Annotated in this window: 45 protein-coding genes (2 of these 45 cut by a window edge); 17 read left to right on the top strand and 28 right to left on the bottom strand. The window is 70.1% G+C overall.

The window, feature by feature from the left end; genetic code table 11:
• From R5W23_RS08665 to R5W23_RS08645, 5 genes are all read right to left on the bottom strand, one after another.
• Positions 1-1,115: the 5' portion of a prenyltransferase/squalene oxidase repeat-containing protein gene (locus R5W23_RS08665; protein ID WP_320685991.1), read on the bottom strand. It extends 46 nt beyond the left edge of the window; the window shows 1,115 of its 1,161 coding nt (coding positions 1-1,115); the start codon lies at positions 1,113-1,115; its stop codon lies beyond the left edge, outside the window.
• A gap of 260 nt (positions 1,116-1,375) precedes the next feature.
• Positions 1,376-1,858 (bottom strand): GNAT family N-acetyltransferase, encoded by a 483-nt coding sequence (locus R5W23_RS08660; protein ID WP_320685990.1) that lies wholly within the window; start codon positions 1,856-1,858, stop codon positions 1,376-1,378.
• Positions 1,859-2,131: 273 nt separating this feature from the next.
• Positions 2,132-3,253 carry a D-TA family PLP-dependent enzyme gene (locus R5W23_RS08655; RefSeq protein WP_320685989.1) on the bottom strand — a complete coding sequence of 374 codons (1,122 nt, stop codon included), beginning with the start codon at positions 3,251-3,253 and terminating at the stop codon, positions 2,132-2,134.
• 71 nt (positions 3,254-3,324) lie between these two features.
• A complete protein-coding gene (locus R5W23_RS08650) occupies positions 3,325-4,695 on the bottom strand; it encodes a formylmethanofuran dehydrogenase subunit B (protein ID WP_320685988.1) in 1,371 nt (456 codons plus the stop codon).
• Positions 4,696-4,744: 49 nt separating this feature from the next.
• A complete protein-coding gene (locus R5W23_RS08645) occupies positions 4,745-6,160 on the bottom strand; it encodes a phytoene desaturase family protein (RefSeq protein ID WP_320685987.1) in 1,416 nt (471 codons plus the stop codon).
• A 165-nt stretch (positions 6,161-6,325) separates the two neighbouring features.
• Between R5W23_RS08645 and R5W23_RS08640 the strand changes: the two genes are divergently transcribed.
• Positions 6,326-6,649, top strand: a complete 324-nt coding sequence (locus R5W23_RS08640; protein ID WP_261187834.1) for a hypothetical protein — start codon at positions 6,326-6,328, stop codon at positions 6,647-6,649.
• A 156-nt stretch (positions 6,650-6,805) separates the two neighbouring features.
• Positions 6,806-7,042, top strand: a complete 237-nt coding sequence (locus tag R5W23_RS08635; protein WP_261187833.1) for a hypothetical protein — start codon at positions 6,806-6,808, stop codon at positions 7,040-7,042.
• 54 nt (positions 7,043-7,096) lie between these two features.
• On the opposite strand, the gene R5W23_RS08630 is transcribed toward R5W23_RS08635, so the two are convergent.
• The 6 genes from R5W23_RS08630 to R5W23_RS08605 all read right to left on the bottom strand — a co-directional run bounded on the left by R5W23_RS08630 (position 7,097) and on the right by R5W23_RS08605 (position 12,179).
• Positions 7,097-8,005 (bottom strand): endonuclease/exonuclease/phosphatase family protein, encoded by a 909-nt coding sequence (locus R5W23_RS08630; protein ID WP_320685986.1) that lies wholly within the window; start codon positions 8,003-8,005, stop codon positions 7,097-7,099.
• A gap of 39 nt (positions 8,006-8,044) precedes the next feature.
• Positions 8,045-9,766, bottom strand: a complete 1,722-nt coding sequence (locus tag R5W23_RS08625) for a serine/threonine-protein kinase (protein WP_320685985.1) — start codon at positions 9,764-9,766, stop codon at positions 8,045-8,047.
• A gap of 256 nt (positions 9,767-10,022) precedes the next feature.
• The gene (locus tag R5W23_RS08620) at positions 10,023-10,499 is read right to left on the bottom strand and encodes a hypothetical protein (RefSeq protein WP_320685984.1); all 477 of its coding nucleotides are present in this window, start codon (positions 10,497-10,499) and stop codon (positions 10,023-10,025) included.
• An 18-nt stretch (positions 10,500-10,517) separates the two neighbouring features.
• Entirely contained in the window at positions 10,518-10,976 is a 459-nt protein-coding gene (locus R5W23_RS08615; protein ID WP_320685983.1) for a hypothetical protein, read from the bottom strand.
• A complete protein-coding gene (locus R5W23_RS08610; protein ID WP_320685982.1) occupies positions 10,976-11,548 on the bottom strand; it encodes a hypothetical protein in 573 nt (190 codons plus the stop codon). The genes R5W23_RS08615 and R5W23_RS08610 overlap by 1 nt, the downstream gene beginning before the upstream one ends.
• A complete protein-coding gene (locus R5W23_RS08605) occupies positions 11,538-12,179 on the bottom strand; it encodes a sigma-70 family RNA polymerase sigma factor (protein WP_320685981.1) in 642 nt (213 codons plus the stop codon). The genes R5W23_RS08610 and R5W23_RS08605 overlap by 11 nt, the downstream gene beginning before the upstream one ends.
• 113 nt (positions 12,180-12,292) lie before the next feature.
• Here R5W23_RS08605 and R5W23_RS08600 point away from each other — a divergent pair, with 113 nt between their 5' ends.
• Complete coding sequence (locus R5W23_RS08600; RefSeq protein ID WP_320685980.1) at positions 12,293-13,006, top strand: DUF4058 family protein; 714 nt, start codon at positions 12,293-12,295, stop codon at positions 13,004-13,006.
• Between the two features lie 149 nt (positions 13,007-13,155).
• Here the strand turns inward: R5W23_RS08600 and R5W23_RS08595 are convergent, their stop codons facing one another.
• The 3 genes from R5W23_RS08595 to R5W23_RS08585 all read right to left on the bottom strand — a co-directional run bounded on the left by R5W23_RS08595 (position 13,156) and on the right by R5W23_RS08585 (position 16,946).
• A complete protein-coding gene (locus tag R5W23_RS08595) occupies positions 13,156-15,183 on the bottom strand; it encodes an RNA polymerase sigma factor (protein WP_320685979.1) in 2,028 nt (675 codons plus the stop codon).
• Positions 15,184-15,327: 144 nt separating this feature from the next.
• On the bottom strand, positions 15,328-15,828 hold the full coding sequence (locus R5W23_RS08590) for a hypothetical protein (RefSeq protein ID WP_320685978.1): 501 nt from the start codon (positions 15,826-15,828) through the stop codon (positions 15,328-15,330).
• A gap of 296 nt (positions 15,829-16,124) precedes the next feature.
• Positions 16,125-16,946 (bottom strand): SirB1 family protein, encoded by an 822-nt coding sequence (locus R5W23_RS08585; protein WP_320685977.1) that lies wholly within the window; start codon positions 16,944-16,946, stop codon positions 16,125-16,127.
• 176 nt (positions 16,947-17,122) lie between these two features.
• On the opposite strand from R5W23_RS08585, the gene R5W23_RS08580 reads away from it, so the two are divergent.
• Both R5W23_RS08580 and fhcD read left to right on the top strand, forming a co-directional pair.
• Positions 17,123-17,842 carry a heavy-metal-associated domain-containing protein gene (locus tag R5W23_RS08580; RefSeq protein ID WP_320685976.1) on the top strand — a complete coding sequence of 240 codons (720 nt, stop codon included), beginning with the start codon at positions 17,123-17,125 and terminating at the stop codon, positions 17,840-17,842.
• A 328-nt stretch (positions 17,843-18,170) separates the two neighbouring features.
• Positions 18,171-19,118 (top strand): formylmethanofuran--tetrahydromethanopterin N-formyltransferase, encoded by a 948-nt coding sequence (fhcD, locus tag R5W23_RS08575; RefSeq protein WP_320685975.1) that lies wholly within the window; start codon positions 18,171-18,173, stop codon positions 19,116-19,118.
• Between the two features lie 64 nt (positions 19,119-19,182).
• On the opposite strand, the gene R5W23_RS08570 is transcribed toward fhcD, so the two are convergent.
• The 9 genes from R5W23_RS08570 to R5W23_RS08530 form a co-directional block, all read right to left on the bottom strand.
• Positions 19,183-19,566, bottom strand: a complete 384-nt coding sequence (locus tag R5W23_RS08570) for a response regulator (RefSeq protein ID WP_320685974.1) — start codon at positions 19,564-19,566, stop codon at positions 19,183-19,185.
• A 388-nt stretch (positions 19,567-19,954) separates the two neighbouring features.
• Positions 19,955-21,781 (bottom strand): malto-oligosyltrehalose trehalohydrolase, encoded by a 1,827-nt coding sequence (gene treZ, locus R5W23_RS08565; protein ID WP_320685973.1) that lies wholly within the window; start codon positions 21,779-21,781, stop codon positions 19,955-19,957.
• A gap of 76 nt (positions 21,782-21,857) precedes the next feature.
• Positions 21,858-22,493 (bottom strand): ligase-associated DNA damage response endonuclease PdeM, encoded by a 636-nt coding sequence (pdeM, locus tag R5W23_RS08560; protein WP_320685972.1) that lies wholly within the window; start codon positions 22,491-22,493, stop codon positions 21,858-21,860.
• Entirely contained in the window at positions 22,490-25,039 is a 2,550-nt protein-coding gene (locus R5W23_RS08555) for a ligase-associated DNA damage response DEXH box helicase (RefSeq protein WP_320685971.1), read from the bottom strand. Before R5W23_RS08555 ends, pdeM begins: the two co-directional genes overlap by 4 nt.
• Positions 25,036-26,784 (bottom strand): ATP-dependent DNA ligase, encoded by a 1,749-nt coding sequence (locus R5W23_RS08550; RefSeq protein WP_320685970.1) that lies wholly within the window; start codon positions 26,782-26,784, stop codon positions 25,036-25,038. The genes R5W23_RS08555 and R5W23_RS08550 overlap by 4 nt, the downstream gene beginning before the upstream one ends.
• Positions 26,781-27,821: a ligase-associated DNA damage response exonuclease gene (locus R5W23_RS08545; RefSeq protein WP_320685969.1), complete on the bottom strand. Its 1,041-nt coding sequence runs from the start codon at positions 27,819-27,821 to the stop codon at positions 26,781-26,783. Before R5W23_RS08545 ends, R5W23_RS08550 begins: the two co-directional genes overlap by 4 nt.
• A 53-nt stretch (positions 27,822-27,874) precedes the next feature.
• A complete protein-coding gene (locus R5W23_RS08540; RefSeq protein WP_320685968.1) occupies positions 27,875-28,321 on the bottom strand; it encodes a hypothetical protein in 447 nt (148 codons plus the stop codon).
• A 407-nt stretch (positions 28,322-28,728) separates the two neighbouring features.
• Positions 28,729-30,078: a glycerophosphodiester phosphodiesterase gene (locus R5W23_RS08535; RefSeq protein WP_320685967.1), complete on the bottom strand. Its 1,350-nt coding sequence runs from the start codon at positions 30,076-30,078 to the stop codon at positions 28,729-28,731.
• Positions 30,079-30,299: 221 nt separating this feature from the next.
• On the bottom strand, positions 30,300-34,166 hold the full coding sequence (locus R5W23_RS08530) for a hypothetical protein (protein ID WP_320685966.1): 3,867 nt from the start codon (positions 34,164-34,166) through the stop codon (positions 30,300-30,302).
• Positions 34,167-34,680: 514 nt separating this feature from the next.
• Here R5W23_RS08530 and R5W23_RS08525 point away from each other — a divergent pair.
• Complete coding sequence (locus R5W23_RS08525) at positions 34,681-35,631, top strand: DUF1559 domain-containing protein (RefSeq protein WP_261187806.1); 951 nt, start codon at positions 34,681-34,683, stop codon at positions 35,629-35,631.
• 35 nt (positions 35,632-35,666) lie between these two features.
• The gene (locus R5W23_RS08520; RefSeq protein WP_320685965.1) at positions 35,667-36,071 is read left to right on the top strand and encodes a hypothetical protein; all 405 of its coding nucleotides are present in this window, start codon (positions 35,667-35,669) and stop codon (positions 36,069-36,071) included.
• A gap of 327 nt (positions 36,072-36,398) precedes the next feature.
• Here the strand turns inward: R5W23_RS08520 and R5W23_RS08515 are convergent, their stop codons facing one another.
• The 4 genes from R5W23_RS08515 to R5W23_RS08500 form a co-directional block, all read right to left on the bottom strand.
• Positions 36,399-37,388, bottom strand: coding sequence for a phosphoglycerate dehydrogenase (locus R5W23_RS08515; protein ID WP_320685964.1), 990 nt, complete (start codon positions 37,386-37,388; stop codon positions 36,399-36,401).
• A 184-nt stretch (positions 37,389-37,572) separates the two neighbouring features.
• On the bottom strand, positions 37,573-38,967 hold the full coding sequence (locus R5W23_RS08510) for a proton-conducting transporter transmembrane domain-containing protein (RefSeq protein WP_320685963.1): 1,395 nt from the start codon (positions 38,965-38,967) through the stop codon (positions 37,573-37,575).
• Entirely contained in the window at positions 38,964-40,400 is a 1,437-nt protein-coding gene (locus R5W23_RS08505) for a proton-conducting transporter transmembrane domain-containing protein (RefSeq protein WP_320685962.1), read from the bottom strand. Before R5W23_RS08505 ends, R5W23_RS08510 begins: the two co-directional genes overlap by 4 nt.
• Positions 40,393-43,476: a DUF2309 domain-containing protein gene (locus R5W23_RS08500; protein WP_320685961.1), complete on the bottom strand. Its 3,084-nt coding sequence runs from the start codon at positions 43,474-43,476 to the stop codon at positions 40,393-40,395. Before R5W23_RS08500 ends, R5W23_RS08505 begins: the two co-directional genes overlap by 8 nt.
• A 236-nt stretch (positions 43,477-43,712) precedes the next feature.
• Between R5W23_RS08500 and R5W23_RS08495 the strand changes: the two genes are divergently transcribed.
• From R5W23_RS08495 to R5W23_RS08460, 8 genes are all read left to right on the top strand, one after another.
• Positions 43,713-45,167: a sensor histidine kinase gene (locus R5W23_RS08495; RefSeq protein ID WP_261187798.1), complete on the top strand. Its 1,455-nt coding sequence runs from the start codon at positions 43,713-43,715 to the stop codon at positions 45,165-45,167.
• An 18-nt stretch (positions 45,168-45,185) separates the two neighbouring features.
• Positions 45,186-46,640 (top strand): sigma-54-dependent transcriptional regulator, encoded by a 1,455-nt coding sequence (locus R5W23_RS08490; RefSeq protein WP_320685960.1) that lies wholly within the window; start codon positions 45,186-45,188, stop codon positions 46,638-46,640.
• Between the two features lie 111 nt (positions 46,641-46,751).
• On the top strand, positions 46,752-48,458 hold the full coding sequence (locus tag R5W23_RS08485; RefSeq protein WP_320685959.1) for a SulP family inorganic anion transporter: 1,707 nt from the start codon (positions 46,752-46,754) through the stop codon (positions 48,456-48,458).
• Positions 48,459-49,444: 986 nt separating this feature from the next.
• Positions 49,445-49,813 (top strand): TraR/DksA family transcriptional regulator, encoded by a 369-nt coding sequence (locus tag R5W23_RS08480; RefSeq protein WP_261187790.1) that lies wholly within the window; start codon positions 49,445-49,447, stop codon positions 49,811-49,813.
• A 105-nt stretch (positions 49,814-49,918) separates the two neighbouring features.
• Positions 49,919-50,119 (top strand): hypothetical protein, encoded by a 201-nt coding sequence (locus R5W23_RS08475; RefSeq protein ID WP_320685958.1) that lies wholly within the window; start codon positions 49,919-49,921, stop codon positions 50,117-50,119.
• 1,118 nt (positions 50,120-51,237) lie between these two features.
• Positions 51,238-52,485 carry a DUF1552 domain-containing protein gene (locus R5W23_RS08470; protein WP_407936111.1) on the top strand — a complete coding sequence of 416 codons (1,248 nt, stop codon included), beginning with the start codon at positions 51,238-51,240 and terminating at the stop codon, positions 52,483-52,485.
• A gap of 44 nt (positions 52,486-52,529) precedes the next feature.
• Positions 52,530-55,136 (top strand): DUF1592 domain-containing protein, encoded by a 2,607-nt coding sequence (locus tag R5W23_RS08465; protein ID WP_320685957.1) that lies wholly within the window; start codon positions 52,530-52,532, stop codon positions 55,134-55,136.
• A gap of 7 nt (positions 55,137-55,143) precedes the next feature.
• Positions 55,144-55,719: a hypothetical protein gene (locus tag R5W23_RS08460; RefSeq protein ID WP_320685956.1), complete on the top strand. Its 576-nt coding sequence runs from the start codon at positions 55,144-55,146 to the stop codon at positions 55,717-55,719.
• 220 nt (positions 55,720-55,939) lie between these two features.
• Here R5W23_RS08460 and R5W23_RS08455 read toward each other — a convergent pair whose 3' ends face one another.
• Positions 55,940-56,179, bottom strand: a complete 240-nt coding sequence (locus tag R5W23_RS08455) for a DUF2007 domain-containing protein (protein ID WP_261186271.1) — start codon at positions 56,177-56,179, stop codon at positions 55,940-55,942.
• A 277-nt stretch (positions 56,180-56,456) separates the two neighbouring features.
• Between R5W23_RS08455 and R5W23_RS08450 the strand changes: the two genes are divergently transcribed.
• Together R5W23_RS08450 and R5W23_RS08445 are read left to right on the top strand one after the other, a co-directional pair.
• Positions 56,457-56,579, top strand: coding sequence for a hypothetical protein (locus tag R5W23_RS08450; protein WP_261186272.1), 123 nt, complete (start codon positions 56,457-56,459; stop codon positions 56,577-56,579).
• Positions 56,580-56,602: 23 nt separating this feature from the next.
• Positions 56,603-57,671 carry the 5' portion of an ATP-binding protein gene (locus tag R5W23_RS08445; RefSeq protein ID WP_320685955.1) on the top strand. Its footprint extends 287 nt past the window's final position, so only the first 1,069 of its 1,356 coding nucleotides appear in the window; the start codon lies at positions 56,603-56,605; the stop codon falls past the right edge of the window.

Genomic DNA, 57,671 nt, shown 5'->3' with positions numbered 1-57,671 from the left:
GCCAGGGTCGGCTCCGTTTCGAGGAACGCCCGGTTGGTGTTGGCCCAGCTCCCGTTCGCCTTCTGCTTGCCCTTCAACTCGTCGAACAGCTCCTGGCGCCAGTCGTGTTCGGTCCCCTTGGCGTCCTTGAACTTCTCCTCGCCCAGCGCGTCCATCGCCTTCGCGAACGTGTGGTAATAGTAGAACAGCCCGCTGTCCTTTTCTTTCATGCCGGGGTTGGCCGACACCGTGTAGTTCTTGCGGACCCACGCGACCGCGGCCAGCACGCGCTTGTCGTCTTTACCGACGCCGGCGTACAGGAAGCTCTTCAGTCCGGCGTAGGTCATGCCGCCCTCGCTCCGCAGCCCGCCGGCGTCGGTGCGCTTGTCGCTCTTAGGGTCCTTGAACGCGCTCGGGTTGTACACGAACCCGCCGCGGGTGTCGTCGTCGGCTTTCTTCGCGAACTCCTGCTTGTTGAACTCGCTCTCCAGGTTCTGGCACCGGCTGATGTAGGTGACCGCGTTCTTGACGGCCGGGTCGTCCTTCGGCACGCCGGCGGCCAGGAGCGCCTCAACCATGAAGTGCGTGTTCGACAGGTCCGGGCCGCCGCGGGCGCCGGGCTTGTCGTACCCGGCGCCGCCGAAGTTCGGATCGTCCGGCGTGAGCCCGTCGGCGAACTGGAGGGTCTTCACGTACTTGCCGGCGGCCTCGAGCACCTTATCGTACTTGCCCCCGGCGTTCATCTCCTTGAAGGCGACGATGGCGAGGCACGTCATGTAGTTTGACATGCCCCGGATGTACACCCCGCCGTCCTTCTGCACGTGCTTTTCGAGAAACCCGACGGCCTTCGCGACCACCGGGTTGTCGGCCGGGACGCCGGCCCGCACGAGTGCCGCGGCGATGAGCGCGGTCAGGCCCGGTTCGGCCTGCGGGACCGGCCCCATCGGCCCGAAGAAGTACCCGTCGTCCTTCTGGGCCGTCTTCAGAAAGCCGAGCGCCTTGTCAACGACGGCCTTGAGGTCGTCGGCGCCGGGGGCGGCGCCGGCGGTCGAGAGGGCCAGCCCCCCCGAGACCGTGGCTACGGCGGGCGCGACGGCGGCGACCTTGAGCCATTCGCGGCGGTTCAACTGCGACATGCGGACCCTCCGTTGAAGCAATGCGGGAACTCGGCTGAGGTGCAACCCGGGCGCGCGGTCGGGCGCACGCGAACCCCGGCTCACCGCCAGGGTACGCGCAAACGGGGGGCGGGGGAATGGTCAAACGGTGGCCGGCGCTGAGCGAGAAATGGCCACGGGTGCAAATGGCCCGTGGTGCGATGTCAAAGCGCACAAACGGACTCAACTCTCCGGCCCCGCCACGCCCCAGGGAGCGATGCTGCGCAGACCGCGTAGCCGGGTCAGGTGTGCCTTGGCGCCCCCAGCAGTTTGCGGAACACAACCTTGTCGTCGCCCGCCTTATAGAACTCGCGGATGCGGGCCTCCTCATCGTACCCCAGCGCCCGGTAGAACGCCCGCGTCTGCTCGAAGCTCCCCAGCCCGGATGTCTCGATCAGCAGCAACCGCGCCCCACGGGCGGCCAGCGCGTGCTCGACGTGCCGCACCAGGGCTGTGCCCCGCCCTTGCCGCTGGCGGTCGGGGTGAATGGCGAGCATGTACAGGTTCCACGTCCCTTCGGTCAGCCGCTCGGGGGCGTAGTACGCCACCCCGACCGGCCCGCCGTCGTCGTCGGTCAGCCACACGTGGTCGGGGCCGCTCTCGCCCGCGAGGCTCGCGGCCAGGACGGCCCCGACGTCGTCGGTCGCGTCGGGCGGGAACAGTCCGGACGATACGGCCAGGGCCAGGATCGCGGCAATGTCGTCGGTCGTGATCGGTCGGATCATCGCGGACTCCGATCGGGTATCGGGCATCACATCCCGACACGTGCCCATCGCTGGAGGTTCGCGCTTCTCTTCGTCCGACCGCAGATTTGCCGCGCGGGGCAGCCGGCAAAGTCAATGTGGTACTCACACGGAAGGGCGGGCACGGCGGCAGCGGCGACGAGCGCGAAACCGGACATGCGACCTTCGTGAGTTAGGCAAGGGAACGTGTCAGATCACGATCCTCTGCGACAAATTAACAATTTTAATATATTACACAATATTGATTCCAGTGCACTATATCGTCAGCGTTCGCACGCGCGAGGCCACGTCCCACTTGCCCACCACCTTCCCGCCCTCGGCCACGAGGACGTGGTGGTGCAGGGCGACCGTCGGGCAGATGTGGCCCGGGAGCGCGTACACCACGTCACCCGGCTTGTAGGCGTCGGCGCCGGCCGTTTCCACGATGAGGTGCTCCTCGTTGTGGCCCACCGTCTTGTACTCGGGGAAGTCGAGTAGCGTGACCCGCTTCTCCAGCAGCGGGTCCGCGGCCACGGCCTTGTTCCCGAGGTCGAGCGTGACGCGGTTCGGGGTGGGGCGGCTGATGACCCGCGTGACCAGCACCGCGGCGGGGGTGATGCCGGCGAGGTCCGCGTACTTGGGGCCGTACCCGGCGTCGTGCAGCACGAACGTCCCCGGCGAGCACTCGATCCCCGGCACGTCGGTCATCGCGGCGTACACCGGGAAGCTCGGCGTGCCGCCGCATACCAGCCGCGGCACCGGTAGCCCTTTCGCTTCGGCGGCGGCGCGCAGGTCGAGCACCGGCTTGATGAACGCGCGAACCGCCTGCTCGCGCTCGGCGCGGTCGGGCTGGCTGTTGTGGCCGTCGTAGAGCTGGAAGCCGTCGAGGCGCAGCCCCGGGAGCTGGCCCGCGAGTTCGTACAGCGCCAGCGCTCCGGGGCCGACCGCGATCCCGGTGCGGTGCTGGCCCACGTCGAGGTCGAGGACCACCCCGATCGTTCGCCCCGCGGCGGCCATCGTCGCGGACAGCGCGCGGGTGGCGGTGGCGTCGTCGATGAGCGCCGAGAAGGTGGTGCCCGGGTACTTCCGGATCAGCTCGCAGGCCCGCTGAATGTTCGGCCCGACCAGCGGGTACGCGATCAGCACGTCGGGCGCGCCCGCGTGCGCCAGCATCTCCGCCTCGGCGATGGTCGCGCACTTGTGCTTCGTGACGCCGGCCTCAAGGAGCAGTTTGACGATTTCGACCGTCTTGTGCGTTTTGACGTGCGGGCGCAGCCGGGCGGGGCCGCCGGCCATCTCGACCACGCGGTTGATGTTCTGCTTGATGAGCGCCGGGAAGAACACGAGCGCCGGGCTGAAGATCGTGGCTTGGTCGGAGAGCTGGTAAGCTGGGTGCATGGTTGGCGTTCCGGGGTGGGTGCTGGTGGTGAACATACCAGAACCGCACCCGCTCTGCGAGTACCGGCGCGCTACGCGCGAACCCGGCTCAGCAGTTCGTTCAGCACCTCGGCGTCGCTCGGGTAGTCGGTCGGCAGCAACACCCGCAGCGGGACCGGCACCTCGTCCATCCGGTACGCGGTGCCGGGGCGGTGGACGCCGTACACCGCCGTCGTGAACCGCACCGCGGCCGGCACCGGCGGCTCGGCTTCGGGCGGGTCGAGTACGATCACCGGGATGCGCTTGAGGTGCTCCAGGGATTCGGGCGGGAAGTCCGCAACGGTCTCGCTGCCGATCAAGAGGCACAGATCGGGTTCGCCGCGGGCGAGCGTTTCGGGGCCGGTGAACTCGCCGGGGTTGTACCGCGGGTACCCGCGGCTCAGGTTCACCCCGAACGGGTAGCCGGTCTGCCACGCGAGCACCGAGTCCGCGCCCGCGACATCGCCGAAGCGGCGCATCCGCCGCGCGTAGAACCGGCCGCGGTCGTTCAGGTCGGTGACCAGTTGCAGCAGCGCTTCGACAGTTCGGTGGGCCTGCCTCCCGCGCGTGACGCCGGCGCCGAAGAAGAACACGCCACACTTCGCGGCCGCGATCGCGCGGGCGAGTGAAGGCAACCCGCCCCCCGGCCGCCTCCCTGAAGGGAGGGGGAGTTCGTCTGAACCGCCAACCGCGTCTGACACGCGAGCCAGTTCGGGCTCGTCTTCTCTCCCCCTCCCTTCAGGGAGGGGGCCGGGGGGTAGGTTGCCTTCACGCATCCGCATCCGCAGTTCCCACAGCGCCTCCCAGTTGCGCGCCGCGGGGATCTGCACGAACAGGTCCGCGAGCTTCGCGGTTTCCGTCTCTTGCTCGTCCACAACGACCACCACGCGCCCCGAACGCCCGCCCGGGACCCACCGGCCCACCGGGTCGGCCGCGTAACGCTCCAGGTGGCGCGGGTGGGTCACCGCCGGGTCACTGCCCCAGAACACGACGAGGTCCGCCCGGTTCTTCACCTCCCCGAGCGTACACGTCGATTCGCCCACCTGCTGAAGCGCCATGATCGACGGCGCGTGACCGGTGCTGGCGGTGGTGTCGATGGTCGCGCCGAGCCGGTCCGCGAGCGCCGCCGCGGCGCGCTGCCCCTCGGTCGTGCTGCGCGACAGCCCGTAGATCAGCGGGTACCGCGCGGCCCTGAGCAGTTCGGCGGCGCGCGCGAACGCGGCGCCCGGGTCGCTCGGCCGACCGTCCAGCAGCGCCGCAGGCGGGGCCGCGCTGTTTTGCGCGCGGAACCACGGGTCCGCGAGCCGGCACGCGCCCTTCGCTTCGACCACGCGCCCGTCGGCGACGGTGACCGCGAGGTCGTCGCACACGCACCCGCACACGGTGCAGCCGATGTCGGTGAAGGTTCGGGGTTGAGAGGTCATCGGGCCGCCCGTGGTCGGTGAAGGGTGCGTAACAGTGGGGCGCGCCGGTTTAGAATCGGCGGAGGGCCGCCTGCGCCGCGAAGTACCCGCACATGCCGTGAACGCCGCCGCCCGGTGGGGTCGAGGACGAGCAGATGTACAGCCCCTTCACGGGGGTGGTGTACGGGTTGAGCCGCGCCACCGGGCGCGTGAAGAGCTGCCACCAGTCCACCACGCCGCCGGCGATGTCGCCGCCGATGTAGTTCGGGTTGTGCGCTTCCATCGCGGCCGTGTTCATCGTGTGCCGCGCGAGGATCACGTCCCGGAAGCCGGGCGCGTACTGCTCGATCTGCGCCTCGATGCGGTCGGTCATGTCCACCGTGGAGCTGTGCGGGACGTGGCAGTAGCCCCACGCGACGTGCTTGCCTTCGGGGGCGCGTGTCGGGTCGAACGGCGTCGGCTGTGCGACCAGCACGAAGGGCTTTTCCGCGTGCTCCCCCTTCCAGGGGGCGGCCTCCGCGGCGGCGACTTCTTCGAGCGTTCCGCCGACGTGGACCGTACCGGTGCGGCGGCACTCGGCGGCCCGCCACGGGATCGGCGCCGATAACGCCCAGTCTAACTTGAACACCCCGGGGCCGTACCGGAACCGTTCGAGCGCCCGCCGGTAGCTCGCCGGCAGCTTGTGCCCCGCCAGGGCGAGAATTTGCTTCGGTGTGACATCGAGTAGGATCGCTTTCGCGCCCGCGAACTCGTCTACCGACTTCACCGGCCGCCCGGTCTCGATCCGCCCGCCGAGCGAGCGCAGATAGGAGGCCAGGGCGTCGGCGATCTTCTGCGCGCCCCCCCTTGGGAAGGGCCACCCGGCCGCGTGCCCCGCGAGCCCGAGCATCAGCGCGACCGCTCCGCCGGGGGACTGTTCCAGCGGCAGCACCGCGTGCGCCGCCAGCCCCGCCACGATCGCCTTCGCGGCGTCCGTTCGGAACCACGCCTCCGCCAGCCCCTTGCCGGAGTGCAGCGCCCGCAGCCCGAACCGCATTCCCAGGATCGGGTGCCGGGGGAGGCGGAACGGGCCGAGCATGTCCCCGAACAGGTTGGCTGCGCCGGCCGCGAGCGGCTGCATCAGCTTCCGGTACGCGCGGGCGTCCTCGCCCACCCCTTCGGCCGTTGCGTCCACGGACCGCTCGAGCGCCGCCGCCCGCCCGTTGTCGAGCGGGTGCGCGAACGGCGTTTCCGGGTGAACCCACTCCAGCCCGTGTTCGTGAAGGGGCAGCGACTGAAGGAACGGGGACACGACCGCCATCGGGTGAACGGCGGAGCAGATGTCGTGAACGAACCCGGGCAGCGTGAGCGCGGCCGACCGCGTGCCGCCGCCGATCGTGTTCGCACCCTCCACGACGAGCACCGCGCGCCCCTGCCGAGCGAGCGCGATTGCCGCGGCCAACCCGTTCGGCCCTGACCCGACCACGACGCACTCGGGGGCTGACATTGGTGTTCTCACAGCAGTTGCGGGCGCCCGCTCCCTGAACCGCACCGGGCAGACAGCTCGCAACGTATGGCCCCGGGGCGGTTTCAGCAACCGAACGGGCGCGCAACTTGCGTAACAGTTTGGATGTCCGCCCTCGCCTGTGCTCGACTACGAAAGGGGCATCCGATGCGCACGTCACTCTTCTCCGCGGCGGTCGTCGCCGCACTCGCAGTTACGGCCTGGCAACCGGCGAAGGCCAGCGCCCAAGTGGTCGTGTATCCGTCGATCAACAGCAGTCCGTATGTATACCCGGCGGGGTACTATTCGTACCCGTCTTACTCCTACAACTACGCGTACAACTACCCTGGTTACCGCACGTACTCCTACGGCTGGTCGAACCCGTACTCCACATGGGGCTGGTCCGGCTACCGCGCGTACCCGTCGTATGGCGCATACGGGGCCGGTTGGCGGAGCGGGTACGGCGGGTATCGCGGGTTCCGGCGCTGGTAGTCGGTGTGTGCGAGCAGAAGCGCGGCCGTTCGGCCGCGTTTTCTTTTTGCCCCGGCATAGGTGCGATACGGTCGAATGGGCGTGTCATTTGCACCAACCGACGCGCGGAGGGGAATACCATCACCGCCGCGAGCGGACATCAACCGAGGGGCACCAATGAAGAAGTGTGAAGTGTGCGGTAACGAGTACGATAAGGCGTTCACCGTGACGGAAAACGACGGCAGCGAGCACACGTTCGACTCGTTCGAGTGTGCGATTCATGCTCTGGCGCCCGAGTGCTCGCATTGCGGGTGCCGGGTCGTGGGACACGGTGTGGAACAGGGCGGCGTCATCTACTGCTGTGCGAACTGCGCGAAGCACGCCGGGCACACCGCCTTGCGCGACCGCGCATGAGCTTCGGACACCGTGCCCGGTCGAGAGCCGGGCGCGCGTTTCGACTTCCCGTCGTCATTTCACCTTGAACCGGCACACGAGCGGGCGGTGGTCCGACGTGTCGTCGGCGACCACACGCGATTCGAGCAACTCCCACCCGACCGGGGCGAAGATGTAGTCGAGGCGCTCGGCGCGCGTGCCCTCGAAGAACGTCGGCGGGCCGTCGAACGCGCCGCTGAACTTGCCGGTGTCGCGGATCAGCTTGATCGACGCGTTCTCGGGCCGGTTGTTGAAATCGCCCGCCAGAATCGCGGGCCGGTCGCCCACGAAGTCCAAAAGTTGCTGCGCCTGCGTCAGGTTGTTCCGCATGTCGAACGAGTCATTGTGCAGTGCGGCCATGAGCACCGGCCGCCCGCCGAACTCGGCCGACACGAACAGCGCCCGCCGGTTGTTCCCCGTCACCCAGAACGGTTTCCGGCCCGCGAGGTCGATGTTCGCGACCGGCGTGAGCGGCGTGCGCGACAGGATCGCGTTGCCGCCGACCACGCGCGCGAACGGGAGGCCGACGTTGTAGTTCTCGCCGGCCGCAACGTGCGGCAGCCCGCACTCACGCGCGAGGAACTCGACCTGATCGACGTTACAGGGCGCCAGTTCGGTGAGGGCTTCCGAGAGGAACACCGCGTCGGGTTGCTCGGCGCGAATGACTTCGGCCATGCGCCGGAGCTTCGCCAGCACGAACGCGCGCGACTCGAACTTCAGCCCGCCCTTGTGGGCGAACCCCTTCGCAATGTTGTAACTGACGAACGTGGCCTCTCCCGCGGGTGATCGTGACGGGGCAACGGGAACGTCCGCGAGGTGCTGCATCCGCGGCGCTTGCCGGTCGGCGAGGGCGAGCCCGTTCAGCGCGAACAGCCCGACCGCCAGCAGCGCCAGCGAACCGAGCGCGGCGACCACCCACAACACACGGCGCGTCCTGCGACTCATAGCGTACTCCTGGCGCCTCCGGCCGTTCGGCCGGGGCGCCTACGCGATCCTCGCCTTCCTCTGGCGATAGTACTTCAACCCCGGGACGAAGAACGACAGCGCCGACACCGCCCCGAACAGCAGAATGCTCACTTGCGGAACCAGTGGCATCACGATCGACGCGCCGAAGTTCAGCGCGGCCCAGCCGTAGAACCGTCCCGACAGGATGCCCGCCTTGAACATCATCACCATCCCGGCCGCGACCGCGACCGCCGGCGACAGCGTCAGCGCCGGGAGCTGCGCCAGCCACTCGATCCAGAACATCGCGATGCTGGCGCATACGCCGGCGGCCCACGCGTGCGCGATCTGCCGCTCGACGAACAGCACCGGCCCGGCGGCCTTGCGCAACTGCCACAGAATTGCCCCCCACGTCACCAGCCCGACCGACCAGAACCCCATGTACCACACGTGGTCCTTGTAGCCGGCCCAGGCCAGCACCTGCGTGAGCAAGCACAGCAGGAAGATCATGACGCTGTGGAAGATCCACAGCTTGCCCCAGTTCTCGAGCACGTCGGCGTGGTGCGTCTCGCGGAACAGCCGCGCCATGAAGAACCGCAGCCCGCTGGGCGCCGCCGCGACCGGCTGCCCGGCCGCGTAGGCTTCGAGGTCCGTCGCCAGCGCGGCGGCCGACGGGTACCGCATCTCGGCGGGCTTCTGGAGGCACTTCAGGCAGATGAGCTCCAGTTCGCGGTCGACGGTCGCGTTGAGGTGCCGCGGCGGCACCGGCTCTTGCTCCATGACGAGGAGCAGTGTGTCAACGGGGTGGGCGGCCTGGAACGGCGGGCGCCCCGTGAGCAACTCGTACAGGATGGCGCCGAGCGCGTACACGTCGGCGGTCGGTGTGAGGTCCTTGCGCCGCGCGGCCTGTTCGGGCGCCATGTAGCTCGGCGTCCCGACCACGAGGCCGGTTTTGGTGATGCCCTCCGATCGGTCGATCTGCTTCGCGAGGCCGAAATCGGACACCTTCGGCTGGAGCGCCGAGGCCGTGGCGCGGAGCGCGGAATCGGAACCCGAAAGCGGCAGCGGGTCGGCTTTCCGCTCCGCGCCCCCGAGCAGGATGTTGCTCGGCTTCAGGTCGCGGTGCAGGATGCCCGCGGCGTGCGCGTGCTCGACCGCCCGGGCGATCACGGCGACCAGCGCGGCGGCGGCGCGCGGCGGGAGCGGGCCGCCGGTGCGGACCTTCTCCGCGAGCGTCGGGCCGTCGACGAACTCCATGCACAGGTACGCCTGCCCGCCGGCCGTGCCCACGTCGTACACGGTCACGATGTTGGGGTGCTTGAGCCGCGCCGCGGACTCGGCCTCGGTGCGGAACCGCGCGCGGTCGGCGTCGGTCGCGAGGTGCGCTTCGCGGACCAGCTTGAGCGCGACGACGCGGTTGAGGCTCTTCTGCCGGGCGCGGTACACGACCCCCATGCCCCCGCGCCCCACCTCTTCGAGCAGCTCGAAGTCGCCGAAGTCGCGGGGCAGCGCCGCGGACCCGTGCTCGGCCCGGTCCGTGGGCGTCCGCGAGTCGGGGTAGGGCAGGGTGACCGCGTGCGGGGCCGGCTCGGCCGGGCGGGCCAGGTGCGCGAACTGCGCCACCGCCCACAGCGCGCGCAGCTCGTCCGCCAGTTCCGGGTGCTCGCGGGCCGCGGAATCCACGTCCGCGGTGCGCCCGGCCCGCTGCTCGAACGCGAGCCGGTCGATGAGCAACGCCAACTGCTCGTCGTGATCGTGCGCCATAGCTCAAAATAAAGAGTGTTCACCGCAGAGGGCACGAGAGGGCGCAGAGAGAACGAACAGAGAGTTGAGGTGCCCCTCGCTTGTCTTTCTCTCTGTGCCCTCTCGTGCCCTCTGCGGTAAAAAAACGCCTAAAGAGTGTTCACCGCAGAGGGCACGAGAGGGCACAGAGAGAAAAATAAGCGAGCTGAGCTTTCCTCACTCTTGTTTCTCTCTCTGCGCCCTCTCGTGCCCTCTGCGGTAAAAACGCCTTCTGCCTTTACTCGTCTTCCCCGAGGCGGGCCGCGTAGTCCGCGAGCGCCTCGGCCGCGTCGTCCGCGAACTCGGTCGCGTCGTCGATGTCGAACCGGATGAAGCCGTAGGGCTCCCGGGGGTCGATGCGCACCGCGAGGTCGATCCACCGGCCGCCGATCTGGTACGTGAGCCACCCGGCTTCGAGCGGCTCGTACCGCGCCCCCGGGATGCCCGCGATGACCGTCAGCTCCGGCCGCTCGGGCGACACCAGCACGGACGCCTCGCGCACCGCCTCTTTGAGCAGCGGGTACACCTCGTCCGGTGGCGCCGACAGCTCCCAGTCGCGGCCGTCCACGCGGTAGTACAGCAGCCCGCCCTCTTCCCCGAACCGCACCTCGAGCTGCGTCGCCTTGTCGCGGATTGCGTTCAAGATCACGACGTGCAGGAAGCGCTTAACGTCCGATTCGCCGAGAAGCTGATCGACGGATTCATAAGCCAGCACGGGAACCTCACGAGGCAGTCAGGCGAATTCGGAATCGTCAAAATACACAGAGCCGTTTTCATCAAAGTGCGAGTCGAGCAGTTCATTTGCCCGCCCGGACAGCTCCGGCAGAACCGGGAGTTCCAGGGTCGAGCACTCCAGGACGGACGACGGCGGGTGTGGCACCGGCACGATCTCCACGCGGACGGCGAACTCGTGCCCGCCGAGACGCGCGGTGAACCGTCCGTCCGATCCGCCGGCCAGCTCGCGCAGCAGGCGCGTCAACTTTGGCAGGACCGTATCGGGTGGCGGTACCAGGCTGTACCAGTCGCCGCCGATGCGGCACTCGACGGTGCTGCTCCCGGCCCCGGACCGGCGCGAGGGGTCGAACGTGAGCCGATCGGCCCCGTCGCGGGTCGTCATCATCAAGGCGAGCGACACCAGGCGGGCGGGGCCTGTGCCGAACCGTGCGGCGGTGTCGAGGTCGAACGGCGCCATCAGCCCCCCGGTCGAGTCGGGGCGGGTGCGAATGCCGTCGGCACGGCGGTTTGCAACCGGGCGACGAGGTCGTTGAAGTCGCCGGCACACATCATGTGCGCCTCGATGCGGAGGGGTTGGGCGCTGAGGGCGTGAACCACCTCCAGCCCGCGCTTGTGCCCGCCCCCGTTCGTCGCGACCGTCCGGATCGCGTTCAGTGGCACCGCTTCGGGCTGCGGCGGCTCTTGCGACAGCAGCTCGCCGTGCTCACCCCGCGGCGGCTCGCCGCGGGCTTCGGCCGGGAGCACCAGCGCGTCGGCGGTGAGCCGCAGCAGCGGCGGGCGGAACGTGTTGCGCACGCCCGTGACCAGCGACCAGAACGCCATCCCGAGCGTGGGCGCGCCGAACACGCCGAACACCATCATCGCGACGCCGGTCGGCAGGTCGCCGGTGCGGACGCGGTCGTACCCGGCCGGGAACAGCGACACCGCGAACGTGCCGAAGAGCCCGAAGAACAGCACCGAGCAGCCGACCATGTGCCAGCCCGACCAGTACGGGTACGCGCGCCCCGCGGCGCCGGCATCAGACGTCATCGGGCCGCTCCTGTCCGTCCGGCACGAGCACCGTGCGCAACCGCCGCAGCGCCCGCAAGTACCGCATCGACGCCGCGGCCTCGGTCAACTGCAGCGCGTGCGCCACCTCCTGGTTCGACAGCGCCTCGTGGTGCCGCATCAGCACGATCTCGCGGTCGTCCTCTGAGAGCTTGTCGATCGCGGTCGCGAGCCGGCGCTGGAGCTCCAGCCGGATCGCTTCCGACGTGGGGGTGCGCTCGGTGTCGATCAGTTGCGCGACCAGTGAGGCGCTCGACCCGTCGTCCCACGCCGGGCGGGCGATCGGCTGCTCGCGGTCCACGCTGCGGCGCTGCGCCAGCCGGTGCCGGCGGTGCGTGTCGATGATGCGGTCCTGCGCGAGGTGCCGCAGCCACAGGTGGAACGGCATGTCGGGCTTTTTCAGGTACTCGGTGAGCCGCTGGTTGGCCTCGATCAGCACGTCCTGAACGATGTCGGAGGCGTCCACGCGGCGCGCGACGGCCGGGTCGAGGCGCAGGCCGACGACCTGGCGCAGCGGGTCGCGGAACTCGCCGAGGAGCTTGTCGACCGCGCCCGGTGCGCCGGTGCGGGCCTCGCTGAGGAGGCGGTCGGTTTCTTCGCGGTTGGGCCACATGTCGCTATTTTACAACCATTCGGGCTCACGAATTACGCGGAATCCGGGAACGACACGTCCGAGGGTGCTCTGGTAGGCTGATGGCAGGCGAACCGACCGCGGGAGAGTTACGCGTGCCACTCCTGGATCACTTCCACCCGCCGCTGTACCCGCGGCGCCACTGGGAATCGTTTCACGTCACCTGGGCCGGCGCGATCGCGGACGCGCTCAACGAGCAACTGCTGCCGGACGGTTATTTTGCCGAGGAACAGGCGCACGCCGGGGCGCGCGTCGAGATCGACGTTGCGACGTTCGCCGACGGTGAAACCGTCGCCCGGAACGGCACAGTCGCAACGCGGACCTACGCACCGCCGGAACCGCCCGTCGTTGTGCCCGCGGCCTTCCCGGACGAGTTCGAGGTGCGCGTGTACGGCGGCGAGGGCGATGCCCGTCTTGTCGCCGCAATCGAACTGGTCAGCCCTGCAAATAAGGACCGCGATACCCACCGCCGCGCCTTCGCCGCTAAGTGTGCCGGTTACCTCGCGCAAGGGGTCGCGCTGATCGTGGTCGATGTGGTCACGAACCGAACCGGTAACCTGCACACGCTGATTTTCGAGGTGCTGGGCCGGGCCGCGGATGCCGACCTGCCGCACGGAACCGACCTCTACGCGGTGGCGTACCGGCCGCTCGTTCGTGACGGAGCGGACGTGATCCAGGCGTGGCCCCACGCGCTCGCGGTCGGCGGCAAGCTGCCGACGCTGCCGCTCGCCCTGAACGCCGAACTGTGCGTGCCGATCGACCTCGAAGCGACGTACACCGCCGCGTGCGCCCGCCGCCGGCTCGGGTGAGTGCCCCGGTCGTGCCCGAGCCTCGTTGGTTGGTAAGGTTCTGGTTTTGAGTGTGGCCCGCTCGCTCCGCGAGCGGGTGCGATGACGTGCAGGGTGCCGGGTGTGGCTAATTTGATACGCGGAGCGAGCGGGCCACACTCAGAACCCGGCTACGGCTTCGCCCGGGGTGCCGGTGCGGTGCGAAGGGGTGCGGTCAGTTCGGTCACCTTCGCCTGCGCGGCCTTCAGCAGCGGGTCGCGGACGAAGTTGCTCGCGAAGCCCAGTTGGTGCGGCCCGACGCTCTTGAGCGCGGCGGCCCCGCGCCTGACGGAGAAACCCCAGTCGGCCGGCTCCTCGCCGTTCAGTTTGAGCGCGACGGCGGTGGCGATGTCCCGCATCTGCAAGGTGCGTTCGTGCGACGAGGCGAACTCGCGCGTGTCGCCGAACGCGGCCACCGCTGCGGCGGTGTCGGCCGCGGTTCCGCCCTGCGCGAGGTACAGCAGCGCCCAACCGCGCGCACGCTCGGTCCGCTTGGTATCGGCCGCAACGGCACGGGCCAGGGCCGCTCCTTCCCGGCAGTCGAGCATGAGGAGCGTCGAGAACCCGGAAACGGCGGCGTCCGGGTTCTCGCGCGCCCCGAGCCACGCCACAAACAGCCGCTGGAGGGCGGCCGGCGGTCGCCCCAGCGCGCCAGGTGTGGGCCGATGCTCGGCACCGAGCCCGGCCCAGCAAGCGTGCCATGCGGTGTGTTCATCCCGTGGTGCATCGAGCCGCACGCGTTGCGCAGGCACCGCCTCAGTGCCAGGGAACGTGCCCAACAGGAGCATCGCGGGGTACGTGCCCCGTTCCGGCGACCACTGCGTGAGCGCGGTCACCGGGCTCCGCTTGGATTCGGCGGCGTACCAGTCCTTGAGATCCCGAGCCAGTCGCGCGTGGGCCGTCCGGTGCAACCGCTCGGCCGCGTTCGCGTTCTCGATCGCTTCGATTATTGCCACGAACGACCGTTCGTTGGCCAAGAGCTCGGCGAAGATGGCGCGGGCGTCCGGGCCGTCGCCGGTGATGTCCTTGAGCCTCGTCCAGACCGGGTGTTTGAACGTGTCCGGGTTCGCGGCGAACGCGGCCGTGGCGCGCTGCCAGTCGGCCCGGCGGAGCGCGGGCAGGACGGCGGCGCACCGCCGCGCGATCTCGGGGTTGTCCGACTTCAGCCCCACGAGTAAGGCGGACTTAGCCGGGGCGCCGAGTTCTTTCAGCTTCTCCTCGGCGGCCTCCCGTTCGGCAAAGCTTTCACTGCCCAACTGCGCGATCAGCTTCGCCATCGGATCGTCAACGGGGCGCGGCGCTGGTGCGGTCGCGTTCCCGCTCGCGGCCGGCGCGTCCGCCGAACCGGTCATCGCCAGCCCGCCGCACGCGAGCGCGAGGCACACCGCTCCCGCGACCGCGCCGGCCCGCAACTGATCGAACAGCATGGCTTTCAGGACCACTGCCGCCGCCGCACCCACGGTTCCGCCGGCGGCGCCGCTTACCGCGACCGTCGTTACCCGGACGAGTTCGGCTGAAACGGTCATCGCCCCGGAGGTCAGCACCGCGAGCGCGACCGAAGGCGCAACCCCGCGGGCGGCGAGTCGTGACGCGAGCTTGCGCTTCGCGGCGGCGAGCCGGCTGGAGACGGTGCCCTCTGGTACGCCGAGTTCCGTTGCGGCCTCGCGCCGCGACAGCCCCCGTAACTCGCACAGCACCACCGCCACGCGGTATAACTCCGGGAGCCGCGCGAGTTCCTCGTCGACGATCGCGGCCTGCTCGGCGACCGCGAGTGTGTCGTCGGGCGCCGGGGCCGGGCTCGTGTGATCCCGCTTCCGATCCGGGTCGGCGCGTCGCTCGCGCCGGTCGCGTGTGAGTCGCACCCCGCGGGCGGTCCGCACGGCGACCCCGTACAGCCATCCGGCGACGTTGGACCCGCGCACGCTACCCGCCTTGCGGGCCAGCACCAGGAACGTCGCCTGGAACGCGTCCTCCGCGTCGTGCGGGTCGGACAGCACCCGCCGACATACCGCGAGCACCATCGGCCCGTGCCGGCGCACCAACTCCGCGAACGGATCGTCGGCGCGCGACGAGATGAACGCGCTCAGGAGCTGGGCGTCCGTGTTCGGGACTTCCTGGGACAGCGTGAGGCGGGCCAGCGCGACGGCAGAACGGGGCACGGTTCGGCCCTCCGGGGTGGTTGCTCACCGGAATAGTGTGCGGAGGGGACCGGCGCGTCGCGCGAAAGTGCGCGAGAGCACGAAACACCTGTTCCGTCCGCGGGGCCGCTCAAAGCCGCACGCTTGCCGCGGGCGGAAACTGGATCAATCTTTCTTGTTCGATCTGCCTTTTTCTCGCTTTTCCGCTTCGCTCAAGTGTTTTTGTGCCGATTCCATGAGCCGCGGGCGCGCGGACCGCGGAGCATCCGGGCCGGGCCGGTCGATGTACTCGAGCGGCAAACTCGTGACCAGCGCCGCCACCACTGGGTCGCCCGCGAGCGCTTCACCATAGGCTGCCGCCAAGACCGCGTCTTTCGGGGCGCCGCCCCGCACGACTTCGGTGAGCAGCCGTAGCGTCTCAACGGGGTTGGCCTGGTAACACGCGACCAAGTCCGGCGGCAGTGTCAGAATCCGTTTGCCCTGAAACGGCCCCTCGTCGGGCCGCGTGTACGTCGGACCCTTGTCGTAGACCGCGCGACGGACTTGCACCTGCTGCGCGGCCGTCAGCGGCTTGGCCGCTAGCTCCATCGAACCAGCATTTGAAATGTTATCCGTTTGGCTTATTAATAAATAAATGGCAACGGTAATCGCTTTGAAGCGCGACATAGGTGCCTTCTTGATCGGGGGCATTGTCAGATTACTCGGCGCCGGGTGACCGCGGCCCCTGCCGAAGTGAGCGGGGCTGCGATCGAGTTCGGCCGCCGCCCGGGGGGGCGGCGGCTGTACGGCCACGGTCGGTTGAGTTCGGTCTCCTGCCGTCCGTGATTGTGCAGCCGGCTGAACTCGATTGCAAGCATCGGGATGAACACGCGGCCTGAATGGATTCGGCCTTTCAAGCCGTCAGGTCGCAAGTGATAAGGCCGGCTCTGGAACGCTGTACGCTTCACGACCGGGCGACTCAACTAATTCCATCGCGCCACTTCGTTCAAGGCGCGGTCGAGGAACTTCCGCACGTCCGCGGCGTCTTCTGCCCCGGGCTCGGCGCGGAGGTACGCCCGGAGCGGGTCCACCGCGCGGCCGAACTGCTCCGCCTGCACCAGCAGCACCCCCAGGTCGCGCTGCTGGCTCGCGTCCGCGGGGATCAGTTGCGTGAGCCGGCGGGTGACCCGTGCGCCGCGGCGGTAGTCGCGCTCCGCGAGGTACGCGGTCTTCAGGTTCTGAAGCATCCGCGCCACGATCGCGCCCGGCGGCGTCGCCGCCAGCGCCTCGGGGGTCGCCTCGAACGGCCGACCGGTCACGCCCCCCACGAGTTCCTCGCACCCTTCGATGTCGAGGAACTGTCCGCCGTTGAACGGGTCGAACAGGACCTCTTCGTTGCCGTCCACGGCCTTAACGATGAAGTGCCCGGGGAGTCCCACGCCGACCACGTCCAGCCCCGCACGCTGGCCCACCGCCATCGCCAGCACCGACAGCGCGATGGGGAGCCCCACCTGTCGGTCGAGCACCTTATTGAGGTAGCTGTTCCGCGGGTCGTAGTAGTCCTCTGTGTTTCCCGCGAACCCGCACTCTTCAAACAGGAACGTGGACAGTTCCGCGGTGCGGGCGGCCAGCGACCCCTTCAGACGCGGGCGCAACTGTTCTGCGAGGCGGTCGATCCGGCGCAGGTAGGCGCGGGGCTTCATGCTGCTGTACGCGTCGCGCGCGATGAGAAGGGCGATGCGGGCCAGGTCGGTCTCGGCACTCGGATCAACGGAAAGTGCCTCAAGAGTGGTTGAGAGTTTCATGGGGGCATTTTAACCACGCCGCAACGCACCGGTGAAGATGAGCCGGAACCCGGTAACCAATTCCCGGGCACAACTTCAACGGAACGCCACGAAATCTTTGCGGCGCCCAAGTTTGGAACCCCGGCGACAGGCGGTAGCATCAAATAGGACGGATTTGTCCGCTCGGAGGTTCGCCGATGCTCGTTCAACGATACAGAACCGATCTCCATTGCGGGGCGTGCGTGGCGAAGGTGCGCCCGCTCCTGGATGCCGCCCCGGACGTTCGTAAATGGGACGCCGACACGTCCGGCCCGCAAACGGTGCTGACCGTCGAAGGCGACGGGATCACCGCAGAACGCCTCGGCGCGCTTCTGCGGCCGGCGGGTTACCACGTTCTCGGCGAGATGGTTGCCGCCCAACCGGCACCGCCGGTCGAGAAGCCGACGTCGTACTTTCCGCTCCTGCTGATCCTCTCCTACCTGCTGGTCGGGGTTGCGGTGACGGAACTGGCCGCGGGGGCGTTCGACCCGATGCGCGCGATGGGTCGGTTCATGGCGGGTTTCTTCCTGGTGTTTTCGTTTTTTAAGCTGCTCAACCTTCGAGCGTTCGCCGACGCCTACGCCGGCTACGACGTGGTGGCGGAGAAGTGGTACGGCTACGGGTACGTGTACCCGTTCATCGAGCTGGGCATGGGCATCGCGTACCTCGGGCACTTCGCACCACTCGCCACGAACGTTGTGACGCTTGTCGTGATGGGAGTTAGCACGGTGGGGGTGGTCAAGGCGCTTGCGGCGCGACGTAAGATTCGCTGTGCCTGTCTGGGAACTGTGTTTAACCTGCCGATGTCTGCGGTAACGCTGGTCGAGGACGTGCTGATGGTCGGTATGGCCGTCGCGATGCTGTTCTGGTTGCTGTAAAATAGAACCGCACGACTAACTGGCAGCCTCTCCCTCTACCAGTTAGCCGTGCGGTTGTTTTTGGCTCTCGCCGTTTTATTCAAATGCGAGTCGCGTGCCAAAACCGACGCCGATTGCATGAGGATGTCGCAACTACTTCATTTCTAAGTAAATTCGGTGTAGAGCATTTTTCTCAACTGCCAGAGGTTTCCTCTCAAGTGCGCGCATTTTGTGCATTAGTGGTGGTAGTGTGCTTTTAAAGCGCGCATATGGGCTGATTTTGCATCCTGGTTGACCCACTTCACCGTCATCGTCCACAATAGGGCGAAACCATTTACGGAGCCGCCGTATGCCCGCGACCGTGGACGACACTTATGCCGAGGCCTTTCGGAGCATTTACGCCAGCGTTCTCGTCACGGCTCGTGACCGGTACTGGCTCGACCACGCCGTGAGTGCCGCCACCGGTAACGCCAGCAGTACCATTCTTTGTGACTGCGAAGCGGGTTTGGATCGCTACGTCGAGGCGTCCGAAACGCCGGACCAGCGGCCCGGGGCGATCGTTCAGTTTCACGTCCCCCGGTTCCATAAGGATCGTGAAGCGCGTCTGGAACGATCGGTGCTTGTGCGGGTGGCGCAGAACGTGATGACCTGTCCCACCACCGCCGCGTTCAACGTTTTGCCGGCGGACGGGAGCTGGTACGCGAGTCAGCAGCCGCCGAAGCCCGGTGCGAAGTGGTTCCCGCTGGGGCGGAAGGTGGCGTACTTCGGCGACGGGCACCAGTTCACCGCGGAGCGGTACGGGCGCCGGTGCTGGGTGGTGCCGATCCTCAGCGGCGAGTTCGTGATTGAGCGGCGCTGCGGGTTCGCCGACGGGCTGATGGGCGGGAACCTGTGGTTCTTCGGCGCGACCGCCGACGCCGCGCTCGACGCCGCAACGAAGGCTGCTGCGGCGGCGAGTGAGGTTCCGGGAGTGATTCTGCCGTTCCCGGGCGGGGTCGCATCGAGCGGCAGTAAGGCCGGGAGCAAATACAAGTTTTCGATCGCCAGCACGTACGCTGAGTACTGCCCCACCCTGCGCGGGAAAGAAGGCGTCGCGTCGCGACTGCCCGAAGGGGTCGCGAGTGTGCAGGAAATCATTATCAACGGCGCCGACCTGCCGACCATTGTGAAGGCGACGCAGACCGCGATCGCGGCGGCGAAGGGCGTGCCCGACCTGCTCACGATCTCGGCGGGCAACTACGGCGGGCGGCTTGGGAAGAGCTTCATTTATCTGCACCCCGAAAAGCAGCCGGCGTAGTCGCGTTGGGGCCGGGTCGGACCGTTTCAGGTTCCAAGCACGGCCGAAAGCGGGTGCGGTGCCGTCAGCGCCTGCCTTCGCCCGCGGGAATCACCCGAGCGAACGCGGCCTCGAGCTGACTCAGCGCGGCCGGCTTGTTGACGAACGCGGTCTTGCCTCGGGCGAGCAACTCCTCCACCGTGTACGGGCTCGGGTTACCGCTGACGAAGACGCACGGCAGGTCGGGGTTCGTGTGCCGAAGCGCATCAAGAGTTGCGGGGCCGTCCAGCTCGGGCATTCGCACGTCCAGTATCACCGCCGTTGGGGTTTCTTTTTGACACATCTCCACCGCCTCGGCCCCGCTGCTCGCCGTGGTCACGCGATACCCCAGGTGCTCCGCTAACTTGGCGAGGACGTTTCGAACGATCGCCTCGTCGTCGATCACTAGGATCAGCCCCGGCGTAGTCATTGGTGACCTTCCACGGGTGCGAACGGAAACCGACGTGTGCAAGTGTCCATAGCCGGCCGTACCGTATGCCTCATACGCTCTCGAACGACCGGATTTCTCGCAGCGAGGCACAACAAGCGGTACCGAGACCCGGCAGCGGAGGAGGACCTTCACCGTCCGTTCCGGGCACACCGGACAACGGGCTAATTAGCAAACGTCGCACCGCACGCCGCTCGTGGGGGGGCACACAAATTGTATGCACGGTGCGGTGTCCCGCCGGGTTCGAAAAAGGCTGGCCCTGGGACGCAGCATCCGAGACGCTCGCTCGCTTCTGCTGAGCGTCGGGCACCGGCGTGACCGGGCGCACCGATGGCTTCGCGGCAGCGGCCAGCATACAGAGGCGTGGCGCCTAAACCGATGCCGAACCGAACACCAGGCATTCGTGGGGGTATAGTTCCAGGCGGGTGTCGCCTTCCGCGCGCGGCCCGCCGTAGGTATTCCACTCCGAGCTGTGGAGCAACTGTGCCCCTGCGGGCAGTCCGTCCGGTAGCGGCTGTGGGGCCGCGGACAGGTTGAAGTACGCGCGCAGCGCCGACCCCAGGTCGGTCCCGCGGACGAGTTCCAGCACCGGTCCTTCGGTCGGATCGGGCAGCAGCCGAGCCCGGCGGTTCACGAAGTCCTTGAGCGCCGGCCACTGGCGGCGGGCGGCGAGCAGGTCGCGGTACAACCGGCGCAGCCCGGCCCGCGGCGATCCGTCCGGCCAGGACCAACTCAGCCGCGACGCTGTGAACGACAGCGTGGCCTGCGGGTCCGGCACCTCGCCCGCCAGTGCGTAGTCGCGTCGCCGCCCCTGGCGCACCCCCTCGATTAGTCCACGGTCGCCGAACGAGCAGAAGAACAGGAACGGGTTCGTCTCCCCGTATTCCTCGCCCATGAACAGGAACGGCAGGTGCGGGGACAGTAGCATCAGGCTGGCCGCGAGCCGCTGCACCGGCGGCCCGGCCAGCGCCGCCAGCCGCTCGCCCCGCGCCCGGTTGCCGACGTGGTCGTGGTTCTGCACGCCGACCACGAACCGGTCCCCGGGCACGTCCCCGGCCGCCGCGCCCCACCGCCGCCCGCGGTGCCGGCTGTACCGCCCGTCCAGCAGGTACGTGCGCTCCAGCACCCGCGGCAGGTCGGCGGCCGGGCCGAAGTCGACGTACTTGCCGTGCCGCTCGCCGGTCAGGAACGCGACCACCGCGTGGTGGAAGTCCTCGTTCCACTCGGCGTCGAGGCCGAACCCGCCGCGGTCCGGCGGGAGGACGATGCGCACGTCGTTGAGCAGGCTCTCGGCGATCACGTGGAACGGCCGGCCGAGCGGCGCCGCGGCCCGGTCCGCTTCGCGCTTGATCTCGGTGAGGATGTGGACGGGGCTGATGTCGAAGATGCTCTGGGTGGCGTCCAGGCGCAGCCCGTCGAGGTGGTACTCTTCGGCCCAGTGCCGGACGTTGTCCAGCACGAAGTCGCGGACCCCGTCGGACCCCGGCCCGTCGTAGTTGAGCGCCGCGCCCCACGCGGTGCGGTAGCGGTCCGAGTAGTACGGGCCGAACTCGCCCGCGTAGTTGCCCTCCGGCCCGAGGTGGTTGTACACCACGTCGAGGACCACCGCGAGGCCGTGCGCGTGGCACGCGTCCACCAGCCGGCGCATGGCGTCGGGGCCGCCGTAAGTGTCCTGCGGGGCGAACAGGTGGACCCCGTCGTACCCCCAGTTCCGCGCGCCCGGGAACTGAGCCACCGGCATGACCTCGATCGCGGTCACGCCCAGGTCGCGCAACTCTGGGAGCCGGGGAATTACCGCGTCGAACGTGCCCTCGGGCGTGAACGTGCCGACGTGTAGCTCGTAGAAGACTAGGTCTTCACGGCTGACGCCGCGCCAGTTGCGGTCGGTCCACGGGAAGCGGCCCGGGAACACGACCGCCGACGGCCGGTGGACGCCGTCCGGCTGCCAGCGCGAGCACGGGTCCGGGCGCTCCGGCCCTCCGTTGAGCCGGTACGCGTACCGCTGCCCGTCCGGCACGCCCGCACCGGTGTGAACGAAGTAGCCGTCCTCTTCCGGGCTCATGGCCACGTGGCGCCGGCGGTCGCCGTCGATCAGCACCAGTTCGACGCGGTCCGCCTTTGGCGCCCACACCCGCCACGTCACGGCCCCGTCGGGTTGGGTGACCGCGCCGCACCGCCGGATCTCCGCTGCTCCCATGTCGCCTCTCCGTGTCGCGCTCTCGACCCACGGCGTTCCGTTTACTTCGGCAGAACCCGCAGTCAAGACAGCAACATCAGGGCCGCGACACGTCCACCACCGCGGTCCCGGCGACGGCGAACGCCCGGTCGCCGCGCCGGATCGGCACGTTCGCGGCCCCGGTGAACGCGCCGAACGCCGGCAGCACCCCGACCCGCGGCCCGAACCAGAAGCACGGCAGCCGCAACCGCTCCCGGCCCAACACAACGCCCGGGTGAAGGTGCCCGGCCAGCACGTACCCGCCGTCGGCCGGTTCCGGGAAGTGGGCGAACACGAACGGCTCGACGCGGAGGTCATTCGACCAGTCGCCCCACCCGTCCGGCGGCGGGCCAGCGCGGTCGTGGTTCCCGCGCACCAGCCGCACCAGCAGGCCCGGCCGTTCATTGCGCCACGCAGTCAGCCCCTCGACCACATGGGCGGTGCGCCCCTCGCGCGCGTGCCAGAAGTCCCCCAGAACGAATAGGTGCTCGGCCGCGGTGTCGTCGAGCGCGGCACCCAGGCGGGTGAGCGGTGCGGCGGAATCGCCCGGCACCGGCACCCCCGCGGCGCGGAACGCTTCTGCCTTGCCGAAATGCGGGTCGGCAATCACCAGCGCTTTCGTTCGGGGCCAGAACAGAGACCGGTCCGGGCGCAGGACCAGCCGCTCGCCGGCGATTTCGACCTCTGCGGTCATTCCGGCCCCGCCTTCCGCTCCAGCGCCGCGGCCAGCTTCCCCACCCGGTCGGCCAGCGTTTCCGACGACACCGCCGCACGCATCCGCTCGACCAGGAGCGGGAACGCGAACGGCGTTGGGCGCGGCGGGTCGGTCACGACGATGTGGCCGGCGGCGATGCGGTCGAGCGCGGCGCGCAGCCGCGTCACCTCGAACTGGCGGTCGAGCACCTCGCGCCGGGCCTGCCACAGGAGCAGGTTCGACGGGTCGTGCTCGCGGAACACGTCGTAGAACAGCCCGCTGGACGCCTGGAGCTGCTTGGCGGTGCGGCCCGCATGCGGCAGCCCGGGGTTCACCAGCCCGGCGACGCGGGCCACCTCGCGGAACTGCCGCTTCGCCAGCTCGGCGGCGTTCAGCGACGCCAGCACATCGTCCGTCAATCGGTCGGGGGTGAGCAACTCCTTGAGCGCGTCCGCGCCGAGGTCGAGCGGGTCGGACGACACCAGTTCGAGGCCGTAGTCGTTGCACGCCAGGGTGAACGTCTGCGGCCGGCGGCGCGACAGCCGGTACGCCAGTAGCGCCGCCACGCCCTCGTTGACGAGCCGCCCCTCGAACGGGTACAGGAACAGGTGGTGCCCATCGCGGGTGTTGAGCCGCTCCGCGAGCACCTCGCCCGCGGCGGGCACCCGCGACCACCGGGCTTGCACTTCCAGCACCGGCCGCACCGCCTGCATTTCGGCGTCAGCGAACAGCCCGCGAGCCGCCTCGTCCAGCTTGGCCCGCACCGACGCCGACAACTCGCCGGACAGCGGCAGGCGTGACCCGGACCAGCGGAGCTTTGTGTCGGCGTCCGTTTTCGCCAGCCGCACCCACACCGTCATCTCGTACAGTTTGACGAACTCCAGTGTGCGCCCGGCGAAGGTGAACCGGTCGCCGGCCTTGAGCCGGGCGGCGAACGACTCGTCCACAGTCCCCAACTTCGCGCCGCGGAGGAACCGCACCAGCACCACTGCTTCGGACGTGATGACGCCGACCGACTGCCGGTGCCGGCGGGCGACCTTCGCGTCCGGCACGCCGTACACGCCGTCGCGCACCTCGACGCGGCGGTAGTCCGGGTACGCCTTCAGCGCCTCGCCGCCGCGGGTGACGAAGTCGAGCACCCACGTCCATTCCATGCCCGACAGGGCACGGTACGTGTGGGCCGTCCTCACCTCCGCCAGTAGTTCGTCGGCCCGGAACCCGCCGGCCAGTGCCGAACCGACGCAGTGCTGCGCCAGCACGTCGAGCGGCTTGTCGATCGGGAACCGGCCTTCGATCCGCCCCTCGGCTGCGGCGGCCCGCGCCGCGGACACCTCAACTAGCTCGAACGCGTGCGTCGGGACGCAGGTGACGCGGCTGGTCTCGCCCGGCCGGTGCCCGCTCCGCCCGGCCCGCTGCAACAGCCGCGCGACGCCCTTCGGGCTTCCTACCTGGAGCACCCGTTCGACCGGGGCGAAGTCCACGCCGAGATCGAGCGTGCTAGTACAGACCACGCACCGCAGCGTCCCGGCGCGGAGCCCGTCCTCCACCCAGTCGCGCGCCTTCCGGTCGAGCGAGCCGTGGTGCAGCGCCACCTGCCCGGCCCACTCGGGGCGGGCGTCCAGCAGCGCCTGATACCACTGCTCGCACTGCCCGCGGGTGTTGGTGAACAGCAGCGCCGTCTTGCCCTCCTCGATGGCCGCGAGCACTTGCGGCAGGAGGGACAGCCCGAGGTGCCCGGCCCACGGGAACCGCTCCACCCGCGGCGGCAGGATTGCGTCGATGGTGATCGGCTTCGGCACGTGCCCGCGGATCACCCGGCCGCGATCCGTTTGTAAAGAAGAGCCCCTAGCAGGTTCTCTGCCGTCTTGTGAGGTGGGATCCCCTCCGACCAGCGCCGCGAGCGCGTCGCCCAGGTTACCGAGCGTGGCCGATAGCCCCCAGGTCCGCAGGTGCGGGCAGAACGTGCGGAGACGGGCGAGCGCGAGTTCGGTGAGCACCCCGCGCTTCGAGCCGAACAGCTCGTGCCACTCGTCGCACACGACGCACCGCAGGCCCGCGAACTTCTCCCGCGCGTCTGGGTAGGTGAGTAAGAGCGACAGGCTCTCGGGTGTGGTGACGAGCACCGTGGGGAGCCGCTTCTGCTGCCGCGCGCGGGCCGCGGCCGGTGTGTCGCCGGTGCGCGTCCCGACATCCCAGTTCAGCCCCAGCGGGCGGAGCGGCGCCTCGAGCGCCAGCGCGGTGTCGGCCGACAGCGCACGGAGCGGCGTAACCCACAGCACGCGGACCGGCGGAGGAGCTACCGCGGGGGGCTCGCTCACCGCTTCGAGCAGTGGGCCGAAGTACGCCGCGTACGTTTTGCCGGTGCCGGTGGAGGCGTGAACCAGTCCGCTCGCGCCGGCGCGGTACGCCGCCCAGGTCTCTTGTTGAAACGGGAAGGGTTCCCACCCGCGGCGCGCGAACCACTCGTCCGGCGGCACCACCTCCGCCGGGTCGATCGGGCGCGGCTTCGGCGGCTTGGTGCGGGGCGGCTTCGGGATGCCTCTCACGCCCCGCCCTCCGGCGACACGTTCAGCAGACCCTTGACGCGGTCGAGCGTGTCCGCCTCTTCCGGCTTCTTGTCCGTCCGCCAGCGGAGCATCCGCGGGAACCGCACCGCCACGCCGCTCTTGTGCCGCGACGACGCCTGAATGCCCTCGAACCCCAGCTCGAAAACGAGTTCCGGCTTGACCGTGCGGACCGGGCCGAACTTCTCCAACGTGTTGGCGCGGATGAACGCGTCTACCTTGCGGATCTCGGCGTCGGTCAGCCCGCTGTAGGCCTTGGCGAACGGCACCAGCGCCCCGCCGTCCCACACGCCGAACGTGTAGTCGGTGTAGAGGCCGCTCCGCTTGCCGTGCCCGGACTGGGCGTAGATGAGCACCGCGTCCACCGCGAACGGCTCGACCTTCCACTTCCACCAGTCGCCGCGCACTCGCCCCACCCGGTACGGGGCCGCGCGGCGCTTCAGCATCATCCCCTCGACGCCCCGCGCCCGGCTCCCCTGCCGTTCGACCGCGAGCGATTCCCACGAGTCGAACGCCAGCCGCGGGGACAGCCGCAACGCCGGGTGCGGGGCGCGGGCCGCGAGCGCCTCCAGCCGCGCGCGGCGCTCCGAGAGCGGGCGCTCGCGCAGATCCGCCCCGGCCTCCTCCACGAGGTCGTAGGCCATCAGCACCGCCGGCACGTCTTCAAGCAGCTTCTTCGAGAGCGTCTTGCGGCCGATGCGCTTTTGCAGCTCGCCGAACGGGAGCACTGTACCTCCGAATTCGGGGGAACCCCCCGCGGGTTCCCCCGCGACCCCCTCCTGCTTGCGTTCGGGGGAACCCCCCGCGGGTTCCCCCGCGACCCCCTCCTGCTTGCGTTCGGGGGAACCCCCCGCGGGTTTCCCCGCGACCCCCTGCTGCCTCTTCCACGGCAGGATTTCGCCGTCGATCACGGTGCCGTCCGGCAGCGCCGCGGCGAGCGCCGCCAGTTCGGGGTAACGGTCGGTGACCAGTTCCTCACCCCGGGACCACACGAACGATCGGCCCCCGCGGCGCACCACCTGCGCGCGGATGCCGTCCCACTTCCACTCGGCCTGCCACTCGTCCGGCGAACCGAGCGCGGCCGGCTCGCCTTCGAGCGGGTGCGCGAGGAAGAACGGGTACGGGCGGCTCACGTCGGCATCGCCCGAGTCGGGCGCCACCAGGGCGGTGTAGAAGGCGGGCGTCGGTTCCCACGCGCCCATGAGCCGGTGCGACACGGTGTCGGTCGGCAATCCGCTCACCTGCGCCAGCGCCCGCACCACCAGCAGTTGCGACACCCCGACGCGGAACTCGCCGGTGATGAGCTTGTTCCACACGAACCGCTGCCGCTCGTCCAACTCGCCCCATGCTGCCACTGCCGCGGCGCGCTGGTCCGGTTCGTCCATCGCGCGGAGCGGCAGCAGCCGGTCCTCGACCCAATCGGCCAGCGGTCGGGTGCTTGCGGCGGCGGCAGGCGGCAGTAACAGCGCGATCGTTTCGGCCACGTCGCCGACGTGGTGGTAACAGTCGTCGAACAGCCACTCGGGCACGCCGGCGAGTTCCCGCGCCCACAGCCGCAGCCGCTTCGATGGAACCGCCTGCCGCGGCTTGCGACCGCTAAGGAAGTAGACAGCCCACGCGGCATCGGCCGGCGGCGCGGCGGCGAAGTAGCGGGCCATCGCCGCGGTCTTCTCGGCGGTGCGGGTGGTCCCGTCCAGCGCGGCGTACAGGTCGGCGAACGCTTTCACCCTTCCACCTCCTGCTTACCCGAATCGCTACCCTCTTCCTCGTCGCCGTAGCGCGTGGCGATCACCCCGGCGTCGAGCCCGCCCTCGCGCAAGTAACGAGCCAGCTCGGCCGCGAACCCGTGCGTCGCCAGAACCCGGGACGCGCCGGACTCGCGCACCGCCGTCAGGAGCCCTGGCCAGTCGGCGTGGTCGGACAGCACGAACCCGCGGTCCACGGCCTTACGCCGCCGCGCCCCGCGGACCCGCGCCCATCCGCTCGCCACCGCCTCGGACGCGGGCTCGAACTTCCGCGCCCAGGGCGAACCGGCCGCCGACGGCGGCGCGAGTACCAGCGCGCCGGCCCACGGCTTCGCTTTCCCCCGCCCGGCGGGCACTTCGCTCACCGGCGTCGTGGGCGGGAGCAACACCCCACTCTCGCGGTACGCGCGGGTCACCTTCTCGACCGCTCCGTGCGTGTAGATCGGGCCGATGGACGGATCGACACCGGCCATGACCCGTTGTGACTTCCCGAGCGCGTATGCGTACACGATGCTGCACTTGCCGGCCGCTTTGTTCGCCGCCCACCAGGCGTTCACACCGCCGAACAGCACATCAGGGGTTTCCCAGCGGTAAATGGGGAGGCCGAACGTCGATTCGGTGATGAACGTGTGGCAACGGACCGGCTCGAACGGCTGACAGGTCGGGTCCAGGTCGAGTTTGTAGTCGCCGGTGACGACCCACACCTCGCCGCGGTACTCCACCCGCACCTGTGCCGAACCGAGAACGTGCCCGGCGGGGTGAAAAGAGACCTGAACCCCATTGTGCTCGGTCGGCTGGCCATAGGGTACGGTCGCAATGTCCGCCGCGGCGCCCAGCCGGGTGTGGAGCAGGTGCGCGCCGGACTCGGCAGCCAAATAGCGACCGCATCCCCAGCGGGCGTGGTCGGCGTGGGCGTGGGTGACCACCGCCCGCGGCACCGGGTTCCACGGGTCAATGTGGAAGTCGCCGGCCGGGCAGTACAACCCGTCGTCGGTGAGTGAAATGAGGGCTTCAGACACCGACCCGCTCTCCGTAAGTGGCGACCGCTACCAACCGCAACCGCGCGCGCGAATTAACGGCCGGCGGGCCGGTCGGCGAGCGCGCCGAAGGTCGCACCCGCCACCAACCCGCCCAGAGTGTACAGGCCTACCGTCATGAGAGCCGTTCGCGAGGTGCGGCGGCTTGGTGCGGTGCCGAGTCCGAGCGGCCCGGGTAAGAACACCGCCCCTAATCCCGCCACCAGCCCCAACAGCGCGCCGCGGGTGACCGCTCCGTCCACCCCGCCCAGCCCGACCAGTGCGTAGTACGCGCCGTTCGAGGCGAGGTCGCCCGCGAGCGTTACGGCGTGCATGGCCGGCTCCCCCGGTGGAAAGACATCGACCGCGCGAAGGCCGGCCGCGAGCGCCCGCTTACCGAGCACGTCCATCCGCGGCGCGTCGGCCACGGTGCGTCGGGTCGCCTCGTGAGCCAGGGTCAGTGCGACCGCCCCGGCCGCTCCGCTTGCAATCGAGTTCATCATGAAATGGCCTCGCGAGGTAGCAGTCGCTGCCGTACAGCGAACGCAAACCGCGGGCCGCTTCAACGTATTTCGACCGCCTCGTTGCCGCGTGCCGGTGTGGGGGATGTCGCTTGCGTCGGTCCGATGGGGTACGCGGTGCGCGTGTCGGTACCTTGGCGCTTGGCGTGCGCTTGGGTTGGGAGACCGATCCGGTTGGGAAATGCCGGTGCTGGAGCGTAGGCCGCTCGACCGATGCGCGGCGGCTGGCTCGAACGTGATTCCGGGATGCGCTCTCGGTCTGTACCCGCGGACCCACGGCCCGCACGCCGAGGGCGACCGCAGGGCCAACTTGAACTTATTGAATCTGATGTGGGCTAAAGCGATATGCGGCTGGCTTTGCGCCGCTCAGGGTCGGTAGCGAATGGACTTTACCGCCGGTACCAGTCGGTCCATGCGATCTGGAAAGACTTCGGGTCCCCGTCGAAGAACGCCTTCGGCAACCGCATCTCGAAATAGCCGTCCTTCAGCGGCAGCTCTTTGGCCGGCGTGCCGTCTTTGCCGACCATCTTGAAGTCGAGAAAGGCCGGATCGTTGGGACCTTGCGGAACCTCTTTCCCGTCCACGGTCAGCTTGAGCGATCGCTTGTCGCCGGACGCCGACCCGTGGACCGTGGCCGTGCCGCACGTCGCGGTGAACGACTCCAGGCCCGTCAGGTGCAGTCGAAGCGTCACCCGATCGGGCCACTCGTTGCCGACCCGCTCGATCGTCGCCCCGCTGATCCCGAGCGGGCTGCGGATATCGATGACCGTCGCACCGTTTTCGGTCGTAACCGTGACCCGGTCGTTGTCCCGCTTCGGTGTGACCTTGAACGCGCCCGCAGCGGGGGCTGCGTCCTTACCGCGGCCGGTCTTGCCCTCGTAGTGCGCCCGCACCGCTTTCAGCGTCACCTCCGGGTAGTCGGTGGCGAAGCTCGCCACCCCCGCCCCCAGCAGTTCCCGGTACGTGGCCTCGTCGTCCGCCCCCCACGGCAGCACCTGGAACAAGATGCCCCGTTCCCTCAGCTCTTTGCCGGTGGCTGCCAGGAACGCTTTGGACGGCGTCAGCGCCCCGTCCTTGCGGCGCACATGCACCTGGAGCTGCGTCACCCCCTCGAACGTGTCCTTCCGCAGCGCCGCCAGTTTGTTGCCCAGTTCCTGTTCCGTGCCGCCCATCCAGTTCAGCGTGCCCGAGTCCGGCACCAGTGCCTTCCACTGCCGGATGACGGCGTGCTTCGGGCTGGCCAGCACCACCTGCGCCCCGACCCGGGCCGCCTTCACCTCGGCGGCCAGCGCGTTCAGGTCCACGTCCTTGATGTCGAGGTACAGCCGGCGGTCCGGCTTCCCGGTCATCGCGGCGAACACGTCGGCCAGCCGCGGTACCCGCCGGCCGGTGAACGCGGCCCCCTTCCACGCCCCGACGTCCAGCCCCTTCACGTCCGCCCACGGCACGTCCTTCACCTTCTTGCCGGCGAGCGCGGACCCCTTGGCGATCCGGTCGAAGCCGGGGTCGTGCAGGGCGACGATCACCCCGTCCTTCGTGCTGCGGACATCGGCCTCGGGCGCGGTGCCGAGTTTCCAACCCAGCTCGAACGCCTCCAGCGTGTTCTCGGCCTCCAACTCGCCCGCCCCGCGGTGGCTCTGGATGACGAACTCCTTGAGCGGGACGTGGTCGCGCACGTCCCAGGCCGGAGGGGCCGCCGCCAAACTCGAACACAGCAGCAACAGCGGCGCGCCGCACATCGTCCGTCCCCACGGTTGAAGAAGAGGAGCACCCGGGATCCCGTCGCTTTGCGGAACGTCCCTGATCTTACCAGCCGCACGTTGTGCGATTGCCCTCACGGAGGGGGCTGCGTTCCTTCGGCGGTGTTGCCGTCCGAAGGCGCTTCCCGGTGACTTCAGCATCGGATCGGGAGGAGGTCGCGCAACGTGCCGGTCGCTCCGAGCCATCTGGTAATGGACCACTAACCGGCTTTCTTCAAGCCGATGCCGACGTCCGGTGCGTTGTCCAGCACGTGCTTCAGCAACTTCTCCCAAGCGTCGTCGCTGAACGGCGTGTCCCTCGCGATGCGCTGGAAGTCCGCCAGCAGCTCCGCTGCCGATTGGTACGGTTGGGCCATCGGTACCGTATCGGCCATCGGCGGTTCCGCGTCCGCCTCCAGGCGCCGGATCACCCCCCACACCGCCTCCGGGAACCCCTTCGTCCGTGCCACCCGTTTGCGGCCGGCCAGTTGCGACCACCCGAACGCCACCTGCCCGAACGCGCGCAAATCCGCCGCGACGGACGGCTCCGCGCTCGCGACCTGGACCGGCGCCAGCCACGCCGGCTCGCCGAACTCCGTTACCTTGAGTACGCCCTCCGGCGTCAGCACGAACGAATCGGACGTGAGCCGCCCGTGGACCAGGCCGACCTTGTGTGCCGCGTCGAGCGCGCTCGCGGCCATCAGCGCGAGCCGCATCCAGCACCCCGGATGGGCCGCGAACGCCGGCCAGTCGGCGCTGAACAGCCCGGTCAGCCACTCGAGCAACACCGCGGGCCGGCCGTTGATCTCCAGCACCTCCACCACCCCCGCCAGGTTCGGGTGGGCGGCCTCATGGGCCGCGCCGAAGCGCTGCCGGAACTCGTCCGGGTGAACCGGGTCCTGCATCTCGGCTTCGCTGAGGTGCCGCAGCAGGTACAGGCCGCCCGACTTCTCTCCCGCGCGGGCGGGGTCGAACACGCGGTAGATCGCTTCCTTCGGCGTCACCCGCAGCCGGTCGATGACCCGCAGCCGCCCGAGCACCAGGGCGTCCAGGTTGCCGGCTTCGATCAGCGCGAGCTGGTACAAGGTGATGGTGCCGCTCGCGAGCAGCACCTGCCGCAACGTGCGGCGCTGCCGCGTCGCCGCTTCCCACAGCGCGGTGACGGTTTCGGCGTCCACCAGCCCCAGCGAGCGCAGCAGCTCCCCGAGCTGCACGTCCCCGGGCTCGAGCTCCGCGACGAGGGCCTCGGTCGGAACGCGGGGCGGCGCGTCGGCCGCCGGAACGCCCGGCTCATGCAGCCGGGGCGTGTTCGGCGGGTCGTCCGGCGGTGCGTCCGCGCTCCGTTTGCCGTCGCCCCGCGACTGCGCGAGCTCGCGCAGCTTCTTCCGGTACCACTCGCGCATGTCCGAGAGGTGCCGCTCCACCTCCGTGCGCCGCACGGCCAGCTCTTCCCGCTCGCGGCGCAGCCGGTCGGTTTCCTCGGCGAGCTGTTTGGCGGCGTCATTGGCGGCGGTGGCGGCCTCGGCCGCGGCGGCCTGCTTCGCGTCCAGCCGGTTCTCGCTGGACGACAGCAGCCGCCGCATGTCCGCCACGGTCCCCTGCCACTCGATGAGCTGCTGCCGGAACGCCGTGACCGCCAGCCGGTGCTCGTCCCGGGCGCGGTCGAGCGCCTCGTTCTTCTCGCGGAGCCGCTCGGCCTCTTCGCGCACCTGGGCGCGGGCCGCCTCGAGGTCGGCCCGGCTGGTGCGGGCGAACTCGTTCAGCTCGTTGAGGTGCCCGCGGAGCATGTCGCGGGCGCCGGACAGGCGCTCCAGCGCAAGCTTCGCCTGGTCGTCGAGCTCGGGGGCCTGCGCCCGGAGCGCGTCGAGGTCGGCCGCGGCCCGGGCGCGGAACGCCTCGAGCTGCTCGCGGGCGTCGCGGTCCGCGGCTTGCGCGGCGGCGCGGTCGGCCTCCCACGCCGCCCGGGCGGTCGCCAGCGCCTTTCGCTCCGCCGCGACGGCGGCGCCCACGTCCTTCAGCCGCCCCACTTGGCGGGCGAGCGCCTCTTCCTTCGCGGCGAAATCGGCCGCCTGCCGCCCCACCGCCGCCGCACGGCCGTCGAGCTCCTGGCGGCGCGCGGTCAGCTCGTCCTCGGCCGCCTGCCGGGTCCCCTCCAGCGCCGCGCGGGCCTGCTCGACCTGCGCCCGTTCGGCCGCGAGTTGCAGCTCCCGCTCGTCGAGCGCGCGCCCCCGGGCGCCGAGCTCCTCGGCGCGCCGGCGCAGCTGCTCCTGGAGCGTCTGGCGGGCCTCCTCGGACTGGGACAGCGCCGCCTCGCGCTCGCGGAGCGCGACCCGGTCCGTTTCGAGCCGGCCCTGAAGGTCAACGGCCTGTGACATCCGGCCCTTGAGCATGCCCGCCTGTTCGGCGAACTCGGCGGACCGGGCGTCCAGCTCGGCTTCGCGGTCCCGCAGCCGCTTCGCCTCGGCCGCGAGCTGCTCCTTCTGAACGCGGATCTCCTCGAGCCCCGCGGCGAGCAGCGAGTCCCGCTCGTCGAGCCGGCGCCGCTCCTGGTCGGCGTTCTCTTGCACGGCGCTCAGCGCGGCCCGGACCTCTTCGGCCTCCTGGATGCGGCGCCGCAGCTCCGCCAGCGCCTCGTCCTCGCGCGTGCGGGCGGCGGCGAGCTGCCACGCCTCGCGCTCCATGTCCTGGCGGCTGCGGTCCAATTTCGCCCGGAACACCGCGACCACCGCCTGCTGGGCCTCCAGTTGCGCGGCCCGCTCGGCGAAGGCCGCGGACTGCGCGTCCAGTTCGGTCCGTTGGTGATCGAGCCGCTCGGCCTCGGCCCGGAGCCGCTCCTGCTCCACCGCCGCGAGGCCGACCGTCTCCTCCCACTCGGTCGCGTCGCGCTTGAGCTGGTCGAGCCGGACGTTCACCTCCTGCGTGCGAACGGCTACCGCCCGTTCGGCCGCTTCGAGGGCCGCCGCGCGGCGCTCGAGCCGGGCCAGATCGTCCTGGAAGCGGGCGCGCTCGGACTCGAACTCGTCGCGCGCGGTCCGGACCAGGGTCTCGCGGTCCGACGCCACCCGCTCGCGTGTCGAAAGATCGGCTTCCCACGCGGTGAGGCGCTCCGCGTCGGCGACCTTCTGGGCCTCGAACGTGGCGCGCTCGCGCTCGAAGATGTCGCGGTCGGCGGCGAACATGTCCCGCTGCCGCGACAGCTCCTGGGCCTGGGCCGCCAGCCGCGTTTCTCCGTCGCGGAGCGCTTGCGCCCGGGGCTCGTGGGCCGCCCGCTCGGCGTCCAGCGCTTCGCGCTCCGATTGCACCTGATCGGCCCGCCGCCCCAGCTCCTCGCGCTGCGCCCGGCACTCCTCCACCCACTGCCGCCGCAGCCCGGCCAGCTCGTCACGGGTGCGGGCCAGCTCGGCCTCTTTCGCCGCCGCCTCGGCCGCGCGCAGGTCGGCCAGCTCCTGTTCGATCGCCCGGCGCCGGTCGTGCCACAGGTTGCGGTCGGCTTCGAGGTCCTCGGCGGACCGGTCCAGCTCGCGCCGGCGGCGGACGAGCTCGGCGTCGCGGGCCTCCCACGCCGCCCGGCGGTCGGCCTCTTCGGCGTCGAGCGCGCGGCGGCGGGCGTCGAGCTTCTCGTGCTCGGCGGTGAGGTCGGGCGCGACCGGCTCTTCCGGCACCGCGACCGCGAGCGGCACGTCGTCGAGCGGAACCAGCTTGGGCGACAGGTACGCGGGGGCCGGTTCCTGTGCGGCCTGGGACGGGATGTGAACGCCGATCACCAGCCCGGCGACCTGGAGCGCGTCGTCGTGACGAACGGGCACCGAGCCGCCCGTGGGTAGCGGTTCGTCGTTGAGGGCGACCGGCAGCGTGACCGCGACCCGGCGCACGCGGACGCCGTCCGGCCGGCGCGTGAACTGAACGGCCACCGGGGGGGAGCCCGGAGCGGTCAGCCGGAGGTCGCACCCGGGCGCGGCGCCGATGAGGAACTCTTCGCCGAGGAAGTCGTGAACGACCACGCGCCCGGCCGCGGTGCGCACGCCGAACCGGACCCGGGGCAGGTCGGGCCGGTCGCCGGGCGTCGGGTTCGGGAGCGGGGCCATCATGGCGAGGTTCCGTCCGCCCGGAATCGTTCCAGGGCGCGCGTCCGTGCTGCGGGTTCAGAGGTTGAAGAGATTGGAACGGATTCAGACGCGATCCGCAAGACGAAGTGCGCGGTAACTCAACCGCAAGATTCGTAACGGTTTGTGGAAGCAGTTACCGGCGAAACGTGGCCCGCACTTCGGGGCTCATCACCTTTTCCGCCGGCGACGCGGCGGCTCGCCGCGCCATGTCTTCGAGCGATCGCGTGCCCGCGCCCGCGGCGGAGTTGCCGCGGAACGAAATCCAGACCGCTCGCGCCTCCGCGCCAACAAGCGCTGAACTACAAACCGCTGCCGAAGGGCGGCTCGTATTGGAAGCCTGATTGTGTTGAGGCACTACAAGGGAATTACGGATGGGAATATTCTTGCATTTCTCTTGACCAATTCAGTGGATTTTAATTAATATCATTCGTTATCTGATCAGCTAGCTGCTCTGTACCCTCTCCCATACTTCTTTGTCCGGGTGTGAGGAGTCGTAATGCGCCCACGTCATATCAAGCGATTAGCTTTTACTTTGATCGAGCTGTTGGTGGTGATCGCGATCATCGCGATCCTGATCGGGCTGCTGTTGCCCGCCGTTCAGAAGGTCCGCGAAGCCGCCTCGCGCATCAAGTGCGCGAACAACCTCAAGCAGATCGGCCTGGCGACCCACATGTGCGCCCAGACCAGTGGCGACGTGATGCCGCCGCTGGGCACGTCGTGGGACGGCAACTACATCGGCCAGACCCAGTCCGGAGAGCCGGCCCGGCTGACGGCCGGCGGGCCGTACGCCGGGCGCCGCGGGTTCTCGTACTTCATCTACCTGCTGCCCTACCTCGAGGAGGACAACCGGTACAAGAAGGCCCTGCCGCTCACCGGGTACAGCGTGTCCCAGCAGAAGATCGTCACGTACCTGTGCCCGTCCGACGCCAGCGCCGGCGGGCAGGCGATCCCCGGCACCGGGAACTCGTTCCCGGGCAACTACGCGGCCAACTACCTAGTGTTCGGCGACCCGGTGAACGGCCGGTTCGAGGGCGCTACGCGGTTTCCGGTCGGGCTGCCCGACGGCACCTCGAACACGGTGCTGTTCGCCGAGCGGTACGGCCAGTGCTCGGGGGCCGGGGGCGGGGGCGGGAGCATCTGGGGCAACACCAACCCGTGGTGGCGGCCCGGGTTCGCGCTGCCGGACATCGGCAGCGACGGCAGCGGGAACAACAGCTACCAGTTGCCCGCGAACCTGCGCGGCTACCTGCCGGCCATGACCCCACAGGTCCCCACCGCGTACAACGTGAACTGCGACATCCGCCGCCCACAACTGATCCACACGGGGGTTATGAACGCGGGGCTCGGCGACGGCAGCACCCGGGTGATCACGGCCGCGATCGACACCACCACTTGGCAGCGGGCGTGCGACCCGCAGGACGGTCTGCCCCTGGGGAGCAACTGGTGAGCCCCACTGACACCGTTCGCCGAGAGGGACCGACGATGCGCGCACGCTGGTGGGTCGGACTGTCGCTGGTGGGGGTGCTGGCCGGGCTGTCGGGGTGCGGGGACGCGGACGGCCCGCCCCCGCGAACCGGCGTGCGCGGCACCGTAACCCTCGACGGGGCGCCGATGGCCGAAGGGCAGATCCTGTTCCTGGACGCGGGCGGGGAAGGCGCACCCGCGTTCCTGGACGTCAAGGACGGCCGGTTCGAGGGCGACGTCCCGCACGGCAAGAAGAAGGTTCAGATCCTGTCCTTCAAGAAGGGCAAGCTGAAGACCGGCGAGGAGGACCCCGTGGGCGTGCAGGTCGTTCACCCGAACTACAACCGCAACAGCAAGTTGACCACCGAGGTGACCGGGGCCGGCGCCACCCCGTCGGAGTTCAATGTGCAGTCGGCCCGCTGACCGCCGCGCCGCCGGGGCCGACCCGGCGGCGCCCGCATCGGCCTCTTGTCTGAACGCGCCCTGAGCGCTCGGCGGACCCGTCTGGAGTCCCGGGTTCCAAGTGGGCCGGAACAGGACCGCATCGTCGCAACTCCGTTCGCTCCGGGTGGCCCGGGGCCGTGAGCCGAAATCCAGTTGTCACCCGAACGTCGAACCCGGTGATCGGAACTTTAGCACCCGCCGCCCACGGCACACTTGGAACCCGATACTACCGGAACTTGTAACGACAGACCGTCGCGCACGTGATCCGGGCGGACCTCAACCCGCTGGAACCGCGTGCGGATGCGGTCACCAGCGAAACGTGGCCCGTACCGCCGGGTTCACCACTTTCTCGGTCGGCCACTCCCCCCGCCGGAGCGAGACAATCGCCTCAGCAGCCGATCGCGCCATGTCTTCGAGCGATTGGGTGTCCACGCCCGCGGCGTGCGGCGTCAGCACCACGTTCGGTAACGCCCGTAGCGGGTTATCGGCGGGCGTCGGTTCGTCCTCGAACACGTCCAGCAGCGCGCCCCCGAGCCGGCCATTCTGAAGAGCCGGGACGAGATCGGCCTCGCGCACCAGCCCGCCGCGCGAGGTGTTCACCAGCACCGCCCCGCGTTTCATCACGGCGATGGTGCTCGCGTTGATGACGTGCCGCGTTTCAGGCGTCAGTGGGAGGTGCAAGGAAAGGAAATCGGATTCGCCCAGCAGCCACTCGAAGGGGACGAGTTCGACGCCGGTGGCGGCACAGAACGCGGCGTCGGGGAACGGGTCGAACGCGATCACCCGCATCTCGAACGCTCGCGCGCGGGTGGCGACCGCTTTTCCGATGCGGCCCAGCCCAGCCAAGCCCAGCGTGCGGCCGCGCAGGGGGAGGCTCATGAGCCGGTTCCAGCCGCCCGCACTCAGCGCGGCGTGGCGCGCCGGGATGTGCCGCGTGAACCCGAGCATCAGCGCGAACGCGTGCTCGGCCACGGAGCCCTGGTTCGTCCCGGGGGCGATCGTGACCGCGACCCCGGCCGCGGTGGCGGCCGCCAGATCGACCGCGTCGTAACCCACTCCCACCCGCGCGATCACGCGCAACTGCGGGTTGGCGACGAACACGCGCGGGTTGTACGCTTCCGAGCCGGCGATGACCGCTTCCACACCTTGAAGGGCGGCGATCAGTTCCGGCTCGGCCGGGAGGTTCGCTTCCGCGGGCGGCAGCGCAACCACTTCCAACCCGGCGGCATCGAGCGGCGCGCGAAACTTGTCCGCGAACTTCGCCACCTCGCGCGGGGCGATTAGCACTTTGGGCATGGACGGTCCCGAGAAGGCTGGGCAGGAGGACTCATACCGAATCCGGTTGATCGGTATCCGCGCCTTCTTCTGTAGCCGGCCTCTGTGAGGCCGGGGGTAGACGGGTGGTGTCGCACCGGCCTCACAGAGGCCGGCTACAGAAGACCGTTACTCTTCAACCGGATTCGGTATCACCACGTGAGTTTTAGTGCTCCGCCCGGCCTTCCGTCGCGGGCTCGCCGGCCAGGGCCTCTTCGGCCGCGCGGTGCCGGGTCAGCACGTACGCTTGTGGGAAGAACCCGGCGGCGAAGATGAGGGCGGTGAGCGTCAGCACGGCGACCCGCTCGCGCGTCGTGATGCCCACCGACACCCCCGGGGTGTACCGGGTCCCGGTGAAGAGCGCGAAGTACGCCCGCAGTACCGCCACCCCGTTCAGGGCCGCCGCCCCCACCACCACCAGCCCCACGAACAGGTTCGTCCCGACGGCGCCGTCCACCAGCAGCTCGGCCGCGATGAACCCGGACATGCCCGGGAACCCCACACTCGCCAGCCCGGTCAGGAGGAAGCACACCGCCAGCGCCGGCGACGCGGCGTACAGCCCGCGGAACTCGGACAGCGTCAGCCGGCCGAACCGCGCCTCCAGCGCGCGGATCGTCAGCCCGAACCCGCTCAGGGACACCATCACCGAGCCCCACAGGGCCAGCGCGCCCGTCAGGCTGATCGAGGTGTGCAGCTCCAGCCCCACCAGCACCAGGGAGGCGTGGCTCAGAAACAGGTACGCGAAGAACCGTCGCGCATCTGCCTGCACCACCGCCATCCCGGCCGCGTACACCGCGGTCGCCAGCGACACGATGCCGACCGTTTGTAGCACCCACTCCGGCGGGTGGAGCGGGAGCACCAGCCGCAGCGCCGCGTACATCCCGGTGATCGGCGCCACGAACAGGAGTGCGCCGCCGAACGAGCCGTTCTCGAACAGGTTGGTCACCCACACGTGAACCGGGCACGTGCCGCTGCGCACCAGCACGGCGCCCATGAGCAGAACGGCGGCCAGCGCGGGAGCGTCAATCGCCCGCGCGAGTAGCCCGGTCACGAGCAGGCCCGCGAACAGCGCCATGTGGACCGCGTACACCCGCACGGGCCGGCCGCGGCGGCGGAGCTCGAAGTAGGCCGGCGCCACCCCGACCAACAGCAGCACGCCCAGGTCCCACGGCCCGCGGCACGCGAACGTGGCCACCCGCAGCGCGGCGCCGGCCAGCAGCCACGCGAACGAGAACCGCGTCATCTTGGTGCGGGCGGTGGCGAGGGCCGTGAGAAAGTGCAGCAGCGCCACGAGCGGCACCAGCGGCGCGCTCAGGGCGTCGAGGGTGAACACCGGCCGGCCGAACAGCCGCGGCAGAACGGCGTCGGGGCTGCTCCCGTCGGCCGCCCCGCCGAACGCGAACCCGGCCCAGGCGGCGACCGCGCACGCCAGCCCCGTGCCCATGAACGCGAGGCACCAGCGCGACGCGGCCCGGACGTCGCAGACGCGCGACAGGCACAGCGCGCCGGCGAGCGGGACCGCGACCGCGCACTCCAGCCACGGGACGGAGCCGAACGTCATGACCCACTCTCCACGGCTTCGGGGGCGGGGCGCTCGCCGGGAGCAGGCGCCGGCCGGCCGGCCGCCCCCTCCCGGTTGAGGAACGCCGTCCACTGCCGTTCCCACCGGTCGAACAGCTTGAACAGTTTCACGAACGGCGCCGCGACGTAGTCACTGAGGACCGCGTCGAGGTACCCGCGCTCGAGCGCGAACCGGTACAGCCAGGCACGCCACTGGCTCGGCGCCACCGCAAGCGGCCCGGCCTGCTGCGGCAACCGGGCGCCCAGCGCGTTCTCCAGCTCCCGGTAGTCGCGCAGCAGCGACGGCGCCCGCACGAACTGGAGGGTCCGCAGGCACGCGTGCCCGAGCAGGTGCGTGAGCGCGACGTACCACATGAACGGCTCCCAGTGACCGGCCCCGATCTCCGCGACGATCAGCCCCACCTGGGAGAGGGACGCGAACGACAGCGCGCTCTTGATGTCCGTTTGCACCGTGCCGGCGACGTAGGCGTAGAGCGCGGTCAGCAGCCCCACCGCCACGATCGCGACGGCCAGCGGCGGCGACACCGCGATCAGCGGGCTGAGCCGCAGGAGCAGAAACGCCCCGAGGTGGACCGACAGCGCGCCGTAGAACACCGCGCTCGACGGGGTCGGCCCTTCCATCGCCCGCGGCAGCCAGCCCGAGAACGGCACCAGCGCCGACTTCCCCATCGCGGCCAGCAGCAGCAACGAGCCGATCAGGAGCGCCTGCCCCTCGGTCAGCGTCGTCTGCCCGTCCGGCCACGACTGGGCGGCCATGAGCTTGTCGAAGTCCCCTTCGCCGGTCATGTGGTGCAGGGCGACCGCGGCGAACAGCAGGGCCGCGTCCGAGACGCGGTACACGATCCACACCCGGAACCCGTTCCGCGCCGGGTTGGCCCGCTCCTGGAAGAACGCCACCAGGAGCGCGCTCGACAGCCCGACCAGCTCCCACCCCGCGAACAGCGTTTCGATCGTGTCGGCCAGCGACGCGGTCACCATCCCGGCCAGGAACACGGAGAACAGCACGAAGAACCGGTTGTACCCCGGCTCGCGGTGCAGGTACCGGTTCGCGAACGCGGCGATCGTGCCGCACAGCGCGAACGACAGCAGCGCGAGCGGCACCGACAGCCGGTCGAACTCGAACTTGATCGCGAAGTGGTAGTGCCCGTGGTCCGCGCCGCCGTGCGAGGCGATCGTCACCCAGTTGCCCAAGTTGACGACCAGGTGCCGTTCGCCGGTGGCCAGCATCACCAGGAGCACCCCGAGCGTGGCCGTGAACCCGGTCGCGATGAGCCCCCGGCACGCGCGGTCGGCCGCGCGCTCGGTCACCGGCGCGCCGGCCAGCGCCGGCAGCCCCAGCGCGACCACCAGGGCGAAGGGGCACAGGACCGCCAGCGCCCCGAGGAACGACCCGAACTGGGCGAGATCAGGCACGCTTCACCCCCGCCGCGCCGGGCGCGATCTCGGCGAACTCCAGGTGCTCGCGCCAGCCGCGGTACCAATCTGCGGACGAGCCCGCCGCCGGCAGCGCGCCGGCCGTCGGCGCGTAGTCGCGGAACGCCCCGTCGCGGAACACCTTGAGCGTGTTGTCCGTCGGGGAGAGGACCGCGAGCTGCACCCAGCCGTTCTCGGTCATCGACCGCCCCATCGGGTTCCCGTCGAGCACCTGCTGCATGATGTCCACCGTGGTCTCGCAGACAATGAGTAGCCGTACCGGCTCGTGGATCTCGACCATCTGCCACGGCAGGCCGGTGCGCAGGTCGCTGGCGGCCCCGTCCATCACCCCCAGCAGCGCGGTGATGTTGTGCGGGAGCTTGGTGCCGCACCCGTACCCCGGCGAGTCGACGTGCGAGAAGAAGTACTCCAGGTTGATCCCGCCGCACACCGGGAACACCGCGGCCATCGTGCGGGCCAGGATCGTCCCGTGCGCGTCGTCCCGGGTCGGGTCGTAGGCGGTGAGGAACGCCCGGCGGTCCAGGAACAGCCCGCGGGTCCGCGCGCGCCGCCCCACGACGCACAGGGCGTTGGTCGCGTGCCCGAGTTCGGGCCGCGTCTGGGCCAGGTCCTCGCTCCGCCCCTCCACGTGCCGCAGCGCGTCCTGCGGGGAGAGCGTCAGCGGGGCCGACATGAACCGGCGGCACCGCTCGTGGGCGTTGCGGGCGCACGTCTGCTCGATGTCGCGGCCGGCCGCCCGGAGTGCCTCGCGGTGCGCGTCGGGCACGCCCTCGGTGTCGAACAGCGAGACCGAGTCGTCGCAGGTGTTGTGGTACCCGCCCACGAACCACGTGTCCGCCGGGATCGCGATCCCTTTTTCCGCCAGCGTGGCGCGGACCCGGGCGTCGTTGAGTATGGCGGCTGCGGCGCGGCCGTTCGGCGCCCCCGGGCTGCCCCCGCAAGCGCCGCAGTCGTAGGCCGATTTGTGCGGGTTGTTGAAGCTGTTCGACCCGTGCCCGATCACGAACACCAGCCGCGCGAACCCGTCCACCAGCCCGATGTCGCGCAGCAGGCGCTCGGCCTGGGTCGCCATCTCCGGCACCGTGAACCCCAGGTGCCCGGGCTCGCTCGCCGGGGCGCACCCCGGGGCGCGCTCGAGCTGGAGGGTCGTGCGAGGCTCGCGCGCGACGAACTTGCCGAGCCGGCCGCGGAGCCGGGCCGTGAGCCGGGGGAAGAGGATGCGCAGCACGAGCGGGGCCGAGGCCAGCACGCCGAGCGTGGCGGTCAGCAGCGCCCCGACGGCGAAGGCCCGCGTGCCCACGTGCGCCCGGTGCGACACGGACCCGAGCAGCCGCCGCGTCTGCCTCAGCCGCCGCGCCTTCTCCTCCTCCGCGCCCGTGGGCCGCTCTTCGACCCAGTGGGCCGGGGTGAGCACGATCGGGCACAGCGGCACGAAGTGCGCGTCGCCGGCGCCCTTGTAATACATGGGCACCGCGAAGAACCCCGCGGCCCCGAACGTCTCGCAGTCGGGCGCGACCTCTTCGAGGTGCCGGCGGAACGACTCCTCGCGCTCGTCCAGGCAGGTGATCGCCTGGAACCGCGGGCTCCGGGGCCTCTGCGGCGCGTGGAGGGCGAGGGCGTCGAGGCACTGCTCGCGGAACCGGCGCTCGTAGGCGAGGTGGAACGCGCGGCGCCGGGCGAGGGCCGGGAACCCGTCGACCTCCGCGAACAGCGCGGCCCACCCCTCCGGCCCGAGGGCCGCCAGCTCGCCGGGCGCCCAGCCGAGGAGCTGCGCGAGCTGGAACACCGGGAACGCCCGCTCGTTTTCGCCCCGCGGCCCGCCCGGCTTGGCGGCGGCCCGGAGCCGCTCGCGGAGCCCCGCCAGCGGGCCGGCGTCGCCGAGCGCTTCGCGGGCCGCGTGGGCCGCCGCGTGCTTCTCGAGTAACAGCCGCACCGCCACGAATTCCACCAAACTCCCGGCCGGGATCGGGAGCGCGACCCGGTCGCCGCGGGTCTCGACCTGATGCACCATCCCAGCCCACCCGCGGAGCGGGAGCAGCGTCGCGCCGACGAAGGCGTCCCACTCGCTTCCGGGAACGCCCAGCGCGGCGAGGGCGTCGCACGCCGCCGCCGCCGGGTCGGTGCCGGCCGCGAGCAGCGCCTTGGCCTCCGCCGGCAGGCCGGCCATCCACCGGTCCGGCGGGCCGCCGGCGTGCGAGTACAGCGCACAGAAGGACTTGAAGTAGCCCAGCTCGCGGCCCGGCAGCGGCCAGTGCGAGACGCCCTGATCGAGGAACGCCGCGGTGAACCGGGTCAGCACGTCGTGGACCCACAGGTCCGTGTCCGCGGCGCCGGCCCGGAGCAGCAGGTCGCGGTGCCGGATCGGGAGCGGCGCGGGCGCCCGGGTGTCCGCGGTGGTGCGGGCGCCTTCGCGGCACAGCGCCCACTGCGCTTCGAGGGCGAACACCTCCCACGCCGCCTCGGGCCACGTTTCAATGTCGGCGAGCCCGAACCGCGCGAACAGGTGCCGCGCCCAGGCGGGGTTGGTGCCGTTGCGCCCGCGGAGGTCGCGCATCACCCAGCGCCGGGTCTCGGACACGAGCCGCCCCCGCGCCGCGGCCGACGCCTCCGGCCGCACCCGGGTCAGCGCGTCCGTTTCGGCGATCAGCCACTGGAGCTCGTCGGCCGTTCCGCTCGCCAGCGGGTACTGTAACATGGCCAGCCGCAGGTCGAGTCGGGTGCCGTGCGGCTTCACCGGGGCGAGCGCGCGGTCCCCGAGGTCATCGGCCAGCACCTCGCGCAGGTCCGAGAACCGGACGCGCCCTTTCGCGAGCGCGTCCCGGTACCGGGCCTCGGTCAGGTACGGCTCGCAACCGAACACCGCGGCGCCGTGGGCCACGGCCGTCTCGAACGGCAGCCCCTCGAACGCGTGGAGCGTGTTGTGGTGGATGAAGACGTTGATCGGCCCCTGCGCCGGCAGCAGGTGCGCCCCGTGCCCAACCGCGGCCCTGAAGCGGTCCGCGGGCGTGCCGGTGCGTACGTCGTGCGGCGGGTGGTGCAGGTCCTTCACGACCACCAGTGTACTCGCCTGGGCATAGATTGGTGTATGGGTAAAGCTGAGAGCAATTGGCGTGCCGATGTTGGTGCGCCGCACGCCGGACGTAGCCGCTGTCCACTTTCGGCCCGGTGCGGAATCTCGCCGCTCGCCCGAGAACGCTTTCCGTTCAGCATGAGCGTCCATCCTTCGTTCTGGTCGTGCGGGCGTCACGCTGGCCGTCCGGCGGCCAGTGGCCGGGTTCGAGAGGGCCATCCATGAACGCACTCCGCTGGCGGTTCCTGTGGCCGGTGCTGCTCGGCACGCTGTGCCTCGTCGCCCTGTGCGCCTTCGCCGCGGTGTCGCTGTTCCACCAGCAGGTGACCATCACCGGGGTGCTGCGCGAGAACGTGTCCAGCCGCCGGGCGGCGTCCGACCTGCGCGGGTGCCTGAACACGCTGATCGCCCTCGAGAGCAACCAGATCGAGTCGGTCACGGACCTGCACGCCCGCGCCCTCGCCTACCTCGCCGACATCCGCCAGCTCGCCAACCACCCGCGGGAGCAGGAGCTGTCCGCGCAGCTCGACGACGGGTTCGCCCGGTACCTGAAGCGGTGGGAGGCGATGCCCCCGAAAGGGGCGCCCGAGCACGCCCGGCAGGTCGAGGCGGCGACCCAGTTCCTCGAGGCGCACGTGCTGTACCCGTGCCGCGACATCGAGGCGTTCAACGACCAGCGGGTCGAGGAGACCACCTCCCAGCACGAGCGGGTGCTGAGCCGGCTCGCGTGGGGCATGGCGGTGGTCGCCGGGCTCGGGGCGGTCGCCGGGGTGGTGTTCGGGTACGGGGTGGCGCGGCTCCTGAGCCAGTCGATCCGGCGGCTCCAGGTGCAGATCCGCGACGCGGCCGGGAAGCTGGGGCCGAACCAGCCCGAGATCCTGCTGACGGGCGACCCCGGGTTCGGCGGCCTGCACGACGAGCTGGAGTCCCTCACGGCGCGCATCGAGGGCGTCATGCAGGCGCTCCACGAGCGCGAGCTGGAGGTGATCCGCTCCGAGCACCTGGCGGCCGTGGGGCAACTCGCCGCGGGCGTCGGGCACGAGATCCGGAACCCGCTCACCTCCATCAAGATGCTGGTCCAAACGGGGCTGGAGGGGGGCGGCCCGCCGCAACTGTCGGTCGAGGACCTGCGGATCATCGAGGCCGAGATCCGGCGCATGGAGCGGTCCCTCCAGACGTTCCTGGAGTTCGCCCGGCCGCCCAAGCTGGAGCGCCGGCCGACCGACCTGGGCGCCGTGCTCGAGTCGGTCCTCGGGCTGGTCCGGGGGCGCGCCGAGCAGCAGCGCGTGGCCACCCGGCTGGAGCTGCCCGGCGCCCCGGTGGTGCTGACCGCCGACGCGGGGCAGCTCCAGCAGGTGTTCGTGAACCTGGTGCTCAACGCCCTCGACGTGATGCCCACCGGCGGGCGCCTGACCGTCCGCGCCCGCGCGGCCGGCGGCGGGATCGAGGTGGAGGTGTCCGACACCGGCCCGGGAATCAGTAAAACCATGCTGCCGCGGCTGTTCGTGCCGTTCGCGAGCAGCAAGGACACCGGCCTGGGGCTGGGGCTGGTGATCTCCCGGCGGATCGTGGAAGATCACGGCGGGACGATGAACGCCGGGAACCGCGCGGGCGGCGGGGCCAGCTTCTTCGTTCGGCTCCCCATCGAAGACGGGCGCGCCCCGGTAACGCCCTGAACCCCCTGGTGCGCAACCATGCCGACGCTGCTGGTGATCGACGACGAGCCCGCGATCCGACACGCCTTCCAGCGCGCGTTCCGCGACGGGGACCACGTCGTCCGCACCGCGACCACCGCCGCCGAGGGGCTCGCGGAGTTCGCCCGCGACCGCCCCGACGTGGTGGTGCTCGACGTCCACCTCCCGGACGCCACCGGGCTCGACACGTTCCGCCGCGTGCGCGCGATCGACGCCCGCGTGCCGGTCGTGCTGGTGACCGGGCACGGCACCACCGACCTCGCCATCGAGGCGATGAAGGAGGGGGCCTACGAGTACCTCCTCAAGCCGCTCGAGCTGGCCGACCTGCGGCAGCTGATCGGCCGCGCCGCGCAGTCCAGCCGGCTGATGCGCACCCCCGCGCTGATGCCCGAGGTGGAGCCGGCGCCGGTGCCCGGCGACGTGCTGCTGGGCCGGTGCGCCGCGATGCAGGAGGTGTACAAGGCCGTCGGCCGGGTCGCCGGCCAGAACGTGACCGTGCTCGTGCTCGGCGAGAGCGGCACCGGCAAGGAGCTGGTGGCCCGGGCGATCTACCAGCACTCGCGGCGGGCGGACAAGCCGTTCCTGGCGATCAACTGCGCCGCCATCCCCGAGCAGCTCCTGGAGAGCGAGCTGTTCGGGCACGAGAAGGGCGCGTTCACCAGCGCCGAGCGCAAGCGCATCGGGAAGTTCGAGCAGTCCCACGGCGGCACCATTTTCCTCGACGAGGTAGGCGAGATGACGCCGCTCACCCAAGCCAAGATCTTGCGGCTGATCCAGGAGCAGCGGTTCGAGCGCATCGGCGGGTCGGAAACCGTCCAGACCGACGTGCGGCTGATCGCCGCCACCAACGCCGACCTGGAACAGATGACGGAGGACGGGCGGTTCCGCCGCGACCTGTACTTCCGGCTGAACGTGTTCACGATCAAGCTCCCGCCGCTGCGCGAGCGCGGCGACGACGTGGGGCTGCTCGTCGACCACTACCTGAAGCGGTTCGGGCACGAGCTGGGGAAGCCGGTGGCGGAGGTGGAGCCGGCGGCGGCGGCGGCGCTGCGGGCGTACCCGTGGCCCGGGAACGTGCGCGAGTTGCAGAGCGTGCTCAAGCAGTCGGTGCTGCGGATGAGCGGGTCGGCGCTGCTCGCGGACTTCCTCCCGGAGCACATCCGCAACCCGGCGGCGGCCCCCGCCCCCGCCGCGCTCGGCGAGGGCGGGGCGTTCGACTGGGACCAGTTCGTCGGCGGTCGCATCGGGGCGGGGAGCGAGAACCTGTACGCCGAGGCCCTCGAGCGCATGGAGCGCGAGGTGCTCGTGCGGGTGCTCAAACACACCGACGGGAACCAGCTCCAGGCGGCCCGCGTCCTGGGGATCACCCGGGGCAGCCTCCGCAACAAGATTCGCGCCCTGGGGATCAGCATCGCCCGCTCGGTGTGGTCCGACGACGAGCAGGGTGACGGCTGAGCGGTCACCGGCTACCGCGATCCCGCGGGCTGATTCGTGCGTTCTCAAGTGTTTTTCACAACGGCACGGGCGTTGCCTTGCGGGGAACCATAACACCCGAGGACACTTTCCGTGGCCGCACCGACCAACGCCCCCCCGCCGCTCGCGCCGGGCCTCGTGCCGAACCTCAAGTTCGATGCGGTCGCCGGCTTCCTGGTGTTCCTGATCGCGATGCCGCTGTGCCTCGCGATCGCCCGGGCCAGCGGGTTCCCGCCCATCGCGGGCATCTGGACTGCGGTCGTCGGTGGCGTCCTCTGCACCCTCATCAGCAACGCGCAGCTCACGATCAAGGGGCCGGCGGCCGGGCTGATCGTGATCGTGTACGGGGCGGTGACCGAGCTCGGGGCCGAGTTCGGGGCCGACCTGTCGGACGCGGACCGGGCGTTCCTCGGGTACAAGCTCGCGCTGGGCGTGGGCGTGACCGCGGGCGTCATCCAGATCCTGTTCGGCCTGGTCCGGGCCGGGCGGCTGGCGGACTTCTTCCCGCTCACCCCGGTCCACGGGATGCTCGCCTCGATCGGCCTCATCATCATCGCCAAGCAGGCCTACGAGGTGATCGGGGTGGCCCCGGAGAAGGGCGCCGGGCCGCTCGAGCTGTACGCCGGGCTGCCGGCCGCGCTGGGCCGCATCAACCCCGAGATCGCCGCCATCGGGCTCGTCGGGCTGCTGATCCTGTTCGGGCTGCCGCTCGTGAAGGCCGGGTGGGTGCGGAAGGTGCCGGCGCAGCTCATCGTGCTGGTGGCCGCGGTCGCCCTCGGGCTGGCGTTCGACCTCGAGCACAAGCACACGTACCTGTTCCCGGACAGCTTCTTCGACGTGAACCACCGGGCCGAGTTCGAGGTCGGCCCGCGGTTCCTGGTGGACATGCCCGAGGTGCTCCAGAACCCGGCCGCCGCGTTCGCGGTGCCGGACTTCCGCGGGGTGCTGACCGCCACCGGCATCCAGTACGTGGTCCTGTTCTGCCTGATCGGCAGCCTCGAATCGCTGCTCAGCGCCAAGGCCATCGAGCTGGTGGACCCGTGGCGCCGCAAGACCAACTTCGACCGCGACCTGCTGGCGGTGGGGGCGGCGAACACGCTGTGCGCGGCGATCGGCGCGCTGCCGATGATCTCGGAGATCGTCCGCAGCAAGGCGAACATCGACAGCGGCGGGCGCACGAAGGCGGCGAACCTGTTCCACGGCCTGTTCCTCCTCGGGTTCGTGCTGCTGTTCCCGAACCTGATCCACCGCATCCCCCTGGCGGCCCTGGGGGCGATGCTCGTGTACACCGGGTTCCGGCTCGCGAACCCGGTCGAGTTCGTCCGCACCTACAAGGTGGGCAGCGAACAGTTCATCGTCTTCGTCGGGACCATCCTGACGACGCTCGCGACGGACCTGCTGATCGGCATCGGCGTCGGCATCGGGCTCAAGGTCGCGTTCCACATGCGGCACGGGTGCTCGGTGCGCGGGCTGTTCGCGTGCGACGTGGAGGCGGTGCCGGAGGGCGACCGGCTGGTCGTGCTGGTGGTCCGCCGGGCCGCCGTGTTCTCCAACTGGCTCGGCGTGCGGGCCGTCATCTTCCGCGAGGCCGAGCGCCGCGACGAGGTGGTGCTCGACCTGTCGCGCACGCGGCTGGTGGACCACACGGTGATGGAGAAGTTGCACCAGCTCGAGGACGACTTCGCGCACCTCGGGAAGCGGCTGAAGGTGATCGGCCTGGAGGAACACGTGCCGCTCTCGGGGCACCCGCTGGCGGCGCGAAAGAGCGCCGGCCACGAGTCGACCGCCGCGGCGGTGTAGGGGCCACGGGCCGCGCCGGCCGGCGACCACGTTTCAACCCCTGTGGGAGCCCCGGCGCGGTCCGCCCAGCCCCGTTCCGGGGCCGCAGCATCAAAACCCACTCGGTTCTCGGAACCGCTGCGGGCGGAGCGACCGGCACGTCGGGCTTTTCCCCACGTCATTTCTCTCATTGCAGTACTTCCAAAAAATCGCACCGTCTCGCGCCTGCGTTGGGAGCGTCCGATGCCGGGTTCTTGTTCGAGAGTAGTTACAGTTCGCACACATCACATCGACCGTAAGCACTGCCGCCGGATGACATTACGGCACATCCGACGAGTGGGGTCGTAACCGGAATCCGTTGCTTCGAGGCTTACTACCGCTGCTCCAGGGGCGTGATTCGCGGGTAGCGATGCCCCAGCGAACGGCCATTCAACCGCCAGCAGATGTCTCGTCGGCGACCAGTCGATCCCCCACCAGTCACCACCAGCGCGGTGCTGTAACCCCCGTTACAGCCGAGCAGCGCCGCACACGCCGAGAAGTGGGACGGGTGGGTGTGCTGTAACCCCCGTTACAGCCGAGTGCCGCCCCACCCAAAAGGCGCGCATGTGTCTGTGACCATCGATGTGGTGCTGTAACCCCCGTTACAGCACCGCGCGTCCAATAGGGGCGAATCGTTCGACGTGGTGCGAACTCGTGCGACCGGTTCGCCGTTGATCGACGAACCGAACGGCCGCTGTCGTCAAACGACCCGCACCCCGCCTCGCTTGTGCGCTCCCGGCTCGAACCGGTGTCGCGCTTCGGTCCGACGGGCCGCACACCCGCTGTGACGCACCCGCGCGCGGACGTGTCACGCCCGCACACCGCGGCGCTCGCGGACCCGATTGTGCTGCCTCAAAAGCCTTGATTTCCCTGCGTTTTAAGCTCTTTGCCGCGTTCTTGCCGCGGGCGGCATGGCCGTTGCTTTTAGTACCGGCACGCACACAACAAGAAGCCCCGAAGGAGCCGCTATGAGCGCCACGACACCACGCGAGGATGTCCTCGGCAACTGCCGCAAGCAACTCGAAGTCCTGGTCGATCGGCTGTCCGGCGGCGTCGCACAACTGACGGTCGAGGCGCAGCGCCCGGTCGGTGCGGAAACCGCCGCCTCGACCGCCGGCGGTAACGAAGGCGACGAGGAGGTCGCCCGCAGCGTGTTGCTGTCCGAGGAACAGATCCTCAGCGAAGCGCAAGCGGCCCTCGCGCGGTTCGACGCGGGGACGTTCGGCAAATGTCAGCGGTGCGGACGTGCGGTCGCTCGGACCCGCCTCGCCGCGGTCCCCTACGCCCGGAACTGCATCAAGTGCGCCCGCGCCGCCGAGGCGGGACAGAACGACTGACCTCAGACCGAACTGAACACGAGTCGGAAATTCCGGACCGCTAGCCGGCGCGCCACCCGCCCCGGCGGCTCCCAATACCTCACTCAGGTGGCAGAGGACACGACCATGATGCCTGTCGGACTGGAAATGTGGGAACTGGTTGCCATCTCCGCGATGTGTTCGCTGACCGCTTTGAGCATTTTCGGTACGATCGCCGTCTCGGTCGCGTACTTCGCGACCCGTGAATCGGAACCCGCTGCGGTCCCGGCCTCGGCCCCGGCCGCAAAACCGGTTCCGACCTTTATCCCGGCACCGGTTGCGGGGTGAAACGCGCCGGCCGATTGGCCTCTCGTCGTGCGTGGCGGAACCTCGCCACGCACGACGCTTTTTTGCTGCTCCGATCGCGTCGCCAACGGCGCCTTTACTCTGCTACGGACGGCTTTTAGCGACGGCGGTCAGCGCCCGAAATCGTCGTTGCAGCCAGACACACGTCGGTTGCGGCTACTCACTCAACCAGACGCGAGCAAAAGCTGCGGTTGCCAGATTAATCACCTCACACAGACTGTTGGCGCCCGCCAACAGCAGCACGTCCTAAAACGCTTGCCGGCGGCCCACACCCGTGCGCCCGTCGCGCCCCGCACACCACTTGGTGAACGAAGGGCGTTCACGTGGCGGATGAAGCATACCGAATCCGATCGTTCGGTATCCGCGCCTTCTTCTGTAGCCGGCCTCTGTCAACGAATTTCAATCCCGGGAAGCCGAAGTTGCGAATGGTCATGAAATCTGTGGGGATTAAGGCACTCGGACGCGGGCGAGATCGAGCCGGCCATCGAGCCCCCAAGCTCCTGCTGGTCCTTCGTTACTAAGTCATTGCCCGGATTCGGCTTCCCAGGATTGAAATTCGTTGTGTGAGGCCGGAGGTAGACGGGTGGTGTCGCACCGGCCTCACAGAGGCCGGCTACAGAATACCGTTACCCTTCGATCGGGTTCGGTATCAGTGCCGCAACCCTCTCCGTGGTCGGGTACAATGGGAGTGGTACGCCGGACGGTGAGTCCGTTCTACCAGTTGGGTCGCGCACCAAGAGGTGTGCCGCGATAACGGGCGACCTCAAAAGTACTTTGTGGTCGAAACGCGGTTACCGGCACGCCGGGGCGCGTTCGTTTTGCGTCTTTCGGGCACAAGGGCTACGTTTGCACGCTGGTGCTGTGGTAACCTAGCGGCCGTCTCAACCGGACTGTGCCCCTCGCCCAGATCGCCCCCGTCGGTCGAGTAGAGTTAAGTCTTCATATCGCAATATTATGCGATCGTTAATGCCGGCCCGGAGTTGTACGCTCCTTCTGATCCGGTTGAAGCCTTGGATTTCCGATAAAAGGCGCGCTACAGTTCAAGCAGACATGGGTGTCGCCCCTTCTTCGCCATCGATCGGTCACACGCAGTGAAAAACATCTTGAGTCCCGCCCCGCGGCCGCTGTCGCGCCGCACGTTCCTCCGGGGCGCTGGGGTGGCGATGGGGCTGCCGCTGCTCGACGCGATGGCGCCCGTGCGGGCCGCCGGCAAAGCCGACGTGCCGCGGCGGCTGGTGGCGATCGAGACGAACATGGGGATCCTGCCGCAGTACTTCTTCCCGGAGCAGGCGGGGGCCGGGTACGCGCTGCCCCCGTACCTCCAGCGGCTGGCCCGGTTCCGGGACCAGTTCACCGTGTTCTCGGGGGTCAGTCACCCCGGGGTGACGGGCGCGCACGCGGCCGAGAAGTGCTTCCTGACCGGGGCCCCGCACCCGGAGCGGGGCGGGTTCCGGAACTGGGTGTCGGTGGACCAGGTGGCGGCCGAGCACCTGGGGGACCGGACCCGGTACCCGTCGCTGGTGCTCGGGGTCGGGGCCGAGCCGCAGACCCTCAGCTTCACCCGCAGCGGGGCCCCGATCCCGAGCGAGAAGAGCCCGCGGAAGCTGTTCGAGCGGCTGTTCGTGCAGGGCAAGCCGGCGGACGTGGCCGCCAAGGTGGCGGAGCTCCGCCAGGGGCGCAGCACGCTGGACTTCGTCGCCGCGCAGTCGAAGCGGCTGGACAAGTCGCTCGCCCCCGCCGACCGCGCGCGGCTGGACCAGTACTACACGAGCGTGCGCGAGCTCGAGCGGCGGCTCGCCAGTTCCGAGGGGTGGGAGCACAAGCCGAAGCCGAAGGTGACCGCCCCGGCGCCGGAGGACGAGAAGGACGGGCGCGAGTTCGCCAGGCAGACGAAGCTGATGCTCGACGTGATCAAGCTGGCGCTGGAAACCGACTCGTCGCGGCTGGTGTCGGTGTTCGTCGACACGACGCCGATCCACAACATCACGCATCACGGGAACCGGCCCGAGGTGCTCGCGGAGCTGCGGGCTAAGGAGGAGGGCCAGTTCGACGCGCTCGCGGGGTTCTTCCAGTCGCTCGCGGACGCGAAGGAGGAGGGGGCCACGCTGCTGGACCGAACGATGGTCCTGTACGGCACGTGCATGGGCAGCGCGAACTCGCACTCGAACTCCAACCTGCCGGTCCTGTTGGCGGGCGGCGGCTTCCGGCACGGCCGGCACCTGGCGTTCGACACCACCAACAACTACCCGCTGACCAACCTGTTCGTGTCGGTGCTCCAGCGGCTCGGGGTCGAGGCCCGCGAGTTCTCCACCGGCACGGGCACCATGCGCGGCCTGGAGATGGCGTAGCGCCCGGCCCCGTCACCGCACACCGCCCGAGGACGAACCCCATAATGACTCCTACTTTCGCGCGAGCCGGGCTCGTGCTCCTCGCGGGCTTGGTGTCGCCGGTCGCGGCCGGCGCGGCCCCGCCGGCCAAGTTCCTCGACGCGCACTGCGCCCGGTGCCACGACGCCGACACCAAGGGCGGCGGGCTGGACCTGGGGGCCCTGGCGTTCACCCCGTCGGACCCGGACAACTTCGCCCGGTGGGTGCTCGTCTACGACCGGGTGGCGCGCGGCGAGATGCCCCCGAAGGGGAGCCCGCGCCCGCCCGCCGCGGACCTGGCGGCGGCCACCGCCGACCTCCGCGCGGCACTGGCGGACGCCGACCGGGCGCGGGCCGCGGGCGGGGCCGGGCGGCTCCGGCGGCTCACCCGCGGGGAGTACGAGAACACGGTCCGCGACCTGTTCGACCTGCCCGGCCTGTCGCTCCAGGCGGACCTGCCCCCGGACGGGTCCGCGCACGGGTTCGACAAGCACCCGGACGCGCTGGACCTGTCCCACGTGAACCTGGCCAAGTACCTGGAGGCCGCGGACCGGGTGCTGGACGCCGCGATCACCACCCGGCCGACCGCGCCGCGCCCGGTCAAGCAGCGGGTGCCGCTGTACGACTACATCACGGGGCACGTGCTGTCCCACGGGGACGCGGTGCTGCTGCGGGACAAGAAGCCGGACCCCGACTTCCCGCCGGCCGGCGCGCAGCCGCACCTGGACCAGGGGGCGCACGAGCGGCTCGGGATGGGGCGGACCGGGGCGAGCCTGGGCCTGTTCCGACCCGAGGACGAGTCGTTCGCCCCGTGCTTCGGCGATTTCGTGGCCATCTACCCGGGGCGGTACAAGCTCACCGCGTCGCTGTGGAGCTTCCACTGGGACCAGGGGAAGGTGCTGCCCGCGCGGGGCACCGAGGCGGCCCGGCTGTCGGTGGTGCAACTGGCCGAGGACGGCCGCACGCCGCAGTCCAGCACCGTGCTCGGGTACTACGACGCGCCGTCCCTGGCCGAGCAGAAGCACCAACTGGTGGCGTGGCTGAACCCGCGGGACAAGATCGGGTTCAACGCGTCGTCGATCGTGCCCGGGAACACCCGCGGACCCAAGCGGGCGATGGGGTACACCGGCCCGGGGATCGCGTGCGACTACCTGGACGTGGAGGGGCCGCTGCACGACACCTGGCCCCCGGTCGCGCACAAGCGGCTGTTCGGCGCCCTGCCGCTGCACGAGGTGGACACCCAGAAGCACCCGGGGGTACGGTTCCCGGCCCGCGCGCCCGAGCGGCAGCAGGGGGGCACCGGCCGGAACCAGCCGGACCCGGTCCCCGGCCTCTGGACGGTTCAGACCGCCAAGCCGCTCGCCGACGCGGACCGGCTGCTCGCCGACTTCCTGCCGCGGGCGTTCCGCCGGCCGGTGCCGGCCGACGTGCGGAAGCAGTACGTGCAGCGCGTCGCCGCGCGGCTCAAAGAGGGCGACTGCTTCGAGCTGGCCATGCGGTGGGCGTACCGCGCGGCCCTGTGCGCGCCGGACTTCCTGTTCCACGTCGAGCCCGCGGGCGGGCCGGACGACCACGCGCTGGCGTGCCGCCTGTCGTACTTCCTGTGGAACTCGATGCCCGACGAGAAGCTCACGCGGCTGGCCGCCGGGGGCCGGCTTCGGGACCCGGCGGCGCTGCGGGCCGAGGCCGAGCGGCTGCTCGCGGACCCGCGGTCCAAGCGGTTCGTGGACGACTTCGTGGGCCAGTGGCTGAGCCTCAACCGGATCGGGGCCAACGACCCGGACCGGAAACTGTACCCGGAGTTCGACAAGTACCTGGAGGACTCGATGGCGGCCGAGACCCGGGGGTACGTGCGGGAACTGCTGGACCGGGACCTGACCGCGGACCACCTAGTGCGGTCCGAGTTCGCGATGCTCAACGGGCGGCTGGCGGCGCACTACGGGGTGCCCGGGGTGACCGGGACCCAGGTGCGGCGCGTGCCCCTGCCCCCCGGGACCCCGCGGGGCGGGCTGCTGACCCAAGGGGCCGTGCTCAAGGTGACGGCCAACGGCACCACCACCTCGCCCGTGCCGCGGGGCGCGTTCGTGCTGGACCGGCTGCTCGGGCGGCCCCCGGCCCCGCCCCCGCCCAACGTGCCGGCGGTGGAACCGGACGTGCGCGGCAGTGTTACCATCCGGCAGCAGTTGGACAAGCACCGCAACAGCGCGGCGTGCGCGTCGTGCCACGCCCGCATCGACCCGCCCGGGTTCGCGCTCGAGGAGTTCGACGCGATCGGCGGGCACCGCACCCGGTACCGGTCGCTGGGGGCCGGGGACCAGGCGCCGCGCGGGACCATCGACCCGGCCATCGGGATCGGTTTCCGGCTCGGCCCCAAGGTGGACTCGAGCGGGGCGCTGCCGGACGGGCGCCCGTTCGCCAACTTCGCCGGGTTCCAGGCGCTGCTCGCCGGGGACCGGGACGCGCTCCTGACGAACCTGGCCGCCCGGCTCACCGCGTACGCCACCGGTCGCGCCGTATCGTTCGCCGACCGGGACGAGTTGGCCGCGGTCGTGGCCGCGACCAACAAGGGCGGCGGTGGCGCCCGCACGCTCGTGTACGAACTGATCCAGAGTAAACTGTTCCGAACCCGCTGAGGACGAAATGGTGCGTGCGGCCTATTTAATTGGTACCCTGGTTCTAACGGTGGGTTTCGGCCCCGCCGGAGCCGCCCAGAACAAAACCCAGCCCGCGCCGAAGCCCGAGCGCGCCACGTTCCGCGTGCTCGGGCTGTTCAGCCCCGACCGCGAGACCGACCTGCGCGAGGCGCTCAAGGCGGTGCCGGATGTGACCTGGGTCGGGGTCAACTTCGCCGACGCCGAGCTCACCGTCGAGTTCGTGCCCGCGAAAGCGTTCCCCGGGACGAAGCCCGAACAGATCGCCGAGCGCTTCGATCAGAAGCTGCGGGACGCGACCCAGCACACCTTCGGCGTGAAGCCCCGGCGGACGGTGCCGCGGGACAAGCTCAAAGAGGTCGTGATCCCGGCCCCGATACTCGACTGTAAAGCCTGTTGTCTCGCCGCATATGAGGCGGTCGCCAAGATCGACGGCGTCGAACAGGCGACCGCAACATTCAAGGACGGGGGAAAAGTGACGGCACTCATCGATCCGGCCAAAACCGACCGCGCAAAGCTCGAAGACGCGCTCCGGAACGCGGGCGTCTCGATCCCAAAGATGTGACCGGTTCCCGCGGTTCGGGCTCCCGGTCTGTTGGTACACGGACTTGGTTCGTCGGACCGTTGTTACTCGGCATGTGGCTCCGGATGTGGGCCATTTTTCTGAACGGTTCCGGGAGCCACTTCGGAACCCGTTGTGCCGCGCTCGCGTGCTTGGCTCGTCCCAAACCATACCGTGCCGCCGGGTGGTTCCACGCCGATAGGCCGGGCTACGTCGCCGGACTTTATTCCTTGGCCGCCGCTCGTTGCTCCTCTTGCGTGAGCAGTTCTTTGGCGCGCTCCAGATCCTCTTCCTTCACCCACAGTTCGGTTGAGCCGGAGAGTGCGGAGCCGAGGCCCGCGGCCAGTTCGGTACCGACCACACGGCTCTCGATCCCGATCCCCTTCAACTGCCCTTGATACATCTCGACCAGCACCAGCGGGCCGGCGAACACCCGCACCACGTTCCCGTCGTCGCGTTTCATCTGGTTGCTCCTCGCATGACCGCGCCGGAACACTCCAGCCGGTGTGCGTTTACCCATCGAGCAACAAGTGTGCCGGCCTGCCGCTGAAGGGGCGGGCCGTGGCGTGGGCCGGAACCGCACACGCCGGGCACACGTGCGTGTGCGGTTCCGCACACCGCCCGGTCAGAATGCGTGAAAAGCGGCCGATTATCGCGCACAACCGGCCGATCCGGATGCCTTTCGTTGCGGCACACCGATTGCGATTGGCCCCGGCACCGCAACTATCAGAGGGGACGCAATGCAAACGCTCATCATGCTGGGCTTCGGGGCCGTGTTGGTGACCATCCTGGTTTGGTTCAGCAACCTGTTGTTTCGCCACGCGCCGCGCCCCGAAGGGTCCGCCGCGGCGAATAGCCGTTGACGGTCGGTAGCCGAGCGGGAACCATGAGCAGTGGGGCCGGAATGTTACTCGATCCCACACAAACGGGCGCCCTGTACCCCGCGGGGCCGTCCGCCAGGAGCGCCGCACGCGCGCGTATCTCCTTGATCCAACTGGCCGAGATACTGGACGTCGCCGAGGACGCGGTCATCACCACCGACGCGCGCCGCGACATCGTGCTGTTCAACCGCGGCGCCACCGTGCTGTTCGGGTACACGGCCGACGAGATGCTGGGCCGGTCCATCGATCTGCTTCTGCCCGAGCGGTTCCGCGCCCGGCACCCGGAGCAGATGGAGGAGTTCGCCCGGTCCCCGGCGCCGGCCCGGCTCATGGGCGCGCGGCGCGAGGTGTTCGGGCGGCGCAAGGACGGGTCCGAGTTCCCGGCGGAGGTGTCGATCTCGAAGTTCGGCGCCGGGGCGGACCTCCTGTTCACCGCGATCGTGCGGGACGCCACCGAGCGCAAGCGGTACGAGGCCGCGCAGCGGGAGCTGGAGCACCTCCGCGCGCAGGCCGAACTCGCCGACGCGCAGGCCCGCGCGGAGGCGCAGCTCCGCGAGACCGCCCGGCAGCGGGAGCAGGCGCTCGCGGAGCTCCAGGCCAAGACCGAGGAGCTGCGGGCCACCACCCAGCAGTTGTGGCAGGCCGCCAAGCTCGCCGGCGTGGGCGAGCTGGCCGCTAGCATCGCCCACGAGCTGAACAACCCGCTCGGCACGGTGAGCCTGCGCATCGAGGGGCTGCTCGCGAAGACCCCGGCCGAGGACCCGCGGCGCCGGCCGCTCGAGGTGGTCGAGGGCGAGGTCGAGCGCATGGCGGGCCTGGTCGCCAACCTGCTCCAGTTCAGCCGGGCCGGGCGCGACCAGGTGTCCACCGTGGACGTGTGCGAGGAGGTGAGCCGGACCGTCGATTTGGTGGCGCACCACCTGCGCAAGCACGGGGTGCTCGTGGAGCCCCAGTTCGCCCCCGGGGTGCCGCACATCCACGCCGACCGGCAGCACCTGCGGCAGGTGTTCCTGAACCTGTTCACCAACGCCGCGGACGCGATGCCCCAGGGGGGCCGGCTGGTGCCCCGGGTCC

This window comes from Gemmata algarum, assembly GCF_034097035.1.
GTDB lineage: Bacteria > Planctomycetota > Planctomycetia > Gemmatales > Gemmataceae > Gemmata > Gemmata algarum.
This window is presented reverse-complemented; position numbering and strand designations above follow the sequence as displayed.

What these genes read in the sequence shown, in the direction of transcription:
- R5W23_RS08660 (WP_320685990.1), bottom strand. Translation starts at nt 1,858, where the DNA reads ATGATCCGACCGATCACGACCGACGACATTGCCGCGATCCTGGCCCTG.
- R5W23_RS08655 (WP_320685989.1), bottom strand. Translation starts at nt 3,253, where the DNA reads ATGCACCCAGCTTACCAGCTCTCCGACCAAGCCACGATCTTCAGCCCG.
- R5W23_RS08650 (WP_320685988.1), bottom strand. Translation starts at nt 4,695, where the DNA reads ATGACCTCTCAACCCCGAACCTTCACCGACATCGGCTGCACCGTGTGC.
- R5W23_RS08645 (WP_320685987.1), bottom strand. Translation starts at nt 6,160, where the DNA reads ATGTCAGCCCCCGAGTGCGTCGTGGTCGGGTCAGGGCCGAACGGGTTG.
- R5W23_RS08640 (WP_261187834.1), top strand. Translation starts at nt 6,326, where the DNA reads ATGCGCACGTCACTCTTCTCCGCGGCGGTCGTCGCCGCACTCGCAGTT.
- R5W23_RS08635 (WP_261187833.1), top strand. Translation starts at nt 6,806, where the DNA reads ATGAAGAAGTGTGAAGTGTGCGGTAACGAGTACGATAAGGCGTTCACC.
- R5W23_RS08630 (WP_320685986.1), bottom strand. Translation starts at nt 8,005, where the DNA reads ATGAGTCGCAGGACGCGCCGTGTGTTGTGGGTGGTCGCCGCGCTCGGT.
- R5W23_RS08625 (WP_320685985.1), bottom strand. Translation starts at nt 9,766, where the DNA reads ATGGCGCACGATCACGACGAGCAGTTGGCGTTGCTCATCGACCGGCTC.
- R5W23_RS08615 (WP_320685983.1), bottom strand. Translation starts at nt 10,976, where the DNA reads ATGGCGCCGTTCGACCTCGACACCGCCGCACGGTTCGGCACAGGCCCC.
- R5W23_RS08610 (WP_320685982.1), bottom strand. Translation starts at nt 11,548, where the DNA reads ATGACGTCTGATGCCGGCGCCGCGGGGCGCGCGTACCCGTACTGGTCG.
- R5W23_RS08605 (WP_320685981.1), bottom strand. Translation starts at nt 12,179, where the DNA reads ATGTGGCCCAACCGCGAAGAAACCGACCGCCTCCTCAGCGAGGCCCGC.
- R5W23_RS08590 (WP_320685978.1), bottom strand. Translation starts at nt 15,828, where the DNA reads ATGTCGCGCTTCAAAGCGATTACCGTTGCCATTTATTTATTAATAAGC.
- R5W23_RS08585 (WP_320685977.1), bottom strand. Translation starts at nt 16,946, where the DNA reads ATGAAACTCTCAACCACTCTTGAGGCACTTTCCGTTGATCCGAGTGCC.
- R5W23_RS08580 (WP_320685976.1), top strand. Translation starts at nt 17,123, where the DNA reads ATGCTCGTTCAACGATACAGAACCGATCTCCATTGCGGGGCGTGCGTG.
- fhcD (WP_320685975.1), top strand. Translation starts at nt 18,171, where the DNA reads ATGCCCGCGACCGTGGACGACACTTATGCCGAGGCCTTTCGGAGCATT.
- R5W23_RS08570 (WP_320685974.1), bottom strand. Translation starts at nt 19,566, where the DNA reads ATGACTACGCCGGGGCTGATCCTAGTGATCGACGACGAGGCGATCGTT.
- treZ (WP_320685973.1), bottom strand. Translation starts at nt 21,781, where the DNA reads ATGGGAGCAGCGGAGATCCGGCGGTGCGGCGCGGTCACCCAACCCGAC.
- pdeM (WP_320685972.1), bottom strand. Translation starts at nt 22,493, where the DNA reads ATGACCGCAGAGGTCGAAATCGCCGGCGAGCGGCTGGTCCTGCGCCCG.
- R5W23_RS08540 (WP_320685968.1), bottom strand. Translation starts at nt 28,321, where the DNA reads ATGATGAACTCGATTGCAAGCGGAGCGGCCGGGGCGGTCGCACTGACC.
- R5W23_RS08535 (WP_320685967.1), bottom strand. Translation starts at nt 30,078, where the DNA reads ATGTGCGGCGCGCCGCTGTTGCTGCTGTGTTCGAGTTTGGCGGCGGCC.
- R5W23_RS08530 (WP_320685966.1), bottom strand. Translation starts at nt 34,166, where the DNA reads ATGATGGCCCCGCTCCCGAACCCGACGCCCGGCGACCGGCCCGACCTG.
- R5W23_RS08525 (WP_261187806.1), top strand. Translation starts at nt 34,681, where the DNA reads ATGCGCCCACGTCATATCAAGCGATTAGCTTTTACTTTGATCGAGCTG.
- R5W23_RS08520 (WP_320685965.1), top strand. Translation starts at nt 35,667, where the DNA reads ATGCGCGCACGCTGGTGGGTCGGACTGTCGCTGGTGGGGGTGCTGGCC.
- R5W23_RS08515 (WP_320685964.1), bottom strand. Translation starts at nt 37,388, where the DNA reads ATGCCCAAAGTGCTAATCGCCCCGCGCGAGGTGGCGAAGTTCGCGGAC.
- R5W23_RS08510 (WP_320685963.1), bottom strand. Translation starts at nt 38,967, where the DNA reads ATGACGTTCGGCTCCGTCCCGTGGCTGGAGTGCGCGGTCGCGGTCCCG.
- R5W23_RS08495 (WP_261187798.1), top strand. Translation starts at nt 43,713, where the DNA reads ATGAACGCACTCCGCTGGCGGTTCCTGTGGCCGGTGCTGCTCGGCACG.
- R5W23_RS08490 (WP_320685960.1), top strand. Translation starts at nt 45,186, where the DNA reads ATGCCGACGCTGCTGGTGATCGACGACGAGCCCGCGATCCGACACGCC.
- R5W23_RS08480 (WP_261187790.1), top strand. Translation starts at nt 49,445, where the DNA reads ATGAGCGCCACGACACCACGCGAGGATGTCCTCGGCAACTGCCGCAAG.
- R5W23_RS08475 (WP_320685958.1), top strand. Translation starts at nt 49,919, where the DNA reads ATGATGCCTGTCGGACTGGAAATGTGGGAACTGGTTGCCATCTCCGCG.
- R5W23_RS08465 (WP_320685957.1), top strand. Translation starts at nt 52,530, where the DNA reads ATGACTCCTACTTTCGCGCGAGCCGGGCTCGTGCTCCTCGCGGGCTTG.
- R5W23_RS08460 (WP_320685956.1), top strand. Translation starts at nt 55,144, where the DNA reads ATGGTGCGTGCGGCCTATTTAATTGGTACCCTGGTTCTAACGGTGGGT.
- R5W23_RS08455 (WP_261186271.1), bottom strand. Translation starts at nt 56,179, where the DNA reads ATGAAACGCGACGACGGGAACGTGGTGCGGGTGTTCGCCGGCCCGCTG.
- R5W23_RS08450 (WP_261186272.1), top strand. Translation starts at nt 56,457, where the DNA reads ATGCAAACGCTCATCATGCTGGGCTTCGGGGCCGTGTTGGTGACCATC.